Here is a 43,565-nt window from a genome sequence, read left to right on the forward strand (position 1 = left end):
AAGATCATTAAGAGAATAGAAGAACAACTTGTGTGGATTTTTACTGGTTGATCGATCGAAATAATTTTCATTGATTGAATGGTAGAAATTTCTCGAAGTTTATTTGAGCGAATTTTTAGTCAGAAAATTGATGAGCCAGAATTAGCACCTTGTCTTAACTAAGGTGCAAAATGATTTTAACTGAAGAGTTTGATCATGGCTCAGATTGAACGCTGGCGGCAGGCTTAACACATGCAAGTCGAGCGGAGATGAGGTGCTTGCACCTTATCTTAGCGGCGGACGGGTGAGTAATGCTTAGGAATCTGCCTATTAGTGGGGGACAACATTCCGAAAGGAATGCTAATACCGCATACGTCCTACGGGAGAAAGCAGGGGATCTTCGGACCTTGCGCTAATAGATGAGCCTAAGTCGGATTAGCTAGTTGGTGGGGTAAAGGCCTACCAAGGCGACGATCTGTAGCGGGTCTGAGAGGATGATCCGCCACACTGGGACTGAGACACGGCCCAGACTCCTACGGGAGGCAGCAGTGGGGAATATTGGACAATGGGGGGAACCCTGATCCAGCCATGCCGCGTGTGTGAAGAAGGCCTTATGGTTGTAAAGCACTTTAAGCGAGGAGGAGGCTCCTTAGGTTAATACTCTAGGTTAGTGGACGTTACTCGCAGAATAAGCACCGGCTAACTCTGTGCCAGCAGCCGCGGTAATACAGAGGGTGCGAGCGTTAATCGGATTTACTGGGCGTAAAGCGTGCGTAGGCGGCTTTTTAAGTCGGATGTGAAATCCCCGAGCTTAACTTGGGAATTGCATTCGATACTGGGAAGCTAGAGTATGGGAGAGGATGGTAGAATTCCAGGTGTAGCGGTGAAATGCGTAGAGATCTGGAGGAATACCGATGGCGAAGGCAGCCATCTGGCCTAATACTGACGCTGAGGTACGAAAGCATGGGGAGCAAACAGGATTAGATACCCTGGTAGTCCATGCCGTAAACGATGTCTACTAGCCGTTGGGGCCTTTGAGGCTTTAGTGGCGCAGCTAACGCGATAAGTAGACCGCCTGGGGAGTACGGTCGCAAGACTAAAACTCAAATGAATTGACGGGGGCCCGCACAAGCGGTGGAGCATGTGGTTTAATTCGATGCAACGCGAAGAACCTTACCTGGCCTTGACATACTAGAAACTTTCCAGAGATGGATTGGTGCCTTCGGGAATCTAGATACAGGTGCTGCATGGCTGTCGTCAGCTCGTGTCGTGAGATGTTGGGTTAAGTCCCGCAACGAGCGCAACCCTTTTCCTTACTTGCCAGCATTTCGGATGGGAACTTTAAGGATACTGCCAGTGACAAACTGGAGGAAGGCGGGGACGACGTCAAGTCATCATGGCCCTTACGGCCAGGGCTACACACGTGCTACAATGGTCGGTACAAAGGGTTGCTACACAGCGATGTGATGCTAATCTCAAAAAGCCGATCGTAGTCCGGATTGGAGTCTGCAACTCGACTCCATGAAGTCGGAATCGCTAGTAATCGCGGATCAGAATGCCGCGGTGAATACGTTCCCGGGCCTTGTACACACCGCCCGTCACACCATGGGAGTTTGTTGCACCAGAAGTAGGTAGTCTAACCGCAAGGAGGACGCTTACCACGGTGTGGCCGATGACTGGGGTGAAGTCGTAACAAGGTAGCCGTAGGGGAACCTGCGGCTGGATCACCTCCTTAACGAAAGATTGGTGACCGGTAAGAATCCACAACAAGTTGTTCTTCGAAGATGTATCTGAGGGTCTGTAGCTCAGTTGGTTAGAGCACACGCTTGATAAGCGTGGGGTCACAAGTTCAAGTCTTGTCAGACCCACCACTACTGACGAAGTGATGAATAATCACAAGCTGCTAGATAAAAAGATATGTCGTTCATTATGATTAAAGCTGGGGACTTAGCTTAGTTGGTAGAGCGCCTGCTTTGCACGCAGGAGGTCAGGAGTTCGACTCTCCTAGTCTCCACCAAATTCGAGGGTAAACAAAGCAACGCTTTGTCCGAGAATTTAAGCAAACAGCTATGCTGTGCGCAGGCACACATAGAACGAAGCTTGGAGCTAAAGATTACAGAACTTAGTAAGCAAATAGCTTCTTAACTTCTGTGATTTATCACAGTTTACTACGCACCGACGAGGTGGTAGTTAATCATTAACAGATTAGAAAATTGAGTCTGAAATAAATTGTTCAAACTCGATTAAATAGGAAGATAACAAGTAATTGTTAAATTAATATTTAATCTGAGAACTAGCAAAAACACTGAATCAAGCGTTTTGGTATATGAATTTAGATTGAAGCTGTATGGTGATTAAATTCACAGACAACAAACCAGTAGCAATTAAGTTTGCAACGATAACACTCACTTGTATGTGTTAACGACTGTTTGGGGTTGTATAGTCAAGTAATTAAGTGCATGTGGTGGATGCCTTGGCAGTCAGAGGCGATGAAAGACGTGATAGCCTGCGAAAAGCTCCGGGGAGGCGGCAAATATCCTTTGATCCGGAGATTTCTGAATGGGGGAACCCACCCGCTATAAGGCGGGTATCATAAACTGAATACATAGGTTTATGAAGCGAACGAGGGGAAGTGAAACATCTCAGTACCCTTAGGAAAAGAAATCAATTGAGATTCCCTTAGTAGCGGCGAGCGAACGGGGAGCAGCCCATTAAGTTATGTGTGTTTTAGTGGAACGCTCTGGGAAGTGCGAACGTAGAGGGTGATATTCCCGTACACGAAAGGGCACACATAATGATGACGAGTAGGGCGAGGCACGTGAAACCTTGTCTGAATATGGGGGGACCATCCTCCAAGGCTAAATACTCCTGACTGACCGATAGTGAACCAGTACCGTGAGGGAAAGGCGAAAAGAACCCCTGTGAGGGGAGTGAAATAGATCCTGAAACCGCATGCATACAAGCAGTGGGAGCCGACTTGTTCGGTGACTGCGTACCTTTTGTATAATGGGTCAGCGACTTATATTCAGTAGCGAGGTTAACCGAATAGGGGAGCCGTAGAGAAATCGAGTCTTAATAGGGCGTTTAGTTGCTGGGTATAGACCCGAAACCAGGCGATCTATCCATGAGCAGGTTGAAGGTTGGGTAACACTAACTGGAGGACCGAACCCACTGTCGTTGAAAAGCCAGGGGATGACTTGTGGATAGGGGTGAAAGGCTAATCAAGCCTGGTGATAGCTGGTTCTCCCCGAAAGCTATTTAGGTAGCGCCTCGGACGAATACCATTGGGGGTAGAGCACTGTTTCGGCTAGGGGGTCATCCCGACTTACCAAACCGATGCAAACTCCGAATACCAATGAGTACTATCCGGGAGACAGACTGCGGGTGCTAACGTCCGTAGTCAAGAGGAAAACAATCCAGACCGCCAGCTAAGGCCCCCAAATCATAGTTAAGTGGGAAACGATGTGGGAAGGCATAGACAGCTAGGAGGTTGGCTTAGAAGCAGCCACCCTTTAAAGAAAGCGTAATAGCTCACTAGTCGAGTCGGCCTGCGCGGAAGATGTAACGGGGCTAAAACTATGTGCCGAAGCTGCGGATTTGACATTAGTCAAGTGGTAGGGGAGCGTTCTGTAAGCCGATGAAGGTGTATTGAGAAGTATGCTGGAGGTATCAGAAGTGCGAATGCTGACGTGAGTAACGACAAAACGGGTGAAAAACCCGTTCGCTGAAAGACCAAGGGTTCCAGTCCAACGTTAATCGGGGCTGGGTGAGTCGACCCCTAAGGCGAGGCCGAGAGGCGTAGTCGATGGGAAATTGGTTAATATTCCAATACTTCTGTGTAATGCGATGAGAGGACGGAGAAGGTTAAGTCAGCCTGGCGTTGGTTGTCCAGGTGGAAGACCGTAGGCATGCATCTTAGGCAAATCCGGGGTGCTCTATGCTGAGAGTCGATAGCAAGCTGTACTTGTACAGTGAAGTGGCTGATACCATGCTTCCAGGAAAAGTCTCTAAGCTTCAGTTACACAGGAATCGTACCCGAAACCGACACAGGTGGTCAGGTCGAGTAGACCAAAGCGCTTGAGAGAACTCTGCTGAAGGAACTAGGCAAAATGGTACCGTAACTTCGGGAGAAGGTACGCTGCTGACGGTGATGGGACTTGCTCCCTGAGCGGTTGGCAGCCGCAGAAACCAGGCCGCTGCAACTGTTTATTAAAAACATAGCACTCTGCAAACACGAAAGTGGACGTATAGGGTGTGATGCCTGCCCGGTGCTGGAAGGTTAATTGATGGGGTTAGCGTAAGCGAAGCTCTTGATCGAAGCCCCAGTAAACGGCGGCCGTAACTATAACGGTCCTAAGGTAGCGAAATTCCTTGTCGGGTAAGTTCCGACCTGCACGAATGGCATAATGATGGCGGCGCTGTCTCCAGCAGAGGCTCAGTGAAATCGAAATCGCTGTGAAGATGCAGTGTACCCGCGGCTAGACGGAAAGACCCCGTGAACCTTTACTGCAGCTTGACATTGAACTTTGACCTTACTTGTGTAGGATAGGTGGGAGGCTTTGAAGTTGGAACGCTAGTTCCAATGGAGCCGTCCTTGAAATACCACCCTGGTAATGTTGAGGTTCTAACTCTGTCCCGTAATCCGGGACGAGGACCATGTCTGGTGGGTAGTTTGACTGGGGCGGTCTCCTCCTAAAGAGTAACGGAGGAGTACGAAGGTGCGCTCAGCGTGGTCGGAAATCACGCGTAGAGTATAAAGGCAAAAGCGCGCTTAACTGCGAGACCCACAAGTCGAGCAGGTACGAAAGTAGGTCTTAGTGATCCGGTGGTTCTGTATGGAAGGGCCATCGCTCAACGGATAAAAGGTACTCTGGGGATAACAGGCTGATACCGCCCAAGAGTTCATATCGACGGCGGTGTTTGGCACCTCGATGTCGGCTCATCTCATCCTGGGGCTGAAGCAGGTCCCAAGGGTATGGCTGTTCGCCATTTAAAGAGGTACGCGAGCTGGGTTTAGAACGTCGTGAGACAGTTCGGTCCCTATCTACCGTGGGCGCTGGAAATTTGAGAGGATCTGCTCCTAGTACGAGAGGACCAGAGTGGACGAACCTCTGGTGTACCGGTTGTCACGCCAGTGGCATCGCCGGGTAGCTATGTTCGGAAGGGATAACCGCTGAAAGCATCTAAGCGGGAAGCCTACCTCAAGATAAGATTTCCCTAGGAATTTATTCCTCTAAAGAGCCGTTCGAGACTAGGACGTTGATAGGTTGGGTGTGGAAGCACGGTGACGTGTGAAGCTGACCAATACTAATTGCTCGTGAGGCTTGACTATACAACACCCAAACAGTTGTTGTATTCAAGATAAATTCAATACATAACTTGATTTAGTGTACAAACTAGTTACAATACAGACCAATTATCTAATCCGTTAATAACTCTTTGGATCGTAAGTAAGGCAAACATTATTAATTAATGTGAATAAGACCCGAAAACACCACAACAGTTTGCTGGCGACAATAGCAAGAGTGAACCACCTGATCCCTTCCCGAACTCAGAAGTGAAACCTCTTCGCGCTGATGGTAGTGTGGCGTTTGCCATGTGAGAGTAAGTCATCGCCAGCTTTTAAATACTAAACACCCCTAACCTAACGGTTAGGGGTGTTTTTTATTGAAATAAGAAAACTTAAAACTAATCTCAATTGTTTTATCTCTACTTCAATTTATAATCGAGTTAAATTCATAATTATAAAAAAGGAATTCAGCATTGAATGTAATTATCCAGTTGCTAGGTGGTATAGGCCTATTCCTTTTAGGCATGTCTCTGATGACGGATAGCTTAAAAGCAATCGCTGGTGAAGCTCTACGACAATGGTTAGTTGGATTTACAAATTCTCCGATTAAAGCTGTTTTATCAGGGATTGGTCTAACTGTAGTTGTACAATCCTCTACAGCTACTACTTTAGCAACAATTGGTTTTGTCAGTGCAGGCGTTCTTAGTTTTAGTCATGCAATTGGAGTGATTATCGGAGCGAACATAGGGACAACAAGTACGGGATGGTTAGTTGCACTGCTGGGATTGAAATTCTCAATTGCAAGTTTCGCCTTACCTATGATCGGAATTGGAGCTCTGCTTAAAGTATTAGGTAATGAAAAAGTTTCTTTTTTAGGATTAACTTTAGCTGGATTCGGCCTGCTATTCTTTGGAATTCAAATATTACAAGATGCGATGAGTGGTATCGCTGAACTTATTGATTTATCTCTTTGGGCAGAACCAACACTTATAATCAAGGTCATTTTAGTGGTGATAGGTATTTTGATGACCATTCTATTACAGTCATCAAGTGCAGCAATAACAACGACATTGGCAGCATTATCTACTCAAGCAATCAATTTTGAACAAACTTTAGCATTAGTGATCGGTCAGAATATTGGGACCGTCGCAACAGCAGTACTCGCGGCGATGGGAGCGACCACAAGTGCAAAGCGGACAGCAGCGGTCCATGTTGTTTTTAATGTAGTCACGGCAATTTTTGCTTTTCTTCTTTTGTCTCCAATCTTTGTATGGGCATATCAACATGTGGATGCGATCCATCAATTAGATGAAGTATTGTTAGTTGCAGCATTTCATACAGCTTTTAGCTTATTGGGAGCATGTATTTTCATGCCTCTTTTACCTAAATTTGAACAACTGATTATCCGTTTACTACCTGAACAAGAGCCTGTGACGACCCGTTATTTAGATGAGTCACTTTATAGCGTTCCAGCATTGGCAATTGCAGCAGTAGAACGAGCATTATTGAAGTCGATTGCAGATATGTACAGTGTATTGGTTCGTTGTATCCAAAATGAGATTATTCCTTCATTTGTAAATATAAGTGAATATGATCATTCACTTGTAAAAGTTGAGCAGTATCTAAAAGAAATGTCGATTCCACAGTCGAATATTGATCAGCAGCGCTTTATTATTTTGTTACGGCTAGTTGTGTATGTTCGAGTGCTTAAAAATGATTTAGCTGATGTTTCTAAAATTGAATTTATTCAAAATCAAAGCATTATTTATGATTTAGCACAGCGTTTCGCCACAGTTTTGGAGCAGAATATTTCTTATTTACTGCAGCAACCTTTTTCAAATTTACCTGAATCATTGGTAAATGAATTAACTGAAATAGTCGAAGAGCTGAAAAAAAAACAAGAATTTGTTCGACAACAACTGATAGAAGATGCTGCAAACAAGAATATTCCTGCGACTTATACTTTAGAGCTCTTAGCTGCGCAAAGATGGTTGGAACATCTTATAGTTCACTGTAGCCGTGTAGCAATCTTGTTGAGTGATACAACACACATATTAGTGGATGATGAAGTAGAGTTAGCTCATTAAAATATAACTTTTCATAAATCCTACGTTTTCTACTTTCCTACTCAGCTGACAAGCCTATAATGATTGAGAATCATTCCAAATCTAATAAGGAAATAACATGTCGACCGATCAACAATTTCCAACGCCTGCAAACTTAGGGATAGCAGTATATTCAAACAATGCTGAAGCGATTGGTAATACACCATTGGTTCGTATCAATCGTCTGATTAAAACTGGCGCAACAGTATTGGCAAAAGTTGAAAGTCGTAATCCTGCATTCTCAGTGAAATGCCGTATTGGTGCAGCTTTGATTGCGGATGCGGAAAAGCGTGGTGTGTTGAAAGCGGGTATGCATATTGTTGAACCAACCAGTGGCAATACAGGAATTGCATTAGCATTCGTTGCAGCGGCAAAAGGTTATCCAATCACTTTGACAATGCCAGCCAGTATGAGTTTAGAACGCAGAAAAGTATTAAAAGCTTTAGGCGCGAATCTTGTTTTAACTGAACCTGCTAAAGGTATGAAAGGTGCAGTAGATGAAGCGGTTCGTTTAGCAACGGAAAATCCAGAGCTTTATTTTCTACCACAACAATTTGAAAATCCAGCCAATCCACAGATTCATGTCGATACCACAGGTCCAGAAATCTGGCAGGCAACCAATGGGCAAGTTGATATTCTAGTTGCGGGTGTTGGCACTGGCGGGACAATTACTGGCATTTCTCGTTATTTTGAGCAAGTTCAGAATAAGCCAATTTATTCTGTAGCCGTTGAACCTGCTGAATCTCCAATCATTACTCAAACTAAAAATGGTGAAAGCATTTCACCCGCACCGCATAAGATTCAAGGCATTGGAGCGAACTTCATTCCTAAGAACTTAGATTTGGATTTGGTGGATGAGGTTGTACCCGTGAATAGTGCTGATGCGATTGAGTGGGCAAGAAAGTGTGCAACTCAAGAAGGCATTTTGGTTGGTATCTCAAGTGGTGCAGCTTTAGCAGCAGCAGCTCAAATTGCAGAACGTCCTGAAAATACCGGTAAAACCATTGTGGTGATCTTACCTGATAGTGGTGAGCGTTATTTATCTTCTGTTTTATTTGAAGGTTTATTTGACGAAGCTTGATTGCATTGTTGAGTGAGTAAAAACCATGCCTAAGCGCATGGTTTTTTATTACTTCTATTATAAGGCTTTTTTTAAGGTCTTTTCATGGCGCTTAACTGAGCGTGCATATTTCTTCGCTTTATGGCGAGTCCAAAAACTACGTTCATAGCCAGTCGGTCCAACATTGTAATACGCTACGGCTTTTGACCAACTGCCAGCAGATTTGTAATAGCTAGAAAGAATATAAGCACCACAGTTGATATTGGTATTTTCATCATACAAATTGCCAGGGCAAGACGTACTCCAATAACTAGAAATAATTTGAGTTAGACCAATCGCACCTGTAGGAGAGCGCGCTGAGCTATTAAAATTTGATTCTTGGCGAATTAGTGCAGCAAGTAAAGTCGGTGAAACATCATAACGTTCAGCACTTTGCACAATCATAGGAGATAAACGATTGGCAGTATTTGGAGCAACAGAATAAGCATTTTGCAAACCTGAAGACAATTGATTAGATCGGTTTGCAAATGATCCGCTTAAACTACTGCATGCTGTCATACTGATCGCTATCATGATCAAACTAATTTTTAAAATCATTCCATTAAATTTATTGATACGACTGTATTGATCAGTATGATTGAATAAGAATTGCAAAATAATAAACCAAAAGTACAAAGATGAATTGATGGTATTAACACCATGTAAATGAGTCAATAATAGTTATTTTGCGATCATGTGAAGAGCATTGTTTAGATATAAAAAAAGCCCCGACATCCTGTCGAGGCTTTTTCATATTTGGTTTCTTGCCGTTAACTCCTGTCAACGACCACGTCCTGTGCTTCTTGTTGTTCTGAATGAGACTTCCTGTCTCTTTATAATTCCTATGATAGAGCTTTATACTTTAGTCGTATATTCGCTAATCACCGCAACTGATGTACGTATATGCGTACATGATGTAATCATAATGCTTCTTTTAAAGCTTGCTCATGGCGTTTTACTGAGTTGGCGTAGCGATGTGCTTGATTGCGCATGTAAAGACTTCTTTTATAACCGGTTGGTCCGACATTGTAATAACCAAGTGCTTTGAACCAATCACCAGTCGCTTGATAGTATTTTGCAAGAATGTATGCGCCACAATTAATATTAATCTGTTCATCATAAAGATTTCCAGAACAGGTCTGTTGCCAAAACTTGGGACGTACTTGGGTCAATCCCACAGCATCTGCTGATGATCTGGCATTGGCGATATAGCTAGATTCTTGTCGAATCAGTGCAGCAAGTAAATGTGGAGAAATATTATAAGATTCAGCGCTTTGCAGAATCATGGGTGCGACACGATTTGCAGTTGTTGGATGAACAGAAAAAGCTGTTTGAATGCCTTGTGAAAATTGCTGTGAATGGCTGATTGTTGGTGATTTTGTTGTTGTACATGCAACGATGAAGTAGGCACTAATAACAATAAAGCTGAGTTTAAGACATTTGTTTTGAAACTGAGTAAAAGAAAATCTGTATCGCGTTATCATTGTGAAAAAGGTGTGTCCATTCTATAAAAGCACGCGGATAGTAAAAAGAGGCCTAGTTCGGGTCAATGATGGTTCATAGGCAAAATCGTTGGTTTTTATATTTTAGGCTTGACTTAATTTAGAAAAAAAAGAAGCCTCGACTTCCTGTCGAGGCTTCTTCGTATTTGGTGCTATCACCAACTCCTGTCGATGACCACGTCCTGTACTTTTTGTTATTCTAAATGAGACATCCTGTCTCTATGTTTTGCATTCTAGGTAAGTATTGGCATGTTGTATATGCGTTAATCACCTGATTTCGTGTAGGCTGTGGCTTACATAGTTGAATATCTCAATGCTTCAAATTGGCTGTCTTTATTATCCATGCTACTAGCTTTTGAGCAATCGGTGCACAGACTAATACACTTGGAAATGCAAACATCCACGCCACAATCCAAGCTGACATCCACATTGAAAAGAAGTTATCAATTAAACCTACCGCTTTAAAGGTAGTAATTCCTGAGATGAGAAATGACATCATGCAAGATAATATGAATGGAAATAAAAGACTTGCTGCCTTCACGTAATCACCTCTGAATTGCATTTAAATTTAATGCAAAATTTTGCCCGAATAATTGGGCGGTTTTAATATCACCAAAATCAAACGCATTGGCTGCACTTTGATGTTCAGCTTGCGCCATTAAACCTGACCAAGAACCAAGACGATTGAGTGCCTGAGTATAAGGTACACCTTGGTGTTGTTCAGGTAGAACAGGATTACCAATCCATATCATACCGTGTTGCATACAAAAGGTGAAAAGTGAAATGAGTGTAGACTGTTTATCTCCAGCAGGAAGTGATGAAACCGTAAATCCTGCCGCGAGTTTTCCTTTTAGTCTTTGCTTTTTCCATAATGGTCCTGTGAGATCCATCAGTTGTTTGAAGGTACCTGAAACACCACCTAAATAAGTTGGACTACCCCAAATGAGTCCATCATATTGGGTGATGAGGTCTGGATGAGCCATCAATGATTCTGCTGTAAACAAATCAATTTGAATATTCTCTACCTGTGCAGCACCTATTTGAATTTGCTCTGCAATAAATTGAGTATGACCTTGGCGGCTATGATAGATAATTGCGATAGATTTCATGGAGTCGTCCTCGATTAGAAAAAATTAAACAATGTAGCGGTGAGGAATAAGCCTCACCCAAAAATACTGTGATTGATCAAACTTTTGATGCGGTTAATAAAAGGCTGAGGTGTATTTGAAGCAGCGATACCTGAACCCATCGCGGGTTGCATGATTAGGAAAGGGATCAAAACTGTGATGACGCCAAAGAAAAGTGCAGAAGGAAATTGAGGTTCAGCCAACCAATTTTGGCCTACCATTAAAATAAAGCTGAAAGAGAAAATGACACCCACACTGTAATGAGCAATCCAGCCAAGTAGATATTCATGTCGAATTTTTGGACTTTGAGAAATGGATTGATGCTGGATTTTTCCACGCAAAATCCAGCCAACCCAACGTCCAAGTAAAGCAAAATTCAACGTTGGGATATTGAATCTTTTTAATATCAACAACCAAATATCCATGATGATGGTTGCACCAATACCAAGTCCAAAAATGTAGATCAATCGTTCCAACACATTCATTTCATCACCTTGAGCCTTTACCAATAAAATCTGATAAATTGATTGTGCAAGTTCAAGTCAACTTGAAGTCAAGGGGTATTTATGGATATTGGTGAAGTCGCAAAAAAAGCAAAGCTCACGACATCGACATTGCGCTTTTATGAACAGAAAGGGTTAATCAAATCGATTGGTCGTCATGGCTTACGTCGTCAGTACAGTAAACAAGTTTTGGATCAACTGGCTCTCATTGCATTAGGTCGAGCAGCAAGCTTTTCATTGGATGAAATTGCAAGCATGTTTGGGCAGGATGGAAAGCCTGAGGTGGATCGGAAAATGCTGAATGATCAGGCAGAACAATTAGAACAAATGACACGACGTTTACATTTTATTAGCGAAGGATTGAGACATGCTGCGGTATGTCCTGCAGAAAATCATATGCAATGTCCGACTTTTCAGAATTATTTAAAAGCTGCGATTGCAGGTGAATATCAGCCCACAAAACTCCAAAACAAAACAGAGTTTTAAGGAGAAAGCATCGGATTGCATCGCCATAAAGATGTCATTTTATTGAAGTCAAAGTTTCATAAAAACTTGTTCTAATTTTTCTTAATTTTTACCAAATGTATAAAACCATGAACAAGAAAACTTTATTGGCTTTATTGTGCTGTAGTGCTTTGGCTTTAACGGCATGTAATGATGATGATCAAGATCAAAAAACATCGGTCGATCAAGTGACTGAGCCAACCTTGATCTCTTTTGCTAAGCTGCCTGTAGAAACCTATGCGATTGGACCTAATTCTGGCAACGCTGTCAGTGGCGCGAATGGTATTTACCCACCATTTAAAGGGCAACCTATACAAGGTTTCTCGGCTGCTTTGAAGAATGAAGATGGTAGTTATATGGTGATGTCTGATAATGGTTTTGGTACGCAAGACAATTCAGCGGATTATTTATTGCGTATTTATAAAATCAAAGCTGATTTCAAAACAAAAAATAAAGGCACAGGGCAAGTTTCAGTCCAAAGCTTTATTCAATTACGTGATCCCAATAAACGTATTCCATTTGAAATTGTGAATGGAAATACTTCAGAACGTTTATTAACAGGTGCTGATTTTGATCCTGAGTCGATGCAACGTGCAGCAGATGGCAGCTATTGGATCGGTGATGAGTTTGGCCCTTACTTATTACATTTCTCAGCAGAAGGAGTTTTATTGGATGCACCAATTGGATTGCCTAATCCTTTAAATTCAGCCCAAGAACTACGTTCCCCTCAAAACCAATTCAACAAAGCCAACATCAATTTTGTTGAGCCTTTGGTACAGCGCAGTGGCGGCTTTGAGGGAATGGCGATTTCTCCAGATGACAAATATCTATATCCTTTACTGGAAAAGCCATTGCTGAATGATGCTACAGGTCAACTTCTTATTTCTCAATTTGATATTCAGAAGAAAAGCTATACGGGACAATATTATTGGTTCGCTTTAAATAGCAAGGCAACCAATATCGGTGATTTCCAATTGTTTAGTAATAAAGATGGCATCATCATCGAACGTGATGCGAGCCAAAATAATTTAGGCGGGTATAAAAAACTGATACGAGTTACTTTGACCGAGCCTAAACAAATGGTAGTGCGTGAAGATTTGTTGGATTTAATCAAAATTGCCAATCCAAATTTACTCTATGGCACAGCGCGTGAAGGGGATATTGGAACAGGTCAGGTCTTTGCTTTCCCATTTGAAACGATTGAAGATGTAATTATTGAAAATGGAACGACATTAACTGTATTGAATGACAATAATTTCCCAGGTTCTTCGGGACGTAATGCCAAACTTGCGGACGACAACGAAATTATCCAGATTCGTTTGCCGAAAGCATTATTTTAAACGTCGGGTAAAATTAGCCGAAATGGTCATTCCTCATTTCGGTTGAAAGCGTATACTGATCAGGCAGAAGGAGTCCTCATGTCTGAATCAGTTACACGCCCAACCCATATTGAATATGGTTCAAAATCGTTTACCGCGATTTTATGGTCTTTGTTCTTTGCTGGTTTTGCTTCCTTTTCATCTTTGTACTGTGTACAGCCGATGATGCCAATCTTTGCAAAATTCTTTCAGGTCACACCGACCCAAAGTAGTTTCCCTTTATCTTTTTCAACCATTGCACTCGCGATTGGTTTGTTGTTCACAGGATTCATATCTGATCGTTATGGACGCAAAAGGATTATGGTGTTTGCCTTATTTTTTGTTTCCATATTATTGCTGATTAGTGCTTCATTTCCGATTTGGGAAATTTTGCTGACTACTCGTATTTTTATTGGCTTAGCAGTGAGTGGTGTCGCAGCGGTTGCAATGACTTATATCGGGGAGGAGATCGCACAAAAAGATATCGGTTTTGCCATGGGGCTGTATATTTCAGGTACGGCAATTGGTGGAATGGGAGGGCGTTTAATCGCGGGAGTTTTAGTTGATTTTATTTCTTGGCAATCTGCTACTTATATTATTGGTTTTCTAAATCTGATTATCGCTTGTTTATTTTATTTTTTATTGCCCAAATCGCAGCACTTTAAACCGTATCCCTTTCGGTTTTCTCGCTTTAAGGATGCATTTGAACAAAACTTAAAAGATTCAAAATTAAGGATTTTATTTGCCCAAGGTTTTATCTTAATGGGCTGTTTAGTGACAGTATTTAACTACATTAGCTATCATTTATTAGAAGCACCATTTCACTTATCACAAGCATGGATTGGTGTGATTTCGATTGCTTATCTAGCAGGTATTTATAGTTCGCCTAAAGCAGCACAATGGGGCTTTAAATATGGGCGTGATAAGGTTCTGCCGATGATGTTAATGACGATGATGATTGGCTTGTGGTTTACACTCATTCCATCATTATGGTCAATTTTGATCGGTTTGATTATCTTCGCTTTTTCATTTTTTGCAGCGCATTCGACCGCAAGTAGTTGGGTTTCAGTACAAGCAGTTCAATATCGTGCAGTGGCATCCTCGCTGTATTTATTCTGCTATTACATTGGTTCAAGTTTGCTCGGCAGCTTCGGTGGATTGGTTTGGGAGCAGTTTGGCTGGATTGGAATTAATTTGAGTGTGAGTGTGGTTTTGGTGATTGGGTTAGTATCCGCTTTATATCTTGGTAAATTACAACGTTCAGCCTAAATTATTAAATCTGAATAAACTTTGTACAAATAATTTGTTATCTCCTTGTTCTTGAATGCTTTATAAACAGGGAAAATGAATTGGATTCATGTTAAAATGATCGGCTTTCATCTTTAGATGTCTCTCCTTCATCTGCTAGCCGAGATTCGCAAGCTATGTCTACTGCCTATACCAAGCAGACTGCGCCTAAAGCGCTGTTTGATTACGACAAATATTGGGCGTCGTGTTTTGAACCCGCACCATTTTTGCCGATGTCACGAGAAGAAATGGATCTACTCGGTTGGGATGCGTGTGACTTTATTTTAGTTTGTGGTGACGCTTATATTGATCATCCATCTTTTGTATCGGGTGTGATTGGGCGTGTGCTCGAAGCACAAGGCTTCCGTGTAGGTATTATTGCTCAACCAGATTGGACCAATGTTGAAAGTTTCCGTGTTTTAGGTAAACCAACCATTGCGTGGGGCGTAACTGCGGGCAATATGGATTCGATGATTAACCGTTATACGGCAGATCGTAAAATCCGTTCAGATGATGCTTATTCGCCAAATAATGAACCGAATAAACGTCCAGATCGTGCTGCCACGGTGTATTGTCAGCGTTGTCGTGAGGCTTTTCCTGATGTGCCAGTATTGCTCGGTGGGATTGAAGGTAGCCTACGTCGTATTGCTCATTATGATTATTGGTCAGACAAAGTTCGCCGCTCAATCTTGATGGATTCTAAAGCCGATTTATTGATGTACGGAAATGGTGAACGTGCAATCATTGAAGTGATGCATCGTTTAGCTAAAGGTGAGAAAGTTCATGACATCACTGATGTTCGTGGTACTGCATTTATTATTAATAAACACAATAAAGCATCAAAAGCACAATTTGTTGAAATCGCAAGTAATGATGTGGATACGATTGGTCGTGTAGACCCAATTATCAATCCATATGTCATGACTGAAGATATTGATGGCTGTGAAGTTGAAAAAGAAAAAGGCAACTCACTCGCACAATATCAAAATTTCCAAAAAGAAATTGTGACCAATCCAATCGTTCGTGAAGGGGATCAACTTGATCCAGATACGCAGATCGTACAGTTAAAACCTGCGCCATCCAAAGCGATTAAACATAAGTTACCTCCACGTGAACTCGCTGTGATTCGTTTGCCTTCTTTTGAAGAAGTCGCCAATGATCAAGTGCTGTATGCGCACGCCAACCGTATTTTGCATCTGGAAACCAATCCAGGAAATGCTCGCGCATTGGTACAGCGTCATGGCGAACGTGATGTTTGGATTAATCCACCACCAATTCCGTTAACAACGGAAGAAATGGATTATGTCTTTGATTTACCTTATGCACGTTTACCGCATCCAGCTTATGGTAATGCGCGTTTCCCTGCATTTGATATGATCAAATTCTCTGTGAATATCATGCGTGGTTGTTTTGGTGGTTGTACGTTCTGTTCGATTACTGAACATGAAGGTCGTATTATTCAAAACCGTTCTGAAGAATCAATTCTGCGTGAAATTGAAAAGATCCGTGATACTGCACCTCAATTTACAGGCATTATCTCAGACTTAGGTGGTCCAACGGCAAACATGTACCGTTTGCACTGTAATGACCCTGAAATCGAGAAGAACTGCCGTAAACCGTCTTGTGTTTATCCAGGTGTTTGTCAAAACTTACACACTGATCATGCGCCATTGGTTCAGCTTTATCGTAAAGCACGTGAAATCAAAGGCGTGAAGAAGATTTTGATTGGTTCTGGTCTGCGTTATGATCTCGCAGTATTAAACCCTGAATATGTCAAAGAGTTGGTACAGCACCATGTTGGTGGCTATCTGAAAATTGCACCTGAGCATACCGAACATGGTCCATTATCCAAGATGATGAAACCAGGGATCGGAACTTACGACCGCTTTAAACAAATGTTTGAGCGTTTTAGTAAGGAAGCAGGGAAGGAACAATATTTAATTCCTTACTTCATCGCTGCGCATCCGGGTACAACGGATTACGACATGATGAACTTGGCGATTTGGCTGAAAAAGAATGGTTTCCGTGCCGATCAGGTACAAACCTTCTATCCATCGCCAATGGCAACTGCGACCACTATGTATTATTCAGGCAAGAATCCATTGTCTAAAGTGGCGCGTTATACTGAAAATGTCGATATCGTGAAAGGCGAAAAACGTCGTCGTTTGCATAAAGCTTTCTTGCGTTACCATGATCCAAATAACTGGCCTTTATTACGTGAAGCACTGAAAGAAATGGGGCGTTCGGATTTAATTGGTAATTCGAAACAGCATCTGATTCCAACCTATCAGCCACAAGGCACGGCTGAAGGTGAATATAAGTCTGCTCGTAAGAAAAACTCGACCGTGGCTGGTGATTCTGTAAAACGTGGTCAACAGTCTCGTCCGCAGTCTCAATCGAGTCAGAAACGTCCACAAAAAGGACAAATCTTAACGCAACATACAGGTTTACCACCGCGTGAAACTGGTGATAAAAAGCCATTTTCAGGAAAGAGTAAACCTAAGGCTAAAGCTCATCGTTAATATTTAAAAGAAAGGGAAACATGCTTTCCCTTTCTTTTTGTCTGAAAATGTCAAAATAATCACAATTTAAGTGTAAAACTACAATTTATAGAAACATATACTGACAATATCAACTTGAAAATTTAAGCTATGATGATTATAAATAAAGAGCAGAACAGCTTTTACGACTTTGGTCGACTAGTAGAAAACGATTAAAAACTTTAAAGTTGCACTGCTAAAATGACTTTGCTATCGCTGTTATTGATTAAAAAAATGGCATAAAGCCAAATGATTATAAAAAATCTAAAGGGATTGGTTAGAAATGTATTATTTCATTACATTAGCTGGGTTGCTAATAATTGCAGCACTCGCGCTTCGGCGTATGCATCAAAATCAACGTCAAGATAGCCCGTTAAAACGCCGCGGCATTCTCACGATTTCTGAACAAATTACACTTATGCGCTTACAGGCTGTTTTGCCACGGCATACTGTACTTGCACACGTGTCTTTTGATGCTTTATTGACAACAAAATATGCGCATACACGCCGTAAGTATCAAGGACTAGTGGCAGATTTTGTGGTGCTTGATCAACAATATCAGGTTCTCGCTGTGATTGAGATTGCAGATGAGTCTTCAATTAATCGTTTGAATCAAAAATACTATCAAGATAGTTTGTTGGAGCTGGCTGGTTATAAAGTGCTACGCTACAGTAGTATTCCAACAGAACATGAATTACGTGAAGATTTGGTATCTGATCCTTATGAATCAAATACCATTATGACAACTTCATCTACCTCATTGCCTCAAACAGAACGTATGATGAAGTACAGTATGTTTGCTGCAAAATCGTCTTAATCTGGAAGAACAGCAGTAACGGTCATTTCTACTAGTACGTCAGGTGCATAGAGTTTAGATTCTACGCAGGTACGTGCTGGGGGATGACCTTCAGCAATCCATGCATCCCAAACCGCATTCATCGCGGCATAATCTTTCTCGATGTCTTTAAGAAAAATAAGCACTGACAAAATATGGGTTTTATCTGTTCCCGCTTCCGCTAGTAAACGATCGATATTATCTAAAGTCTGCTGTGTCTGAGCAGTTACATTTACACTGGTATCATCAGCTAATTGACCTGCTAAATGAACCAAATTTCCTGAAATTGCGACTTCGCAGTAACGAGAAGTGACATGCAAACGCTGCACAGACATAAGATTTACCTGAATGAATAACAATAGAAAAGATTGTACTTGATACGATTCTGATGCAGTGTAAATTTGTTTAAATTAGGCTGAAAAAGTTTCTATTTCCATTAATTTACGTTGTTTGAAAATCAAAATAGAGCGGGATTGTGGGCAAATAATAATATTGCCTAGATTCAGAAATTGAATTTTGGCTTATCGAAGTTGATTTAAACAGCTCGCAATAGAGCTCTGGTTGGGACACAGTTGTTTGAGTTGGCTCAAAGCTGAAGTGGTCGTGTGATACATGATCTTATTCCTTATCATCATTGTTAAAAATTGGGCAAAGATATGACTTTGCCCGATTCGTTTATATGTTTTGTTGTTCGGATTGATACCAATTGACGTGGCGTGTGATGTACATGACGCATGCAATTAAAATGAAAGACAAAATGGAGCCAAACAAGAAAGTTTTTCCGCTGGATTGTAGTAATAGATACATCATGCCGTATAAAGCACTGAGCAAAACACCGAAGAGTATGGCGGCTTTAAAACCTTGAACGACGAAGTATAAATACCAAGTAATCAAGCCAATACATGCAACTGCCGCAATCAGATAGGCAAGGGAAAAAGCGTAATATTCACTGATTGATAGTAATAAGACGAAGAACACGCCTTGTGCCATGGCAACCAAAGCATACTGAACAGGATGAATTTTGAGATTCTTCAAAACCTCGAATAAAAAGAAGCAACCAAAGGTAATAATGATCACCATAATGCCATATTTGATGGCACGATCAGTTTGGGTATAAATATTAACGGGTTCTAAAAATTGCGTTGAAATACCAGAAATGTTATTTGAAGATGTATTTGAAGTAGCATAAGCAGCTTCAACATCACTGATCAGATTGCTTTGAGTATTTAAAGCTTGGTAAAAACACTGACTATTTTCACAGGTTGAGAGACGATCTAAATTACGTTTACCTAAAGCAATATTTTTCCAGTCCGCTTCAAAAAGTTGTCTTTTGCTCAGTTTCTTAAACGGTAAACTTTGACCATCGTATTTCACATCACCCCAATTGCCTTTAGCTTGATATGTCATCTCGTAACTGGTTGGGATAAAGGCAAATTCGCTTAAACCTTCTAGATCAAATTGTAGGCTAAAGCTAAAACCTTTTTGGAATTTTTGAATCAGTTCAGGATATTGCTTGCTGGTGATATGTAGTAGATCAAAGCCATGCTGTCCTTGGCTTTGTTCAGAAAAGTCAAATTTGTAATTTTTTCCATCAATATTAAATGTTGGCTTTGCGTTTAGACCGCGAGCATCTTGGATAGGAAAAATGATTTCAGCTTGATCCCAAAGATAGTTGTGTTGAGGTTCAATCGTAGCGCCTTTAAATACGCCTTTTCCTTGCATGTGATTTTGATAACTAATCGCTTTATACATACTACGTTTGTAGGTATTGTCTGAAACTTTAAATTCAGCTGTCCAGTCTGTTGTTTCTGCACCTAAGGTAATAAATGCTGTTTGCGTGCAATCGTAAGTTTTCTTTTGTTCATCGGTACATGTAGTTTGAATTTGATAGGGAAGTTTTAAATAGGGTGCAATCACTTGTTGTGGGCGAATTTGTTCTTTTGCAATGTCCTGAATCACTTGTTGTTGATAGCTTTGGCGCTCATCTACTAAGTTAGAGATAAAAAAAAGACCAATATAAAAAATCAAAATCAGGAACAAAATCGCTCCTATTTTCAGATTAATAAAGTTTCTGCGCATGGTGGATTCCATTGTCATTGTGGTATGACAAGTATCTCGAATCGATATGCGTTCTAAATGAGTTGTAATTGAAGCTTATGTGAAGTTTCGATGAAGTATAATTTTTACCAGTACTCCTGATTTGTGTTGCTCTAAGAAATCTAAATAATTTTCAGGGATATTTTGAATGGTGACGTGACCTTGATGCTGTTGGATAATCTGCTGCACGATACTCAGACCAATACCTGTACTTCGTTGCTGATTTTGGGGACGAGGTAATGAAAAATAGGTTTCAAAGACACGATTTAAAGCGTATTCAGGGATGGCTTCACCCTCATTGAATAATAGTATTTCAATACCACCAGTGATAGTGATGGTATTTGCCCTGAGTTGAATTGCGAGAAGACCTTGTTCAGAGCAAAAGTCTCTTGCGTTATCTAAAAGATTATTGATTGCTTGTTTAAGCCAAAAGGGATCAGCATAGATTGCGCAATATTCAGGAATATTCAGCTCTACTTGAATTTGTTTAATTTGGAGAGCACTCTGTTGTTGTATCAAACAATCCCGAATTAATTTTGATAAATCAATGTTTTGAAACTCTAAGGCGTGCTGATTTTTCTCTAAGCGTGTGAGCAGTAGCATGCGTTCGATTAAAGATTGTAAGCGATGACTTTGCTCAACAATATGTGCTGCAAATTGTTGTTGATCTGCTAAGGGTAAATCATCTTGTAATAGTTCTGCACTGGCTTGAATTGCCGTGAGTGGGCTTTTTAACTCGTGGGTTAGCGTATTGACATAATTTTCGACATAAGCACGATCTTCGAGTTTCTCTCGCATTTCACTGAGCGCTTGTGTCACTTGGTTGAGCTCTTTTGCAGAATAGAAAAATGGAGCTTGATTGACGGGTGCTAGTGCTTGAGCATAGCGACGCACCTTATCAATACTGTGTCTTAACCAATATGCCACCATGCTTGCGAGTAATAAACTCAATGCGGCGATCCATAGCGCCTGATGAATCAGTTGACGTTCTGCACGAGCAATATACGGTTGTACGGATTGATTTGGTTTACCAATGCTAACTACACCAAGTAATTGTTGTTTGTAAATAATGGGTGCAGCAATATGCATCACGCTGCTGTTTCGATCATAAGGATTGGTTGCAGTAGAACGTGCGCCGTATTTGCCGCGTAAAGTCAGATAAACATCATTCCATTTAGAATAGTCTTGCCCAACGGCTTGACCTTCGGAGTCGTAGATGACAATACCGTGCTGATCTGTAATATACAGTTGTTGGTTAATTTCATCTTTTTGATGCTGCCAAATTGTGGCATTGAGTTGGCGTGATAATGCTGCTTGAATTTTTTGATCAAATTCAGGTGTACTGACTTTTTGTTGAGCCACATCTTCTGCAATCAGTTGGGCAATAATATTGGCATTCTCGGCGAGAGTATCTTCGACTACTTGACGTACATTTGGTTTAACCTGTTGATTCAACGTGTAGGCAATAAAGCTCAGGCTCAGCACAACCACTAAGCTAAAGAAAAACCAAATGCGGATAAAGATGGACATTGGTTAACCTAACTTCACTAAACTATACCCAAACCCTCGATGTGTCTGAATGGGATCATCATCAGGGGTAATTTGTTTAAGCTTTTGTCTTAAACTTTTAATATGGGTATCGACTGTACGTTCTAGGCTATGCTCAGGATGTTCCCAAATATGATCCATCAGTTGTTGTCGACTAAAGACTTGTTCAGGATGCTGAATCAGTAAAAATAACAAACGATATTCATAGCGTGTCAGGTGCAGTATTTGCCCATGATATTGAATCTGTAGCGATTGCGGATTACACGTCCATGTTGCAGATTGTAGGGGTATTTCTACTTGGCTGATTGATGGTTGTGATGAGATATTTTGCGCCTGTATTTCCATTCTGCGCCAAATGGCTTTGATTCGTGCCACAATTTCTCGTGCGCTAAAAGGCTTTGTACAATAATCATCTGCGCCGATTTCTAGACCGACAACCCGATCAATTTCATCATCACGTGCAGTGAGGAATAATAAAGGTGTTTGATATTTTTGGCGTAGCTGTTTGCAGACTTCAAAACCATTCTGATCAGGTAAACCAACATCTAAAATAATAAAATCAAAAGCTTGTTCTGAAAGATATTGTAGTGCTTGAGCCCCTGTATTTGCCCAGCTTACACTCCAGCCTTCGCGCTCAAGTGCATAGCGTAGCGGAAGAATAATCGCAGCTTCATCTTCAACACAGAGAATTTGTTTTTGATTCATCATGATTAACTAATCAATATTTTCTAATTTTATTGGGTTAGTTTAGCGGAAGATGTGGTAGAGAAAACTATGAATACTCATTTTTATAATTTTTTAATAAAGCAAAGGACACTTGAAGTGCCCTGTAATATTCGGATTTGATCGTCACGCCAACCACAGGAGCAAATGCTAAAAGCGAGGATTTCTTTAGCAAGAGCAAATGACAAGGATAATGTCACTGCGATGCTTAGAGTACTGAAAACCGCATAAAAAGCAAACATAAATTTGAACGAGAATTGTGCTTTTGCATAAAAAAGCAACGTTACCACAAGGAAAGTTGAGATTCTTCCTCATGCGTCTGTAGTTGGTAAACGCCTACACCGACTAAACGGAACTGAAAACTTTGATCAATATGCATTTCTTCGATTAATTGCAAAACCACTTGTTCTAAATCTTGCTGCGAGCGCAGAGGGAGTTTAAAACTCTTACTATGCTGCAAGGTTTGAAAGTTTTTGAGTTTGAGTTTGACGTTGACCCCACGAGCAGTCATTTCTTTTCTTTGCAAACTGCGCCAGACTTGTTCTGCTAAAGGCTGCCAAGCATGAGCACATTGATTCAATGTGTAGTCATCATCAAAGGTAACTTCTTTCGAGATTTGTTGGCGTTCACGTTCTGCTTTGACGGGACGATGATCAATACCTTGTGCGTATAAATACAGCTGTTTACCGTATTTTCCGAAGTGATGGATGAGTACGTTCTCTTCTATTTTTTGTAGGTCGCCCAAGGTGTGTAAATTTAATTGATTTAATTTTTCATGCGTGACTTTGCCAACGCCAGGGATTTTATTCAGTGCTAAGTCTTGAACAAAATGTTGGATTTGATGGGGTTTGATTACAAATAATCCATTCGGTTTATTCCAATCAGATGCGATCTTAGCCAAAAACTTATTAGGTGCAACGCCTGCAGAGGCTGTCAGTCCTGTGACGGCAAAAATATCTGCGCGAATTTGAGTCGCAACTTCAGTAGCGCTCGGGATGTTTTTTAGATTCTCAGTGACATCCAAATAAGCCTCATCTAAAGATAATGGTTCGATGAGTGGTGTGTATTGCTGAAAAATTTGATGAATTTGTGCTGAAACCTCTCGATATTTCTCAAAATGAGGTTCAATCACCACCACTTGAGGACAAAGCTTTTTTGCTTGTCCCATCGACATCGCAGAACGTAGACCAAAAACACGAGCAGGGTAGGAGGCAGCGGCAATGACAGCGCGTGGGTGGTGTGAGGAAATGACCACTGGTAAATCTTTAAGTTCAGGACGATCACGCAGCTCAACTGAGGCAAAAAAAGCATCCATATCGATATGAATGATTTTGCGTAACTCATTTGCCATCTTGAATGCCTTGCTGCTCAAGAAAGATACGCCACTGGCGTGGTGAATCCGCATACACATTTAAATCAACTGCTTTAGGTATCCCATCAATTTTTCCAGTTTGGGTGTGTTGCCAAAATAGCCATTTACGTCCGTCTTTTAATTCAGGTTTAGCTTCGTAATCACGAACCCATAGCGGCGTATCGTTAAAGCTCCCCATCAAAACGATGTGATAAAAACTCTTAGAAATATAGAAAATAGGTTGTTTGCCATAATGTTGTTGTAATTGATCATGCATGACCTGAATTTCTTTGAGTAACTGTTCTTTGGTATAGGTATTAATACAATTACTGTCATATTCCAAATCAATCACAGGGGGAAGGGCATCTGCTTTCTTTGGAACAGTCGCGATAAAATTTTCAGCTTGAACTTTGCCATCACGACACAGGCGATAGAAATGATAAGCACCGACATGCAACCCCTGTTCGCGAGCTTTTAGCCAGTTGTCCTGAAACTTACGATCTTTAAAATCGCCACCTTCTGTGGCTTTGAGATAGACAAATTGATATTGCATCGGAGAGATTTTTTTCCAGTTAATCTCACCTTGATGATGTGAAACATCAAAACCGCGAATCGAATAATCTTGTGCAGAAGCTTTTTGTTGGTAGAACAAACCGAAATAACTGACGATACCTAACATGACGGCTAAACCGATACTGGTATAAGTCGGATAATGCTCAGAGAGTCGGTATTTCGCAGTTTTTTTCGCCATGTCGTCAGAAGTTATGCAAGGTCTAATAGAGAGTCGGATTTACAATACTGATCATGGATTGATTGTACTCGTTTTGCTTTGGGATGAACCATCTGACTACCAAATTGTTCCACAAATCTACACGATGCATAATCTTTAGCCTGTTGTTCATATTCACGAACCCAGTTTTCTCTGTGTGCCATGCGCTCGTTTGATATCGGCCATATACCTTGTCTTAATCGCTCTACGCCTATTCGCCACGGTTTAGGGCTGATTCGGGCGCGAAAGCAATTTTGATTTTGGCACATCAGGTCATAATAGGGATCGGCATAAATTGCTTTGAAAAATGATTGAACTTGCTCACCTCGAGGCTCAAAGATTTGATGCATAACTAAAATTCGATAACCATTCGGCGTGCGATAAACACGTAAGTGCCATGTTGGATAATGTGTTGAGAACGCTCTAATTTTCTCTAGAGCTTGTTGTTCAGGTGTGCCCTTAAGTTTTTGTTGGAATTTAAATACTGATTTTGCAATCAGGCTCGTAACTAGAAGCGAAAGGACAAATCCAATGCCAAAGATAAACCCAGAAGAAAAATAAAATGCGCCTAAACCGCTGCTAGCCAGTAATATAAAGAAAATGATGAAGTACAAACTAGAATGAGGTTGGGTCACAAAATCAATATCAGCGAATAAGACATCAGGTGTGTTTAGACATAATGCACCATAGCTATTACGCGTAATAATCACATCATCGTACTGGCTGATGATTTCCTCTCGAATAGGTAACCCCTCTGCACCGTTATAAGCAACTTTATGATCGATACGCCGAACCTTTTTATCTATTTTAAGTTGTTCAAGCGCCTCAAAGACTCGTTGCTCGGCATGCTGCTGAGCCGCTTCAATATTTTCATCTGACCAACCAAAGCGTTTAATCGTATATTGGCGACCTTCAAATTTCGTTTTGGTTTTTGCTTCAGCCCAATATTTAGGGACGATCATCTCTAGATCCTTCTTATTTTTGATATTTTATTACTTAATTAATCTATTGTTTCTTTCGGAATTTGCCAAAAAATCCAAGCAGTAATGATATTGATACATCCTAAAGAGATGAGTGTGGCATGGAAAGCTGTAGTTATCGATGATGTTGGAAAATGTTGACCATATACATTGATCAATGTGCCTGCTAAAGCAACCCCGATACTCATTGAGAGCATCATAATCATCGATAAGAAGCTATTTCCACTACTCGCATCATGCTGTGGTAAATCTTTAAGGGTGAGCGTATTCATGCCAACAAATTGCAGTGAGTTGAGCGTCCCAAAGATAAATAAATGTAATATTTTTAGCCATAGAGGCGTATCAGCGGTCATTAATGCAAAACTGGCAATACATAGACCCACCAATACGGTATTGGTGAGCAGAAAGCGACGATAACCCACTCGTTGAATAATCGGTCGAATAATCGGTTTGGAAAATAATGAACCTAATACCATCGGGATCATCATTAAACCTGTGATAAAAGGTTCGAAGCCAAAAGCCACTTGCAGCATCAACGGTAAAATAAAGGGAATCGCATTACTGCCTAGACGAGCAAAGAAATTTCCTAGTACCCCAATTGAAAAAATCTTATAGCGAAATAAACGTCCATGAAACAAAGCATTTTGATGGCTATGTGCATGATAGGCATACGCAACTGTTGCAATCGTGCCTGCGACTAATAAGGAAATACTGACTAAACCTGAATATTGAGGTGCAGCAATATTTTCAATGCCTAAAGACAATCCGACCATTGCGATCATGAGCAAGATAAAACCACTTAGATCAAAGGCTTTTACGCTCGGTTCTTTTTGGTTAGGCATGACTTTGAAGGTCATGATCATCCCTAAAACTCCCATCGGGATATTGATCAGAAAAATCCAGTGCCATGTAGTGACTTCGACGAGCCATCCGCCCAATGTCGGTCCCATGAATGGACCAATTAAACCAGCCAAACTCATTAGGCTCATAGCAGAGAGAAACTGAGAGCGGGGAATTAATTTAAGTAGTGCCAAACGACCAACAGGCATCAGTAATGCACCGCCAATCCCTTGAACGACACGAAAGAATAGCAACTGATCGAGATTTTGGGATAAGCCACAACCTAGTGATGCTAAGCTGAAAATTACCATCGAACTGAGATAAATATTGCGAATACCAAAGCGATCAGCAAGCCAACCGCTTAACGGGATACAGGCTGCGACGGATAATACATAAGCGACAATGACTCCATGCATTTGCAATGGGTCTTCATTGAGCTGAACTGCCATAGCAGGAATCGCCGTGTTGACAATCGTGGTATCTAAGGCCTGCATAAAGAAGCCTATCGAAACCAATAATACCAACAAGCGAAATTCAGGTTGTACAGCTTGATGAGTCGTCGTTGTCATATATTTTAAGGTGCTAAAACTCTATTCAAGTTTAATGCAAAAGAGCCTGAAAGAAAGACAATAATTGTCAAAGAGACGTCATCGAAATGACATCAAAATGTCATCGAATTTGAATCTCAGAACACTAGATTGATCCTACATAATAAATCGTATGGAAATTAATCATGAAGTTTAAGATTTCAGTTTTATTGACAGCTTTACTGTCTGTGGGATTAGTGGCATGTAACGATAATAATGACAACAACAATAAATCAGAACAAATTGAACCTACCCCTGAAACCATTAAATTAAGTTTATTAGGACACTATAAAACCAATATTTTTGCTGAAAGTGCAGCAGAAATTCCTGCGTATGATGCGGCAAGCAAACGGTTATTTGTCGTGAATGCACAAAAAGGTTTGGTAGATGTACTAGATGCATCTAAGCCTGAACAACCTATTCATATTGCAGAACTCTCTGCACGTGATTATTTAGCTGACTCAGAAGTGAATAGCGTTGCCGTACAAAATGGCATCGTGGCGATTGCAGTCCAAGCAAAAAATAAAACCGATGCAGGTCTCGTGGTTTTCTTTAATGCCAAAGATTTGAGTTTTATGAGTAAAGTGGCTGTAGGTTCATTGCCTGACATGCTGACCTTTAGTCCAAATGGCAAAACTGTTTTAGTGGCAAATGAAGCTGAGCCAAATGATGATTATTCGATTGATCCTGAAGGTTCGGTCAGTATTATTGATATTCGAGACATTAAACAACCTAAAGCGAGTATTGCTGATTTTAGAGCTTGGAATAGCCAAAAGGCAGATCTCATGTCAAAAGGTGTGCGTATTTTTGGACCAAATGCTACGGTTGCTCAAGATTTAGAACCCGAATACATCACCATTTCAGGTGACAGCAAAACGGCATGGGTGACATTACAAGAAAATAATGCGATTGCACGAATTGATATTGCTCAGCAGAAAGTTACCGATATTTATCCATTAGGCTATAAAGATCATGGCGTAATGGGTAATGAACTGGATGTCAGTGATAGAGACAGCAAGATAGATATCAAAACTTGGACTGGTTTAGTGGGTATGTATCAGCCAGACTCGATTGCGAATTATCAAGTGAATGGACAAACCTATTTGGTCACAGCCAATGAAGGGGATAGCCGTGAATGGTTAAAAGATGAAGATGCCTATTTTGCGGGTAACTTAGCTCAAGGTTATGTTGAAAATATCCGTATGAAGCATTTATTTAACAGTAAAGGCTTCAATGCGGAAGGTGATTATCCTGCCCATTTACAAAAGATCGCAAATGGTGTGAAAGGAGCTAAACTTAATCCTGTTACATTTGCCTATTGTGGTGCGACAGCAACCGAAGCAGGAGATTGTCGTAAAGATGGTAATTTAGGTCGTTTAAATATCGCATGGAATATGGGATATCAAACTAATGCGGATGGATCACCAAAGCTAGATGCAAATGGACGATTAACTTACGATAAATTGTATGCCTATGGCGCACGTTCATTTAGTATTTGGAATACCCAAGGACAGCTGGTATGGGATTCAGGAAGTGAGTTTGAGAAAAAAGCTGCTGAATTGTTTCCAACTTATTTTAATACCGATCATGAAGCCGTTAGTTTAGATGATCGTAGTGATAATAAAGGTCCTGAACCTGAAGGCATTACACTTGGCACGATTGGTGCGAAGACCTTTGCATTTATTGGTTTAGAGCGAATGAGTGGCGTGATGGTATATGACATTACTACGCCAATGCAGCCCAAATTTATTGAATATTTCACGACTCGTAATTTTGTGGAAACGGATAGTGCCAAGCAAGGCGATTTAGGACCAGAAGGTTTGATCTTTATTGCTGCCAAAGACTCACCAAACGGCAAGCCCTTATTGGTTGTCGGAAATGAAGTGAGTGGCTCTACTGCAATTTATCAAGTGAATGTTCAGTAATAAGTTATAAAAAAGCGGATCAATAGATCCGCTTTTTTGATCAAAATACATCAAACTTCAATATGGGTTGGTGCATCCAAATTTTTAATTACATTAGAAATTTGTTCAGTAGTTTCACAAATAATCACTTTGGCACGATGTTGAGGGGGAAGAAATCCTTCTTCTACTGCATAATCAAGTTGGGCAATCAGTGCATCATAGAAACGATTGACGTTATAAATAATCATTGGTTTTTGATGCTGATTGAGTTGTCCCCAAGTCGCAATTTCTAGAATTTCTTCAAAAGTTCCCAAGCCACCTGGCAGAGCAATAAAGGCACTAGCACGCTCAGCCATTAACGCTTTACGTTCATGCATGGTCTCTACGACGTGTAACTCGGTGAGTTTACTATGAGCAATTTCATAATCCAGCATGAACTCAGGAATTACGCCAACGACTTCGCCACCATGTTCTAAAACCGTATCTGCGACTTGTCCCATTAGACCAATACTGGCACCGCCATATACGATGCCAAAGCCTTGATCAGCGACATGCTGTGCGAGTTCAATCGCTTTATCGCGGTAGATTGGTTTATTACCAGTACGTGAACCACAATATAGCGCAATTAAAGCTTGAGTTGTTTTTGGGAGAGGTGTTGTTCTTTTCTCAGTCATTCTTAGTACACTATTCATTTCGTTTATTTTTCACCTTATCATTTTCATTCTAGTTGTCTAGGCTAAATCACTTTTATGACAGTTTTATGCACATTTTACATACAATCTCTTTTGGCAATACTTAGAAAGAATTTGTAAGAAACATCCACATAAAAAAGGTGAATTTCACTACGATCTTGCCTATACTGAAAATCCTTTTATTAATTTATGTACCTCTATGAGTAGTGGTTGTTGTCGCTCCGCTTTGTTTTTATTTCCTAAGAAAAATGTTTTGGCTGCTAATGCTGGCCTTTTAAAATTTAAACTCCAATACCTTGCTGCCAATTTTGCAGAGGAGTCTCGTCAATGATCTTCGAATGGATGTCTGACCCTTCTGCATGGGTTGGTTTGGCGACTCTAGTCGTATTGGAAATCGTATTAGGTATTGATAACCTTGTTTTTATTGCGATTTTGGCGGAAAAATTACCGCCAGAACAACGTGCTGCTGCTCGTAGAATTGGTTTAATTCTCGCATTATTAATGCGTTTGGTTTTGTTGGCATCCATCGCTTGGGTGGTCACTTTAACCCAGCCGCTTTTCCATGTGTTCGATCATCCTTTCTCCGGGCGAGATTTGATTCTGTTGTTCGGTGGTGTGTTCTTATTGTTTAAAGGAACAATGGAATTACATGAGCGAATTGAAGGTAAGCAGACCTTAAAAGAAGAAAATCCAGTTCATGCGGCATTCTGGATGGTGGTTGTTCAGATCGTTGTACTTGATGCGGTATTCTCACTTGATAGTGTGATCACCGCTGTGGGTATGGTCAAAGACCTTTCAGTGATGATGATCGCGGTGACTATTGCGATTGGTATCATGTTGTTGGCAGCACGTCCTTTGATGGAGTTTGTCAACAAACATCCAACTGTTGTGATTCTGTGTCTCGGTTTCTTGATGATGATTGGTTTCTCCTTAGTCGTTGAAGGCTTTGGTTTCCATATTCCTAAAGGCTATTTATACGCAGCGATCGGATTCTCTGTTTTGGTTGAAATGGTCAACCAAACTATGCGTCGTAACCAAGAAAAACTTGTGACAACGACTGACTTGCGCTATCGCACTGCTTCAGCAGTGTTGCGTATGTTGGGCGGGAAAAATGATGGTCAAAACAAAGAAGCGGAAGATGTTTTAGCAACTCAAGCTTATGCCAAAGAAGTCTTTGACGAAGATAATGGTGTATACCATAGCGTACTTGTACAAGGTGTACTGGGATTGTCGGAACGACCTGTTAAATCGGTAATGACACCTCGTCCAGAGTTAGAGTGGTTAGATTTAGATTCTGATCCTGAAGAGTTAAAACAGCGCTTAATGGCAATGACCCACTCACGTTTAATTATTGCGCGTGGTGAGTTGGATAATATTGAAGGTATTGTTCTGACCCATAAAGTATTAAATGAATATATTGAAACAGGCTCAATTGATTTCACAAAACATATTAGAGAACCTTTGATTGTTCATGAAAATGCGCAAGTGTTGATGGTGATGGAGCAATTACGTCAAGCACCTTTGCAAATGGCGATTGTACTCAATGAATATGGTTCAATTGAGGGTATTGCAACGCCGATTGATGTACTGGAAGCGATTGCGGGTGAATTCCCTGATGAGGACGAACTTGAAGCGGCGGCGGAAAGCCTTGAAGATGGTTCCATGATATTGGAGGGTTCAACCGATATTCGCCATGTTTCATTGCTGCTGGGTAAAGACCTTGTAGATGAAAGTGAGGAATACTCAACCCTGTCGGGTTATCTTTTGTTCCATTTGGGTCGTTTACCTGAAAATGGTGAGACGGTTGAAGCAGATGGCTACCGCTTTGAAGTGGTGACCATGGATGGGCACAAGATTGAGAAAGTGCGCATCATCGCGGAAGAGAAACAAGCAGAGAAGTAATTAGTTTCCATCTCAATAGCCTTTGAGTTTGATCTTGTTTTACAAGATTTTCTCAGGGCTATTTTTATTTGAGAGTTGAAAATGACCTCCTTAGAAAACTGTCCATGTGGGCAGGGGCAATATGCGGTGTGCTGCCAGCCTCTGCATTTGAAACAGAAAACGGCCCAAACTGCCGAACAGTTGATGCGTTCACGCTACAGCGCCTTTGCCTTGCAGCAGATTGACTATATTTTGCAAACCACGGCTTTGGGGCAACAGGCTTTTTTAGACCGTGCTGCAATTGCGGATTGGAGCAAGGCCAATCAATGGCTGAAACTGGAAGTGGTACAGCATCAACCCAAACTGGATAAAAGCCATACCTTGGTGGAATTCAAGGCCCATTACCATGATGGAAAACAGCAACACGTTCATCATGAAATCTCTCATTTTGTTTTGCATCAGCAGCACTGGTATTTTCTTGATCCCACCCTGAATATGCAGATCAGCATGAAACAACCCTGTATCTGTGGCTCGGGGAAAAAATTTAAGCAATGCTGTGCGCAATTCCTCTAAGTTTGCCTTAAAATAGCGCCCACTTTTATGCCTGATTTAAGGATGTTGGCAGATGTTGCTCACCGTGATTTATATCATTGCCATTACTGCGGAAGCGATGACAGGTGCACTGTCAGCAGGGCGGCGCAGTATGGACTGGTTTGGTGTGGTGCTGATCGCCTGTGTTACGGCATTGGGTGGTGGTTCAGTTCGAGATGTGTTGTTAGGGCATTATCCTTTAACTTGGGTGAAGCATCCTGAGTATTTGGTACTGACGTGTTGTGCTGCATTTGTCACGATTATTATTGCCAAATGGATGAAGCATTTACGCAATATCTTCTTGGTACTTGATGCTTTAGGTTTAATTGGTTTTACCATTATTGGTTGCCAAATTGCGTTGTCGATGGGGCACGGTTTTGTCGTCTCAGCCGTTGCAGGAGTTTTGACAGGAGTATCAGGTGGTATTCTGCGTGATATTCTGTGTAATGATGTGCCTTTAGTTTTCCGCCGTGAGCTATATGCCAGTATCTCTTTTGTTGCTGTGATCTGTTATTGGATCTGCTTAGAGGTCGGTTTGCCACATGATTTGACCGTTATTTTCACTTTGGTTTTTGGTTTTACTTTACGTTTGATCGCGATTTATTTTGGCTTAGAAATGCCGAAATTTATTTATAAAGAAGATGATGCAGAATCTGCTTCGTCTACAGATGAGCATTGATTGACTAGCGGTATATGCGATGCTTTGAGATAAATTAAAATGAATGATATCAAGTTTGATAAGAAAGATTTTTATAAAAGTAACAAGCTTTTTCTTATCTTGGTGATTGTATATTTTCTGGCACAGTATAAGTTTCAGTTAGATGTTTTAAACATTCTGCATGATCTCCTTTTATTCGGAGTGACTGTCGGATTGTTCAAATTACTAAGAAATACTCAACAAGATCAACTGAATTATCTTATTCCGAATATTATGTTTATTTGTCTCATAATTTTTCAGATTGTATTTAAAAAATAACATCTCTTGTAAGACAGCATTTGACGTTTAAACAACAACAAGGGCTTGTCACAACGCTTTCATCCACATAGCATACAAAGCATTGACGATAACAATGATTTTGGATGACTTGCTGAAATGACCAGCCTTGCACATCATGCAACCGAAAACCGTTCCGTAGCTGAATTCACAGAACAAGCTTATTTAAACTATGCCATGTACGTGATCATGGATCGCGCATTGCCACATATCAGTGATGGTTTAAAACCTGTACAGCGCCGTATCGTATATGCGATGAGTGAGCTGGGTTTAAAATCAACAGGTAAGCCAAAGAAATCTGCACGTACTGTCGGTGATGTACTGGGTAAATACCATCCACATGGTGACTCAGCATGTTATGAAGCGATGGTGTTGATGGCTCAGCCATTTAGTTATCGTTATCCTTTGATCGAAGGTCAAGGCAACTGGGGTTCACCAGACGACCCAAAATCCTTCGCTGCGATGCGATATACCGAAGCTAAACTGTCCGCTTATAGTGAATTATTGCTGAGTGAACTAGGACAGGGCACCAGCGAATGGCAAGATAACTTTGATGGTTCGATGAAAGAACCAATTACTTTACCTGCACGTATTCCCAATATTTTGCTGAATGGCACCACAGGAATTGCGGTGGGGATGGCGACTGACATTCCGCCTCATAACTTACGTGAAGTGGTAAAAGGTACGATTGCATTGATTCGCAATCCTGAAACCACAGATGAAAAATTAGCAGAATACATCCCTGCACCAGATTTACCGACTAAAGCAGAAATTATTACCCCACCTGAAGAATTATTAAAAATTCAAACCACAGGTCGTGGTAGTTATCGTATGCGTGCGGTATATACCATTGATAAAAATGAAATCGTAATTACTGAACTACCGTATCAAGTTTCAGGTTCCAAAGTGATTACTCAAATCGCTGATCAAATGATCGCTAAGAAATTGCCTTTGGTCAGTGATGTACGAGATGAATCGGATCATCAAAACCCAACACGTTTGGTGATTGTACTGCGCTCTAACCGTGTCGATGCAGACACGGTAATGAGTCACTTATTTGCTACGACGGATTTGGAATCTAGCTATCGCGTCAATCTAAATATGATTGGCGCGGATGGTCGTCCGCAAGTTAAATCGATTCGCCGCATTTTATTAGAATGGATTGAAATTCGTAAGCAAACGGTGACACGTCGTCTTCAATACCATTTAAATAAAATCGAAAAACGACTGCATATCTTGGCAGGTCTTTTAATTGCTTATCTCGATATTGATACTGTGATTCGAATTATTCGTGAGGAAGATCAACCAAAACCAATGTTGATGCAGCACTTTGGGATTGATGACATTCAAGCGGAAGCCATTTTAGAGTTAAAGCTTCGTCACCTCGCCAAGCTTGAAGAAATGGAAATTCGTCGTGAGCAGGAAGAGTTAGAAGCGAAAGCTGCGATTATTCGTGAGCAATTGGCAAACCCAGAATCATTGAAGAATTTAATCATAAATGAATTAAAAGAAGATGCTAAAAAGTTCGGTGATGATCGCCGTTCACCTATCGTTACTCGTGCTGATGCTGTACAAATTAAAGAGCAGGACTTAATGCCTGCGGAAACGGTGACGGTTGTTTTATCCGAAGCAGGTTGGGTGAGAGCTGCCAAAGGCGGTGATGTCGATGCTGCGAACTTAAACTATCGTGCTGGCGATCAATATCTCAGCCATGCAGTTGGAAAGACCAATCAGCGGGTGTATTTCTTGGATGAAACAGGTCGAAGCTATGCTTTACCGATCAGTAGTTTGCCATCGGCACGTGGATTGGGTGAGCCTTTAAGTTCTAAACTTGCACCGGCCAGCGGTGTGTCATTTATTCAAGTCTTTATCGAAGATGATGCGAGTGAATTGCTTGCCGTGAGTTCAAATGGTTACGGCTTCAAAACACAAGCAGCTCAACTTGATACCAATGCTAAGGCAGGTAAATCCTTCTTGACTGTGGCAGATAAAGCGACGGCATTACCATTGTTGCCAATTCAGCAAGCGACACATGTTGCAATCTTAAGTTCTGCGGGTAGGTTACTTATCGTTGATTTGACTGAGTTACCTGTGCTGAATAAAGGTAAAGGTAACAAGTTGATACAACTTGATGAAAAAGAGCAAATTTTATCCATGACAACCTTGAATTTAGATGAAATAATCCAAGTCGCTGCAGGACAACAACATCTAAAACTGAAAGGGGATGATCTCCAAAAATATATAGGAAAAAGAGCAACAAAGGGGCAACTTTTACCACGGGGATATCAAAAAGCAAATAGACTCCTCATTCAGAGATAAGGCTAGTATTCTGCGACACAAATACGTTATATATGAAATATATTCATCTTGTGTGAATAGATTGACAAGGCAATTCAAAAAGTTAAAAAAAATGTTTTGCCATGGAAAGTAACGTTGTTACATTTTAAGGATTACACTCGGAGATAATGGCATTATGGAAAAGATTTGGTTTGCTGAATACCAAAAGACAGGAATTCCAGAAACAGTTGCACTGCCTGCTGAAAACACCTCACTTGTTGATATTTTTGAACGCAATTTCCAAAAATTTGGTTCACGTGATGCCTTTATCTTCATGGATAAAGTTTTAACGTATAATGAATTAGAAGTCGCTAGTCGTAAATTCGCAACATATTTACAAAGCCTGGGTTTGGCAAAAGGATCACGCGTTGCGGTGATGATGCCTAACGTATTCCAATACCCAGTGGTTGCTTTAGGTGTATTCCGTGCAGGCTTAGTACTGGTAAATGTGAATCCACTTTACACAGCACGCGAACTTGAGCATCAATTAAATGACTCAGGCGCGGAAGCTCTTGTGATCATTGAAAACTTTGCAAGTGTATACCAAAGCATTATTGGTAAAACGCCTGTGAAGCATGTTGTGGTAGCAACTGTTGGCGATATGTTGGGGACCTTAAAAGGTACGATCGTTAACTTCGTTTTACGTAAAGTGCGTAAGCAAATTCCTGCTTGGAACATTCCAGGTCATGTGAAGTTTAATACTGCATTAAACAAAGTAAGCCCAAGCAATTATAAACGTCCAAGCTTAACCTTGAGTGACACTGCTGTACTTCAGTACACAGGTGGTACAACAGGTGTTTCAAAAGGTGCTGAATTAACTCATCGCAACCTTGTATCAAACTTATTGCAGTGTGACGGAATTTTCTCAAGTAAATTCGGTACGGGTGATGGTGCTAAAGATGACCGTATCGTATGTGCTTTACCGCTTTATCACATCTTTGCATTCATGGTGTGTGCACTTTACGGTATGTACAAAGGTCAAGCGAATATCTTGATTCCTAACCCACGTGACTTACCAGCTGTTGTTGGTGAATTACGCAAATACAAACCTTCATTCTTCCCAGCAGTAAATACATTATTTAATGCTTTAGTGAACAATGAAGAGTTTAAACAACTTGACCATAGCAATCTTAAGATGGCAATGGGTGGTGGTATGGCTGTATTGCCTTCAACTGCTGCTGCTTGGAAGAAAGTAACAGGTACGATCATTATCGAAGGTTATGGTTTATCTGAAACTTCACCAGTTGCAACTGCAAACCCACCAACAACAACTGAGTTTAGTGGCACAATCGGTATTCCATTGCCATTAACAGAAGTTGTATTGCTTGATGATGATGGTAACGAAGTAGCACAAGGCGAACAGGGTGAGATTTCAATCCGTGGTCCTCAAGTCATGAAAGGTTACTGGAACCGTCCTGACGAAACTGAAAAAGTGATGACTAAAGATGGTTTCTTCCGTACTGGTGACGTCGGTATCATGGATACACGTGGTTACTTCAAGATTGTAGACCGTAAGAAAGATATGATCTTGGTTTCAGGCTTTAATGTTTATCCAAGTGAAATCGAAGAAGTGATTGCAAAACATCCTAAAGTATTGGAAGTTGCTGCGATTGGTGTACCTGATGAAAAATCAGGTGAAGTGCCAAAACTATTCATCGTGAAAAAAGATCAGTCATTAACGACTGAAGAAATCTTGGCTTATGCAAAACAAAACTTAACAGGTTACAAATGCCCTCGTTATGTTGAGTTTATGGATGACTTACCAAAATCAAACGTAGGTAAAATCTTACGTAAAGATTTACGTAAACCTGCTTAAGCAACCAACCTTTACACTGCTATAACCAGCTCACCCTTAAAAAAGGGGGAGCTAGAAAAACGCCGCAATCACGGCGTTTTTTATTTGGGTTTATTTAGAGTTATTCGACTTCATTAACCAGCGATCAATATACGGTCGACCGATGCCGACAATCCCTACAAATACAACCATTGTGGCAAGTTGAAAACGTAGACGAGTAGGATCAATCCCATTAAAACTAAAATAATTATCTGCTACGGCGTAAGCAACAATAATACTCAACCAATGCCAAAGCGTTAAACGCTTAATCCCAACAGCATAGAAGGCAATCGTCAGTATAACAAAGGTCCCTAGAGTTGATTGCCAGTTCAAGTTTGCACAAATTACGCTAAGCAAAAATGCCATGATTGGCAGCACGACTTTCAATACACGATCTACGAGGACTTGATGTTGTCGTTGCTGTGCAAGTACTTCAAACATTTCTTTTTGATCTGGATGTTGCATAGTCTAACCCTAGAAAACTAAAAATGAGTTACAAGTGGATGGCATATAAACTTGAGAGATTTGTCGAATATACACAAATGAAAATTAAATAAATTTTAGGTTATGATAGCATGATCAAAAGAATTTCAAGTGACGGATGTGAGCATGCAAGGTATTGGCGGCATTATATTGATTATTATCGTCGCGTGTCTGTTGCCCTATGTTTTCACCTTGATTGCAAAATCGAAGGGTGGTTTCCAAGCAAAAGATAATCAGAATCCGCGTGAATTTCTAGCCAAAACGACAGGTTTGGCCGCACGTGCCAATGCTGTACAGCAAAATAGTTTTGAAAGCTTACCTTTGTTTATTGCGGCTATTTTAATGGCTGAATATATGGTGGTACCTGAAAAATTTATTATGACTTTAGGTTGGGCTTATATCGTTTGTCGCGTGATTTACGGTATTTGTTATCTAGCGAATTTAGCGACTTTGCGTTCGATCATTTGGTTTTTTTCGCTACTTTGTCCAATTCTCCTTTTTGTGATTACTGTCAAAATGACTTAAAGTAAATAAAATAGAAAATTCTCTAGCTGATGGTTTTCTAGCATCATTTTCATTGTATTCACGTTATAATCTCTCGGATTTACATCTAAGTTCACAAGATAAACGAGTGTTGATATGAGTTATAGCAATATTCCTGCGGGTAAAGACGCACCAAATGACATTTATGTCATCATTGAGATTCCTGCAAATGCAGCGCCAATCAAATACGAAATCGATAAAGATTCTGATGCGTTATTTGTAGACCGTTTTATGGGTACAGCAATGTTCTACCCAGCTAACTATGGTTATGTACCAAATACATTGTCAGAAGATGGTGACCCATTAGACGTATTGGTTGTAACGCCACATCCTGTTGCTGCGGGTTCAGTCATTCGTTGCCGTCCAGTGGGCAAACTGAACATGGAAGATGATGGTGGTATTGATGCGAAACTCATCGCAGTTCCACATGAGAAGTTATCTCCTCTCTATAAAGATGTTAAAGAATATACAGATCTTCCTCCTTTATTGATTAGCCAAGTTGAGCACTTCTTCGCACACTATAAAGATTTAGAGCCTGGAAAATGGGTAAAAATTAGCGGTTGGGAAAGTGCTGATGTTGCGAAAGCTGAAGTATTGAAAGCAATCGAAGCTGCTAAGAAGTAATTTTCTGAGTAGATTCAGCTAGATTTTATGATTTAAAGTCTAGCTGATAAAAAAACCTCCATTCAATTGAATGGAGGTTTTTTTATGACTTAAATAAAGCTGTGAATTAGAACAGTTTCACAGGAATATCAAGGAACAAACGCCATTCATTGGTTGAGCCAATGACATTGCTGACATATTGACCAGAAACATTATTATAGGTATCACTTGAACGTAAGTAAGAATAGCGAACACGTAGGCTTGCATCTTTCAATGCACCTGTTTGAACTGTATATTTGACTTGGTTAAAGAACTCATGTTCTTCGGCTTGGTCAATGATTTTTGAGCGATCTGTTATTTTAGCGATATCAATATCCCAACCATAAACAAATGCAGTTGTCCAGTTTAGACCAGGTAAACCGTGATTTTTGAAGTTGTAGTTATATTGTAGCCCGACAGATTTTTCATCATTACCATTAAAGTCACCTAAATAGGAATTAGGGACACAGATACTTTGTAAACCATCAGCATTATAGCCATAGTCATATCCAGTATTACCTGTGTTATCTTGATAAGAAAGCATGACATTATGTACATCTTTGCCATAGCCCACTGAAACAGCCCAAATCGAGTTTTTACGGTTTGCTAGATCATCTGTGGTATGTGAATCAGTGAGTGCATCTTTATCCCATTTTGTATGATAACCCATGGCATCAAGTGTTAAGGTACTCTTGTCTTTTAAGCTTTGGGTAAAGTTTACATTAGCATAATGACGTTCTAACTTATCTTGAACATCTAAGCCATAATACGATGAATTGAGTTGATCATTAAATTTATATTTAGCACCCCAAACTACTGCACGATCAAGCCCTTGACCTGTCACATCTTTATCGGTACTAATTTGGTTTGACATTTGGTTTTTTGTGAATTTACCTGCAACCACATTTAGATTTGGAATTTCATTACTTTCAATGAAAACACCTGTGTAATACTCAGGCACTAAACGGGCTTGATTACTTGCCATGACAGGAAGTGTTGACACCTGTGTACCATAAGTCACGGTTGTGTTGGAAATACGTGCTTTCACATTGGCACCACCACGAGCCCAATGATCATAAGCAAATCCACGATCATCTACAGGAATCATTTGATTACCCGTATTATTATTCGCACCAAGCTTGAAAGATGCATCACCTACTAGGCCAACACCAAAGCCAACAACACCCTTTGTAAAGCCTGATTGAAGATCAAAAATGGCAGTTTGCGCTGTTGAGCTTGTATCATTTGTTAAACCGTCTTTTTTATCACGATTTAAAAAGCCTGTGCGGAACAATACTGAACCATTTGCATCCTCAACAAAACCTTTAGCTTCGCTTTGTTCGCTTGCATATGTTGAGGAGATCAATGCGGCATTAATCAAAACCGCTAATGTTAGTTTCTTTGCCTTTGGCATATAGGTAGCCTCATAATAAATAAGATCAATTTCGATCAAATCGAAATTTTGACCAATTGTATAAGTTATACATAAAAAAATATAGATTTTTATTAAATTATTTTAATCATTTTTACACAAAATTCAGCTAACATTTTATGATTTAATTATCGTTTAAAATTAAATCATATTTAAATTAATATATTGATTTTTATTAATATATTGTTTTATTTTAATCGTAAAATATATTGATTATTTTTTAGCTTAATGCATTAAAAATACGTGATTTGTTTCTATTTTTTCTCTTTTATTTTAATGATTTATTTTTTCTTTGATCAAAAGCTATTCGACTGATTTGCAAAAAATTACATCCCGACGAATGACATTTTTCGCTGTACAAAAACGCACCATTATTTTCAGGCAGATTTAAGTTTTATCTGTGCACTTTTAGGGGGCGATTCACGCTATATCAACTTATTTGATTGTTATTTAAGGAGAACAGCACTTTTTATTAAATTGAATTGCATTATTTTTGTGCATTTTTTAGGCGCAACAATGGTAGTGCTTTTTAATAGTTCAGAAAAATGAACCTTATTAAAGAAAAAATAATATTTCAGCACAGCCAAATGGCGTCGATAGCACTCTTATTGAACAGAAGCTAGATTTAGCAAGCATTTCTAAAAGTTGGCACAGCAATTGCTAATTACAAAATGATGCAACTTAAAACATAAATCAGTCGAATATCCATCATGGGGGAGATCAATATGATGAAATTTGCATGTAAAGCGATCGCGTTGAGTATTTTTGCTGTGACTTCGACTTTTGCTATGGCCGAAGAAACAAATACTTTATCTCAGTATGGCCTTAGCTTTTCTGGTAATGCTGCTTTAACTACAGACTACCGTTATCGTGGTATGACACAAACTCAAAGTGATCCAGCATTACAAGGTGGTTTTGCTTTATCTCATTCTTCTGGTTTGTATGCAGGGGTATGGGGTTCAAATGTAAATTTTGGTTCTGCTGATCCACATTTGGAGTTAGACCCATATGTAGGTTATGCAACAGAATTACCATTTGCTGGTAAGCCAAAATTAGATGTTGGTTTATGGTATTACGGTTATCCAAGTGCTTCAGATTTTAACTGGCTTGAGTTATACGCTAAATTAGGATTCAGCAGTGTTATTGCTTCTGGTGACAGTCTTTTAGCTGCTGTTAACTACACCAACGACTTCTTTGGTTTAGAAGAAGATGCGTGGTATTTAAACGCAACTTATACTGTTCCTTTCGCTGATACTGGTTTTGGTGGTGTAGCTAGCGTTGGTTATACTAAAGCTGATGATTACGACTTTAGTGACAACGGTAGTGAAGACGATAACTATGTCGATTGGAAAGTTGGTGTAACTTATAGCGTGAAATCAGTACCTGGTTTATCAGCTGAACTAGCTGCTGTAGGAACAAACATTGATGCAAATGCGCAACCATATAAACGTGGTGTTGAAACAGGTGCAGTATTTACATTAAACAAAACATTCTAATCATGTAATTGATTGATGCTTTGAAAGCCAGCAATTTGCTGGCTTTTTTATCTTTAGTCATTTTATTTTTAATCAATTTGATTGATATTGAGTTAAGTATTACGTGCATCATTGCGCCAGAATGAACGCTTTTTGCTCCAGTTTGGTTAGGTATTCGATCATTAATTTTGCGACTTAATCATTCTTAAAAATAACCATGCTAACTTGCATATAAATAATTGTTTTATAATAATTTATTAAATTTTGTATTGTTATTAATAATGGCATGGCATTTGCAAAATATCTATTGATTCACTTTAAGACTTAAATCATTCAAATGTAAATAAAAAGGGGCAATCAATATGATGAAGTTTGCAGTTCAAGCAGTTGCTTTAGGGGTCGCTACATTCGCTTCGACACTCACTATGGCAGAAGAAAAAAAACTTCCATTTCCAGGTACGATCACGGGCAATATCAATGTTGTGTCTAGTTATAACTTGCGTGGTATGACCAACTCACCTGAAAGTGATACACCTGCGGTGCAAGGTGGACTTGATTATGCACATGATAGTGGTTTTTATTTGGGTTATTGGTTTTCAACATTGACAGCTGCTTATGCAGATTTTAATACCTCACCTACAGACGTGAAGGAAGAAAAGAAGTCATTTGAAAATGATTTGTATGCAGGATACAAAGGAAAAATCACAGAAGATTTGGGCTATCAAATTGGTGGGACTGTTTATTATTACTATCCAGGCTGGGAATCAACGGGTTATGAAACAATTGTCGGGCTGAGCTACAAAGACTTTAATATTACTGCTCAGACATTATTAAATAATGTGACTTTTGGTAATAAAGGTGACACCTATTTCTTGGCAACTTATGCACCTAAATTAGCTGGCGGATTTACAGGTAAAGCACAAGTTGCGGCTTATTATTATGGTGATGATGATGAGTACTTGGCTTATCAAGCAAAACCAGGTGATGTCACCAAAACAGATTTTGCATTCCGACACGCTACACTAGGTTTATCGCATCCTTTGGGTGAAACTGGCGCAACGTGGAGTCTAGATTACATTTTTGGCGGTTATACACGTGATGAGACTAAACAGAAAAATAAAGTTGTTTTAGCTTTAGGTTATGCGTTCTAACTGATTTGAGAAAAAAGCGACCATTAGGTCACTGCTGTCCCACAAATATCACAAGAAGAACCTCAATTGAGGTTCTTCTTGTTTTCGCCATTTTTTATCAGGCACAAAGAGTGACCTTAAAAGTTTCCTTTCAAATAAATTGACCTGAATAATTCTCAGTAAACGCTGAACACTCCATCCTTCTTGTGCCATGTGTTTAGCGAAGTTCACCAGCAAATAGGCAATTAATGCAATCCATATTTGCGTTTGTATCGCATTGCGGCTTCGACCTAGAAATGACTTCAGTTTTAAATTCTGCTTGATGGCTTTAAAGAATAACTCAATCTTCCAGCGGTCTTTATAAATTGCAGCAATGGTGGATGCTGCCAAATGAAAGTTGTTGCTCAGAAATTCGAATGTTCTTTTCTTATCTGTATCATAAAACTCTATACGTCTTAATAATTCAGGTGCGCCTCTTTTCTTGGCATGCGCACTGCTCAATTCAATACATTCATCCGCAATAATCCCTTTAGTCTCTAATACGCTGCGGCTTGATTTAACTTGATAAACTGTCTTTGGGCGTAGCCGGGTTACAAAGCTGAC

34 protein-coding genes, 2 tRNA genes, 3 rRNA genes and 1 pseudogene are annotated in these 43,565 nt (G+C 40.3%); 22 read left to right on the plus strand and 18 right to left on the minus strand.

All coding sequences use genetic code 11. The annotated features are described in order from the left end of the window. Window positions 1-177: 177 nt before the first annotated feature. The 7 genes from F948_RS00005 to cysK all read left to right on the plus strand — a co-directional run bounded on the left by F948_RS00005 (window position 178) and on the right by cysK (window position 8,455). Window positions 178-1,714, plus strand: a 16S ribosomal RNA gene (locus F948_RS00005). Window positions 1,715-1,773: 59 nt separating this feature from the next. Further along, window positions 1,774-1,850 (plus strand) — tRNA-Ile (locus F948_RS00010). A 70-nt stretch (window positions 1,851-1,920) separates the two neighbouring features. Further along, window positions 1,921-1,996, plus strand: a tRNA-Ala gene (locus F948_RS00015). Between the two features lie 424 nt (window positions 1,997-2,420). Beyond that, window positions 2,421-5,311: ribosomal RNA gene (locus F948_RS00020) — 23S ribosomal RNA — on the plus strand. A gap of 174 nt (window positions 5,312-5,485) precedes the next feature. Beyond that, window positions 5,486-5,600, plus strand: a 5S ribosomal RNA gene (gene rrf / locus F948_RS00025). Together the 16S, 23S and 5S rRNA genes with 2 tRNA genes alongside form the textbook arrangement of a ribosomal RNA operon. A 142-nt stretch (window positions 5,601-5,742) precedes the next feature. Beyond that, complete coding sequence (locus F948_RS00030) at window positions 5,743-7,356, plus strand: Na/Pi cotransporter family protein (RefSeq protein WP_004958378.1); 1,614 nt, start codon at window positions 5,743-5,745, stop codon at window positions 7,354-7,356. 97 nt (window positions 7,357-7,453) lie between these two features. Further along, a complete protein-coding gene (cysK, locus tag F948_RS00035) occupies window positions 7,454-8,455 on the plus strand; it encodes a cysteine synthase A (protein ID WP_004917158.1) in 1,002 nt (333 codons plus the stop codon). Window positions 8,456-8,512: 57 nt separating this feature from the next. On the opposite strand, the gene F948_RS00040 is transcribed toward cysK, so the two are convergent. The 5 genes from F948_RS00040 to F948_RS00060 all read right to left on the minus strand — a co-directional run bounded on the left by F948_RS00040 (window position 8,513) and on the right by F948_RS00060 (window position 11,587). Beyond that, on the minus strand, window positions 8,513-9,031 hold the full coding sequence (locus F948_RS00040) for a lytic transglycosylase domain-containing protein (protein ID WP_004957196.1): 519 nt from the start codon (window positions 9,029-9,031) through the stop codon (window positions 8,513-8,515). Window positions 9,032-9,393: 362 nt separating this feature from the next. After that, complete coding sequence (locus tag F948_RS00045) at window positions 9,394-9,957, minus strand: lytic transglycosylase domain-containing protein (protein WP_017397529.1); 564 nt, start codon at window positions 9,955-9,957, stop codon at window positions 9,394-9,396. 328 nt (window positions 9,958-10,285) lie between these two features. Next, window positions 10,286-10,516: a DUF2798 domain-containing protein gene (locus F948_RS00050; RefSeq protein ID WP_004917151.1), complete on the minus strand. Its 231-nt coding sequence runs from the start codon at window positions 10,514-10,516 to the stop codon at window positions 10,286-10,288. 4 nt (window positions 10,517-10,520) lie between these two features. Then, window positions 10,521-11,084 carry a flavodoxin family protein gene (locus tag F948_RS00055; RefSeq protein WP_004958386.1) on the minus strand — a complete coding sequence of 188 codons (564 nt, stop codon included), beginning with the start codon at window positions 11,082-11,084 and terminating at the stop codon, window positions 10,521-10,523. Between the two features lie 53 nt (window positions 11,085-11,137). Further along, on the minus strand, window positions 11,138-11,587 hold the full coding sequence (locus F948_RS00060) for a DUF2938 domain-containing protein (protein ID WP_004958389.1): 450 nt from the start codon (window positions 11,585-11,587) through the stop codon (window positions 11,138-11,140). A gap of 81 nt (window positions 11,588-11,668) precedes the next feature. Here F948_RS00060 and F948_RS00065 point away from each other — a divergent pair, with 81 nt between their 5' ends. The 5 genes from F948_RS00065 (at window position 11,669) to F948_RS00085 (ending at window position 18,111) form a co-directional block, all read left to right on the plus strand. After that, a complete protein-coding gene (locus F948_RS00065; RefSeq protein WP_004958392.1) occupies window positions 11,669-12,091 on the plus strand; it encodes a helix-turn-helix domain-containing protein in 423 nt (140 codons plus the stop codon). A gap of 107 nt (window positions 12,092-12,198) precedes the next feature. Next, complete coding sequence (locus tag F948_RS00070) at window positions 12,199-13,449, plus strand: esterase-like activity of phytase family protein (RefSeq protein ID WP_017397527.1); 1,251 nt, start codon at window positions 12,199-12,201, stop codon at window positions 13,447-13,449. Between the two features lie 78 nt (window positions 13,450-13,527). Beyond that, window positions 13,528-14,736: an MFS transporter gene (locus F948_RS00075; protein ID WP_004958396.1), complete on the plus strand. Its 1,209-nt coding sequence runs from the start codon at window positions 13,528-13,530 to the stop codon at window positions 14,734-14,736. A gap of 155 nt (window positions 14,737-14,891) precedes the next feature. Continuing rightward, a complete protein-coding gene (locus F948_RS00080; RefSeq protein ID WP_004958398.1) occupies window positions 14,892-17,276 on the plus strand; it encodes a YgiQ family radical SAM protein in 2,385 nt (794 codons plus the stop codon). Between the two features lie 301 nt (window positions 17,277-17,577). Beyond that, window positions 17,578-18,111, plus strand: a complete 534-nt coding sequence (locus F948_RS00085) for a DUF2726 domain-containing protein (RefSeq protein ID WP_004957216.1) — start codon at window positions 17,578-17,580, stop codon at window positions 18,109-18,111. On the opposite strand, the gene F948_RS00090 is transcribed toward F948_RS00085, so the two are convergent. The 9 genes and pseudogenes from F948_RS00090 to mdtD all read right to left on the minus strand — a co-directional run bounded on the left by F948_RS00090 (window position 18,108) and on the right by mdtD (window position 27,006). Then, window positions 18,108-18,464, minus strand: coding sequence for a RidA family protein (locus tag F948_RS00090; protein WP_004958403.1), 357 nt, complete (start codon window positions 18,462-18,464; stop codon window positions 18,108-18,110). The two genes, F948_RS00085 and F948_RS00090, sit on opposite strands and share 4 nt — an antisense overlap. A gap of 75 nt (window positions 18,465-18,539) precedes the next feature. Next, window positions 18,540-18,743 (minus strand): annotated as a pseudogene (locus F948_RS15805) (hypothetical protein). A gap of 61 nt (window positions 18,744-18,804) precedes the next feature. Then, window positions 18,805-20,208 (minus strand): cell envelope integrity protein CreD, encoded by a 1,404-nt coding sequence (creD, locus tag F948_RS00095; RefSeq protein WP_004958405.1) that lies wholly within the window; start codon window positions 20,206-20,208, stop codon window positions 18,805-18,807. 75 nt (window positions 20,209-20,283) lie between these two features. After that, on the minus strand, window positions 20,284-21,756 hold the full coding sequence (gene creC, locus F948_RS00100) for a two-component system sensor histidine kinase CreC (RefSeq protein ID WP_004958409.1): 1,473 nt from the start codon (window positions 21,754-21,756) through the stop codon (window positions 20,284-20,286). A gap of 3 nt (window positions 21,757-21,759) precedes the next feature. Beyond that, window positions 21,760-22,482 carry a two-component system response regulator CreB gene (creB, locus tag F948_RS00105; RefSeq protein ID WP_004958414.1) on the minus strand — a complete coding sequence of 241 codons (723 nt, stop codon included), beginning with the start codon at window positions 22,480-22,482 and terminating at the stop codon, window positions 21,760-21,762. 298 nt (window positions 22,483-22,780) lie between these two features. Next, window positions 22,781-23,848: a DNA polymerase IV gene (gene dinB, locus F948_RS00110; RefSeq protein WP_004958417.1), complete on the minus strand. Its 1,068-nt coding sequence runs from the start codon at window positions 23,846-23,848 to the stop codon at window positions 22,781-22,783. Then, complete coding sequence (locus F948_RS00115; RefSeq protein ID WP_004917111.1) at window positions 23,838-24,599, minus strand: glycoside hydrolase family 25 protein; 762 nt, start codon at window positions 24,597-24,599, stop codon at window positions 23,838-23,840. Before F948_RS00115 ends, dinB begins: the two co-directional genes overlap by 11 nt. 11 nt (window positions 24,600-24,610) lie before the next feature. Next, entirely contained in the window at window positions 24,611-25,579 is a 969-nt protein-coding gene (locus F948_RS00120; RefSeq protein ID WP_004958421.1) for a hypothetical protein, read from the minus strand. 38 nt (window positions 25,580-25,617) lie between these two features. Next, window positions 25,618-27,006 carry a multidrug transporter subunit MdtD gene (mdtD, locus tag F948_RS00125; RefSeq protein ID WP_004958424.1) on the minus strand — a complete coding sequence of 463 codons (1,389 nt, stop codon included), beginning with the start codon at window positions 27,004-27,006 and terminating at the stop codon, window positions 25,618-25,620. A 164-nt stretch (window positions 27,007-27,170) separates the two neighbouring features. Here mdtD and F948_RS00130 point away from each other — a divergent pair, with 164 nt between their 5' ends. Next, window positions 27,171-28,949, plus strand: coding sequence for a choice-of-anchor I family protein (locus tag F948_RS00130; protein WP_004958428.1), 1,779 nt, complete (start codon window positions 27,171-27,173; stop codon window positions 28,947-28,949). 50 nt (window positions 28,950-28,999) lie between these two features. Here F948_RS00130 and F948_RS00135 read toward each other — a convergent pair whose 3' ends face one another. After that, window positions 29,000-29,620: an LOG family protein gene (locus F948_RS00135; RefSeq protein ID WP_004917099.1), complete on the minus strand. Its 621-nt coding sequence runs from the start codon at window positions 29,618-29,620 to the stop codon at window positions 29,000-29,002. Window positions 29,621-29,947: 327 nt separating this feature from the next. On the opposite strand from F948_RS00135, the gene F948_RS00145 reads away from it, so the two are divergent. The 5 genes from F948_RS00145 (at window position 29,948) to F948_RS00170 (ending at window position 37,239) form a co-directional block, all read left to right on the plus strand. Further along, the gene (locus tag F948_RS00145) at window positions 29,948-31,522 is read left to right on the plus strand and encodes a TerC family protein (protein ID WP_004958431.1); all 1,575 of its coding nucleotides are present in this window, start codon (window positions 29,948-29,950) and stop codon (window positions 31,520-31,522) included. Between the two features lie 81 nt (window positions 31,523-31,603). Continuing rightward, window positions 31,604-32,074 carry a YchJ family protein gene (locus F948_RS00150; protein WP_004958435.1) on the plus strand — a complete coding sequence of 157 codons (471 nt, stop codon included), beginning with the start codon at window positions 31,604-31,606 and terminating at the stop codon, window positions 32,072-32,074. Window positions 32,075-32,126: 52 nt separating this feature from the next. After that, the gene (locus F948_RS00155) at window positions 32,127-32,771 is read left to right on the plus strand and encodes a trimeric intracellular cation channel family protein (RefSeq protein WP_004958438.1); all 645 of its coding nucleotides are present in this window, start codon (window positions 32,127-32,129) and stop codon (window positions 32,769-32,771) included. Window positions 32,772-33,185: 414 nt separating this feature from the next. Further along, entirely contained in the window at window positions 33,186-35,405 is a 2,220-nt protein-coding gene (gene parC, locus F948_RS00165; protein ID WP_004958441.1) for a DNA topoisomerase IV subunit A, read from the plus strand. A 154-nt stretch (window positions 35,406-35,559) separates the two neighbouring features. Further along, window positions 35,560-37,239 (plus strand): long-chain-fatty-acid--CoA ligase, encoded by a 1,680-nt coding sequence (locus tag F948_RS00170; protein ID WP_004958444.1) that lies wholly within the window; start codon window positions 35,560-35,562, stop codon window positions 37,237-37,239. Between the two features lie 90 nt (window positions 37,240-37,329). Here F948_RS00170 and F948_RS00175 read toward each other — a convergent pair whose 3' ends face one another. After that, window positions 37,330-37,722: a hypothetical protein gene (locus tag F948_RS00175; protein ID WP_004958447.1), complete on the minus strand. Its 393-nt coding sequence runs from the start codon at window positions 37,720-37,722 to the stop codon at window positions 37,330-37,332. A 144-nt stretch (window positions 37,723-37,866) separates the two neighbouring features. On the opposite strand from F948_RS00175, the gene F948_RS00180 reads away from it, so the two are divergent. Further along, window positions 37,867-38,265 carry an MAPEG family protein gene (locus tag F948_RS00180; protein WP_004957262.1) on the plus strand — a complete coding sequence of 133 codons (399 nt, stop codon included), beginning with the start codon at window positions 37,867-37,869 and terminating at the stop codon, window positions 38,263-38,265. 114 nt (window positions 38,266-38,379) lie between these two features. Further along, the gene (ppa, locus tag F948_RS00185; RefSeq protein WP_004957263.1) at window positions 38,380-38,907 is read left to right on the plus strand and encodes an inorganic diphosphatase; all 528 of its coding nucleotides are present in this window, start codon (window positions 38,380-38,382) and stop codon (window positions 38,905-38,907) included. A gap of 106 nt (window positions 38,908-39,013) precedes the next feature. Here ppa and F948_RS00190 read toward each other — a convergent pair whose 3' ends face one another. Beyond that, window positions 39,014-40,339 (minus strand): OprD family outer membrane porin, encoded by a 1,326-nt coding sequence (locus F948_RS00190; RefSeq protein ID WP_004958452.1) that lies wholly within the window; start codon window positions 40,337-40,339, stop codon window positions 39,014-39,016. A gap of 743 nt (window positions 40,340-41,082) precedes the next feature. Between F948_RS00190 and F948_RS00195 the strand changes: the two genes are divergently transcribed. Then, the gene (locus F948_RS00195) at window positions 41,083-41,853 is read left to right on the plus strand and encodes a TorF family putative porin (RefSeq protein ID WP_004917065.1); all 771 of its coding nucleotides are present in this window, start codon (window positions 41,083-41,085) and stop codon (window positions 41,851-41,853) included. Between the two features lie 341 nt (window positions 41,854-42,194). Next, window positions 42,195-42,983 (plus strand): TorF family putative porin, encoded by a 789-nt coding sequence (locus tag F948_RS00200; protein WP_004957280.1) that lies wholly within the window; start codon window positions 42,195-42,197, stop codon window positions 42,981-42,983. 48 nt (window positions 42,984-43,031) lie between these two features. Here F948_RS00200 and F948_RS00205 read toward each other — a convergent pair. Continuing rightward, a partial coding sequence (locus F948_RS00205) for a transposase (RefSeq protein WP_004958456.1) occupies window positions 43,032-43,565 on the minus strand: 534 nt, incomplete at its 5' end.

Source organism: Acinetobacter junii CIP 64.5 (genome assembly GCF_000368765.1).
GTDB lineage: Bacteria > Pseudomonadota > Gammaproteobacteria > Pseudomonadales > Moraxellaceae > Acinetobacter > Acinetobacter junii.

What these genes read in the sequence shown, in the direction of transcription:
- F948_RS00175 (WP_004958447.1), bottom strand. Translation starts at nt 37,722, where the DNA reads ATGCAACATCCAGATCAAAAAGAAATGTTTGAAGTACTTGCACAGCAA.
- F948_RS00180 (WP_004957262.1), top strand. Translation starts at nt 37,867, where the DNA reads ATGCAAGGTATTGGCGGCATTATATTGATTATTATCGTCGCGTGTCTG.
- F948_RS00130 (WP_004958428.1), top strand. Translation starts at nt 27,171, where the DNA reads ATGAAGTTTAAGATTTCAGTTTTATTGACAGCTTTACTGTCTGTGGGA.
- F948_RS00190 (WP_004958452.1), bottom strand. Translation starts at nt 40,339, where the DNA reads ATGCCAAAGGCAAAGAAACTAACATTAGCGGTTTTGATTAATGCCGCA.
- creC (WP_004958409.1), bottom strand. Translation starts at nt 21,756, where the DNA reads ATGTCCATCTTTATCCGCATTTGGTTTTTCTTTAGCTTAGTGGTTGTG.
- F948_RS00080 (WP_004958398.1), top strand. Translation starts at nt 14,892, where the DNA reads ATGTCTACTGCCTATACCAAGCAGACTGCGCCTAAAGCGCTGTTTGAT.
- F948_RS00115 (WP_004917111.1), bottom strand. Translation starts at nt 24,599, where the DNA reads ATGGCGAAAAAAACTGCGAAATACCGACTCTCTGAGCATTATCCGACT.
- F948_RS00065 (WP_004958392.1), top strand. Translation starts at nt 11,669, where the DNA reads ATGGATATTGGTGAAGTCGCAAAAAAAGCAAAGCTCACGACATCGACA.
- F948_RS00090 (WP_004958403.1), bottom strand. Translation starts at nt 18,464, where the DNA reads ATGTCTGTGCAGCGTTTGCATGTCACTTCTCGTTACTGCGAAGTCGCA.
- F948_RS00200 (WP_004957280.1), top strand. Translation starts at nt 42,195, where the DNA reads ATGATGAAGTTTGCAGTTCAAGCAGTTGCTTTAGGGGTCGCTACATTC.
- F948_RS00155 (WP_004958438.1), top strand. Translation starts at nt 32,127, where the DNA reads ATGTTGCTCACCGTGATTTATATCATTGCCATTACTGCGGAAGCGATG.
- ppa (WP_004957263.1), top strand. Translation starts at nt 38,380, where the DNA reads ATGAGTTATAGCAATATTCCTGCGGGTAAAGACGCACCAAATGACATT.
- creD (WP_004958405.1), bottom strand. Translation starts at nt 20,208, where the DNA reads ATGCGCAGAAACTTTATTAATCTGAAAATAGGAGCGATTTTGTTCCTG.
- F948_RS00120 (WP_004958421.1), bottom strand. Translation starts at nt 25,579, where the DNA reads ATGATCGTCCCTAAATATTGGGCTGAAGCAAAAACCAAAACGAAATTT.
- F948_RS00135 (WP_004917099.1), bottom strand. Translation starts at nt 29,620, where the DNA reads ATGAATAGTGTACTAAGAATGACTGAGAAAAGAACAACACCTCTCCCA.
- F948_RS00085 (WP_004957216.1), top strand. Translation starts at nt 17,578, where the DNA reads ATGTATTATTTCATTACATTAGCTGGGTTGCTAATAATTGCAGCACTC.
- F948_RS00150 (WP_004958435.1), top strand. Translation starts at nt 31,604, where the DNA reads ATGACCTCCTTAGAAAACTGTCCATGTGGGCAGGGGCAATATGCGGTG.
- F948_RS00075 (WP_004958396.1), top strand. Translation starts at nt 13,528, where the DNA reads ATGTCTGAATCAGTTACACGCCCAACCCATATTGAATATGGTTCAAAA.
- dinB (WP_004958417.1), bottom strand. Translation starts at nt 23,848, where the DNA reads ATGGCAAATGAGTTACGCAAAATCATTCATATCGATATGGATGCTTTT.
- F948_RS00170 (WP_004958444.1), top strand. Translation starts at nt 35,560, where the DNA reads ATGGAAAAGATTTGGTTTGCTGAATACCAAAAGACAGGAATTCCAGAA.
- mdtD (WP_004958424.1), bottom strand. Translation starts at nt 27,006, where the DNA reads ATGACAACGACGACTCATCAAGCTGTACAACCTGAATTTCGCTTGTTG.
- F948_RS00040 (WP_004957196.1), bottom strand. Translation starts at nt 9,031, where the DNA reads ATGATTTTAAAAATTAGTTTGATCATGATAGCGATCAGTATGACAGCA.
- F948_RS00070 (WP_017397527.1), top strand. Translation starts at nt 12,199, where the DNA reads ATGAACAAGAAAACTTTATTGGCTTTATTGTGCTGTAGTGCTTTGGCT.
- F948_RS00195 (WP_004917065.1), top strand. Translation starts at nt 41,083, where the DNA reads ATGATGAAATTTGCATGTAAAGCGATCGCGTTGAGTATTTTTGCTGTG.
- F948_RS00145 (WP_004958431.1), top strand. Translation starts at nt 29,948, where the DNA reads ATGATCTTCGAATGGATGTCTGACCCTTCTGCATGGGTTGGTTTGGCG.
- creB (WP_004958414.1), bottom strand. Translation starts at nt 22,482, where the DNA reads ATGATGAATCAAAAACAAATTCTCTGTGTTGAAGATGAAGCTGCGATT.
- F948_RS00055 (WP_004958386.1), bottom strand. Translation starts at nt 11,084, where the DNA reads ATGAAATCTATCGCAATTATCTATCATAGCCGCCAAGGTCATACTCAA.
- parC (WP_004958441.1), top strand. Translation starts at nt 33,186, where the DNA reads ATGACCAGCCTTGCACATCATGCAACCGAAAACCGTTCCGTAGCTGAA.
- F948_RS00060 (WP_004958389.1), bottom strand. Translation starts at nt 11,587, where the DNA reads ATGAATGTGTTGGAACGATTGATCTACATTTTTGGACTTGGTATTGGT.
- cysK (WP_004917158.1), top strand. Translation starts at nt 7,454, where the DNA reads ATGTCGACCGATCAACAATTTCCAACGCCTGCAAACTTAGGGATAGCA.
- F948_RS00045 (WP_017397529.1), bottom strand. Translation starts at nt 9,957, where the DNA reads ATGATAACGCGATACAGATTTTCTTTTACTCAGTTTCAAAACAAATGT.